We start from the raw sequence: 55251 nt of genomic DNA on the forward strand, positions 1-55251 counted from the left end.
CCGGCAACCGAGCGCTGGCTGCGCGTCGAACTGCGGGCGGAGCGGCTCGACTGGCTGCCTCCCGTACTCGCCTCGCTCGACCGGCCGTTCGTCATCGAGCGCCCCGATGAACTGCGCGACCTCGTCACCGCGCTCGCCGATCGCCTCGCGTCCGGTGCTCGCCGAGCCTGACCGCGAGGAACCACTGTCATGAGAGGGCGGCACGCACCGTTGCCGTCCTCACCCACCCCCTACCGGGGTAGCACTGCCCGCTTGGCTCCCGGGTGTGACGCCCCGCCCGCCACCGTCTCCCTACCTTCCCCTCGTCATCACGGACGAGACAGAGGGAGACGGGTGGATGCGCCGCTTCATGACGTTGCTGACGACCGCCGTACTGACCACGCTGCTGGTCGGCAGCACAGCGGGCTGGGCCTCGGCGAGCGGTGAGAGCGTGGCGGCCGGTCCGCTTCCCGGAACCGCCGCCTGGCTGGCGGACGGCTCCCTCGGCAAGGAGCTGCCGGATCCTGCCACGGCCACCCCGTCCGACGTGGCGGCCTTCTTCGCCGGCCTGACCGGTGCCCAGCGGCAGAGACTCGTCGAGGACCACCCCACGGTGGTGGGCAACCTCGACGGCGCCCCCGTGAACCTCCGGTACCAGGCCAACGCCTCCGCGGGCGAGCAGGTCCTGGCGTACGACCCGCGCGGTCGCGGCCTGATCGCGCGAGTCGTGGGCGACCTGGAGAACGCCTCCCGCGTGTCGATGATCGTCCCCGGCTCGGACATCGACATCTCGACTTTCGACCGTACGGCACAGTGGGCCGCCGATCTCCAGGAGGAGGCGGGCGCGGACACGGCCGTCATCGCCTGGGCCGGCTACACCACTCCCTCCGGTATCGGAGTGGATCTGGCGACCGGCCGGCTCGCCGAGGCGGGCGCCGAGCGCCTGACCCGGTTCACCGAGGGCCTGGACGCGGCCGGCCTCCCCGACCCCTCCCTCTTCTGCCACAGCTACGGATCGGTGGTCTGCGGCCTCGCCGCCCCCGACACCGACGCGGGCGACATCGTCGTCATGGGCTCGCCCGGCATGCGCGCCGACGACGTCACCGCACTCGACACCGACGCCCACGTCTGGGCGGCGAGGTCCCCGGACGACTGGGTCGGCCGCGTACCCCATGTCGAGTTCCTGGGCCTGGGCCACGGCGCGGACCCCACCTCGCCCGAATTCGGCGCGACCGTCCTGCCCGCCGACGACGTACCGGCGCACGACGCCTACTTCACCCCCGGTACCTCCACGCTGACCGCGTTCGCGGCGATCGCCGACGGGGAGCTGTGATGAAGACCCCCACGAAACTCGCGAAGCTCACCGCCGAGATCGACGGCCGCACCCCCGCCCACCGCGACCGTGCCATCGACGGCCTGCGCGCACTGGCACTCCTCGCCGTCCCGACCGGCCACTGGCTGGTCGGCGGCTTCACCCTCGACACCGCTGGCGGTCTGCACAACGCCAGCCCGTTGGCCACGTTCGGCGAGCTCGCCCCGGCCAGCTGGATCCTCCAGATGCTGGGCATCTTCTTCCTGGTCGGCGGCTATTCCTCGTACCTCTCCCACCAGCGCCGCAAGGGCTCGGTCCGTGAGTGGACGGTCGGCCGCCTCAAGCGCCTGGGCCGCCCGGTCCTCGGCGTCACCGCCGTATGGGCACTGCTCCTCCCCACCCTGCACTACGGCTTCGGCGTCCCGACCGCGACTCTGCACACCGCGTCGACACTGGTCGTCCAACCCCTGTGGTTCGTCGGCGTCTACGCGGTGATCACGGCTCTCACGCCGTACTGTGTCCGCGCCTCCGAGCGGCTGGGTTTCCGGGCCGCGGTTCCGCTGCTCGGTTCGGTCGCGGTGGTCGACTTCCTGCGGTACGGGCCGTACGCGGACGCGATGCCGTCCTGGCTGAGTCTGCTCAATCTCCTTCCGGGCTGGATGTTCGCCTACCAGCTGGGCGTGTCCTGGGCGGACAAGCGGCTCGGCCGACGCGAGGCGTGGCTGCTGCTGGCGGGCGGCGCGGGCCTGTTCGCCACCCTGCTGCTCGCCTTCCACTACCCGGCGTCGATGGTGGGCGTGCCCGGCGCGTCCCGTACCAACTCCCACCCGCCGTCCCTCCTGGTCCTGGCACTCGCGGCCGCCCAGTCCGGCGCGGCGATCCTGCTGCGCGACAAGCTGGCGCGTCTTCTGCAGCGCCGCGCCCTGTGGGCCCCTGTAGTGATCATCAACCTGGCGGCGATGACGATCCTGTGCTGGCACCAGACGGCGATGCTCGCCGCGGCGGTCCCGGCCTCGTACTTCGGCGAGATCCCCGGCCTGACCACAGCACCGGACACGACCGGGTGGGTGCCGGCGCGGCTTGCCTGGATGCCGCTCTTCGCGGGGCTGCTCGTGGTGATCGCGAGGTTCGCCCGGCCGCTGGAGACCCCGTGGGAGCGCACCGGAACGGCACGCCGTGCGGCGGCGGCCGTGCTGGCGACGGGCTTCGGCTACTTCGCGCTCGCGGCGTGAGACACGCGTACGCGCCGCCGTCCCACCGCGGTCCGGGGCCGCCCCCCGAACACTCACCGACACCATCCACCGAACATCGGAGCACAACCATGTCCCTGCCCGGCGAAACCGCTCTGCCGCGACCCGAGACGGCCACCGCGAGGCAATCCCCACCGGACACGGCCAGCGAGTTCACACCGCTGCTGCGCGACGTCAAGGGGCAGCAGCTGCTCGAACGGCGCCCCGGCTGGTACGCGCGCACCATAGCGACCAACGCGCTCGGCCTGGCCGCCGTCGTCACCGGCATGGTGCTCATCGGTGATTCGTGGTGGGTCCTCGTTCTCGCCCCCGTCCTCGCCGTCCTGTGTGCCCGCACGGCGTTCATCGGCCATGACGCGGGCCATGCCCAGATCAGCGGCAACCGCGCCACGAACCGCCGCATCGGGCTCATCCACGGCAACCTGCTGCTCGGCATGAGCTACGCGTGGTGGAACGACAAGCACAACCGCCACCACGCCAACCCCAATCACATCGACAAGGACCCCGACGTCGCCGCCGACGTCCTCGTCTTCACCAGCGGACAGGCCGCCACCCGCACGGGCTTCCGCGCCTGGCTCACCCGCCACCAGGCATGGCTCTTCTTCCCCCTCACCCTCCTCGAAGGCATCGCCCTGAAGGTCTACGGCTTCCAGGACCTGCGCCGCCTGACCGGCCGCGAACGCCTGGTGGAGGGCACCCTCCTCGTCACCCACGTCGCCGGGTACGTCACCCTGCTCCTGACGACCATGCCGCTCGCGCACGCACTCGTCTTCGCCGCGCTCCATCAAGCCCTGTTCGGGCTGCACCTGGGCATGGCCTTCGCGCCCAACCACAAGGGGATGGACATGCCCGACCCGGACGGCGACAAGTGGGGACACCTGCGGCGCCAGGTGCTCACGTCCCGCAACATCAAGGGCAGTGTCCTCACCGACTGGTTCCTCGGCGGCCTCAACTACCAGATCGAGCACCACCTGTTCCCCAGCATGCCCCGCCCCCACCTGAGGCTCGCCCAGTCCATGGTGAAGGCCCACTGCCGCGACCTCGGCATCCCCTACACGGAGACCGGTCTCGTCGACTCCTACCGCCAGGCCCTGCACCACATGCACGAAGTGGGCGAACCGCTCCGTGCCGACATCTCATGACCTCGGTGAAGGAACGACCGCGTGCGCTGCTCGCGGGGGCGTCGCGTCGGTGGGTGCGGCTGTTGCCGTGGGTGGTGGCGTTCGTGCTGAGTGTTGCCCTGCTGCCCACGACCATTGTGGTCCTCAGCGCCGACTACGGCCTGAACGCCGGTATCGCGAGTGCGCTGGCCGTGGCGCAGGCGGCGCCGTTGCTGCTGGCTGTCGTCCGGCCGCTGCATGCCTGGTATGTGGTCTTCACGGCGGATGTGGCCGGGGCGCTGGTTCTGCTCGGTGTTGATTTCGAGGAGCGGTTGCTGTGGCCGTTCCCGCCCATGGGGATCGTCGGGTACGTCGGCCTGTCTCTGGCTTTGGGTTTGCGGGAGTCGTGGCGGACGCTGTTGCTGGTGTGGCTGGCGACGGCGGGCGTGAACGTCGGGCTGGGGTTCGCCGCGCCGCACGGCACGGACGCGATGAGCGTGCTGCTGACCATTCTGGGTGGTGTCACGCTTCTGCTCGGTGGTGCGTTGCGTGAGCGGTATGAGGTGCAGCGGAGGCTGGCCGAGCAGGAGACGATCAGTGAGGCGGAGCGTGAGCGGCGGACGCTGCTGGAGGAGCGAGCTCGGATCGCGCGTGAGCTGCACGACGTGGTGGCGCATCACATGTCCGTGATCACGGTGCAGGCGGACACTGCGGCGTATCGTCTTGAGCGGCTGCCGCCGGATGCGCAGGAGGAGCTGACGTCGATCGCGGCGACGGCACGTGAGTCGCTGAGTGAGATGCGCCGGCTGCTTGGTGTGCTGCGGAACGAGGAGACGCACGGCGAGCTCGCGCCCCAGCCGGACCTGACCCGGATCGGGCAGCTGGTGGAGGCGACAGTGCGGGCGGGGGTGCCGGTGGAGTTCACCCCTTGCGAGGACGCAGAGGTGCCCGAGGCGGTGGGGCTGTCCGCATACCGCATTGTCCAGGAGGCCCTGGCGAACGTCGTACGGCACGCGCCTGGTGCCCCGACGCAGGTATCCGTCTCGGAGGACGGCGCGAGGCTCACTGTCCTGGTCGTCAACGGTCCGCCGCCCGTGCCGCCTTCCGGGCCGTTGGAGGCGGGCGGGACGGGGCATGGTCTGGTCGGGATGCGTGAGCGGGTTCGGATCATCGGCGGCACCCTGGATGTGGGTCCGTTGCCGGACGGCGGTTTCCGGGTCGCCGCCCGACTGCCGTTGAGTGAAGGGGATGTCAGGTGACGACGCGCGTCATCATCGTCGACGACCAGGCCATGGTGCGGGCGGGCTTCGCCGCGCTGCTGGCCGCGCAGAGCGACATCGACGTGGTGGGGGAGGCTCCCGACGGTGTGCAGGGGGTTGAGCTGAGCCGGCGTACCCGTCCCGACGTCGTGCTGATGGACGTCCGCATGCCCGAGATGGACGGCCTCGAGGCCGCGCGCCGCCTTCTGTCGCCGCCGCCGGGGGTGACGCACCGGCCGCGTGTGCTGATGCTGACCACGTTCGACGTCGACGACTACGTGTACGAGGCGCTGCGGGCGGGTGCGAGCGGCTTTCTGCTGAAGGACGCCCCGCCGGCCGACCTGATCGCCGCGGTCCGCGTCGTCGCCTCCGGTGACGCGCTGCTCGCCCCCTCCGTCACGCGCCGCCTGATCGCGGACTTCGCCCGGCAGCGCCCCGCCGCCCGGGGCAAGCCCGCGCTGCGGCTGAAGGCGCTGACGGAACGCGAGACCGAGGTCCTCACCCTGGTGGCCCGCGGCCAGTCCAACACCGAGATCGCGGAAACGCTGGTCCTGGCCGAACAGACGGTGAAGACACACGTCAGCCGCGTCCTGACCAAACTCGACCTGCGCGACCGCGCCCAGGCGGTCGTCTTCGCCTACGAATCCGGCCTGGTCACCCCGGGCGAATAGCACGACAGCGCGCCCGAAAGGGCGGGCCCGCCCCCTCCACCCCCTACCGGGGTAGCACCTCCACTTTGGCTCCCGGGTATGACGCCCGGCGCGCAGCCGTCCCCGCACTCTCCAGTCCGTCGGAACGAAAAGATCGCGAAAGGGCGGAACATGAGGCTACGCAGCGCCAAGCGGCAGAAGGCGGAAGACCGACCGGAGGCACCGGCCCCCACCACACCCGGTCTCGCCGTCGAACTGCGCGGTGTTCAGCGGCAGTACGGCCGTGGCGCGGGGACGGTGCACGCCCTCGCGGGTGTCGACCTGGCCCTCGCCCGGGGAACGTTCACCGCGGTCATGGGCCCGTCCGGGTCCGGCAAGTCCACCTTCCTGCAGTGTGCCGCCGGGCTCGACAGGCCCACGTCGGGGTCGGTGGCCCTGGGCGGTACGGAGATCACCGGTATGAGCGAGGACGAGCTCACCGAGCTGCGCCGCAGCCGCCTCGGCTTCGTCTTCCAGGCGTTCAACCTGCTGCCCTCGCTGACCGTGGAGCAGAACGTGCTGCTGCCCATGCGCCTGGCCGGACAGCGCCAGGACCGCCGTCGGGCGGCCGAGGTCCTCGCGCAGGTCGGGCTCGCCGACAAGGCACGGCGCCGGCCCGGTGAGCTCTCCGGCGGCCAGCAGCAGCGCGTGGCCGTCGCCCGCGCCCTGGTCACCAGCCCGGACGTGATCTTCGCCGACGAGCCGACCGGCGCCCTCGACACCGGCACCGCCGCCGAGGTCCTCGGCCTGCTGCGGAACGCGGTGGACACCCTCGGCGCCACCGTCGTCATGGTCACCCACGACCCGGCCGCGGCGGCCTGGGCGGACCGCGTGCTGTTCCTCGCCGACGGCGCCTTCGCCGACCACCTCGAACGGGGTTCGGCGGAACAGATCGCGGCACGGATGGCCGTGCTCACCTCCCGTACGGGCGCGATGGCAGGTGCCGCGGCATGAGGCGCCCCAATGGACTCGCCCGTGAGGCCGTCCGCTTCAAGCCCGCGTCCTTCGCGGGGACCTTCCTCGCGCTCCTGATGTCCGCACTGATCGTCGCGGCCTGCGGAATCCTGCTGGAGACCGGCCTGCGCGCGTCGGTGCCGGCGGAGCGGTATGCGCAGGCGCCGGTCGTCGCGGCGGCGGACCAGTACGAGTACGTCGTCACGGGCAGCGGCGAGGACCAGGAGAAGGAGGCCACCCCGCTGCCGGACACCGCACGGCTCGACGCAGGGCTGGCGGCCAGGGCGGCGGAGGCGCCGGGTGCGGCCACCGCCGTCCCGGACTTCACCTTCCCGGTGCGCGTGGCGCACGAAGGTGGACTGAGCCTTCCAGGTGGTCTGCTCACCGCGCACGGATGGGGCTCCCACGCCTTCACCGGTACCGAGCTGACCGCCGGCTCCGCGCCCCGCGGAGGCGAGGTCGTGCTCGACGCGGGTACGGCCCGTACCGCGAAGGCCGACGTCGGCGACACCGTCGTACTCCAGACCGCCGCCGGTCAGCAGGACTTCCGCGTCGCCGGCGTCGCCCGGGCCGGAACCGCGGACACCGCCCGCGACGCCGGACCCCTGGCCTGGTTCGCCGACTCCCAGGTGCCCGTGCTGGCCGGACACCCCGGCAAGGCCGACGCCATCGCCGTGCTGGCGCAGGACGGCACCGATGCCGACGCGCTCGCCGACTCGGTGAAGAAGGCTCTCGCCGGTTCCGGCGCCCAGGTGCACGTCGGCGACGACCGTGGCGCCGTCGAGGACCCCGGCCTGGCCTACGCCAAGGACACACTGTTCGGAATCGGCGGTTCCTTCGGCGGTATTGCCGCCATCGTCGCGGTCTTCACCGCGGCCGGGACCGTGGCCCTGTCCGTGTCCCAGCGTGCCCGCGAGTTCGCGCTGCTGCGTGCCGTCGGCGCGACCCCGCGGCAGGTCCGACGGGCGGTGGCCTCCGAGGCGCTGCTCATCGCGCCGCTCGCCGGGATCCTCGGCTGCCTGCCCGGTATCGGGCTCGCGTACTGGTGGTTCGGGCAGTTGCAGGACCGCGGCGCCATCCCGCAGGCCGTGGACGTGCATGTGTCCGCGCTGCCCCTCCTCGCCGCCGTCGTCATCGGACTGCTCACCGCGCTCGGCGCCGGATGGGTGGCCGGTCGGCGCCCCGCCAGGATCAAGCCGGGACAGGCGCTCGCCGAGGCGTCGGTGGAGCGGCTGCGACCCGGCCTGATCCGTACGATGCTGGGCATCGGCGCCCTCGTCGGAGGTGGAGTCCTCACCGGCGTCTCCGCCAGTTCCTCGGGGGACGACGCGGCCGGCGCCGCCCTCGGCGTCGTCATGCTCTTCATGCTCGCCGTCGCGCTGCTCGGCCCGCTGGTGGCGCGGCTGTGCGCGGGGCTCTTCGGCCTTCCCCTGCGTGGCGCGGGCCCGGCCGCCCAGCTCGCGGCCGCCAACTCCCGTACCAACGCCCGCCGCCTGGCCTCCGCGATCACCCCGATCGTGCTCGCCATGGCCTTCGCCTCGACCCTCGTCTTCATGCACACGAGCGAGAACCGGGCCGCCGACAAGCAGCTGCGCGCGGGTATCACCGCGGACCACGTGGTCACGGACCCGGCCGGGCTCCCCGTGGACGCGGCGGCGCGAGCCGCCCGGGCGCCGGGCGTGGACGCGGCCGTCGGCCTCCTGAACACCCAGGTGCTGGTGCCGACCGGCTCCGGCGAGTTCAAGTCGCTCCAGGGCGCGGTGACCCAGGGCATCAGCGGCTCCGGCGCCGAGCTCACGAAGGTGCAGGACCTGGACGTACGCGAAGGCAGCCTCAGCGGGCTCGGCAAGGGCCGCATCGCCATCGACAAGACCCTTGCGGACTCGGCGGACGTCGGCGTCGGCGACCGGCTGCCGCTCTACCTTCCGGACGGCACCGAGGCCCGCCCCGAGGTTGTCGCGGTCTACGGCCGTGGCCTCGGCCTGGCCACGGTGACCATGGACCGGGCGTCCCTCGCCGGTCACGTCACCTCGGGCTTCGACAGCACGCTGCTGGTACGCGGCGGATCGGAGAAGTCACTCACGGCACTGGGCAAGGTCACCGACGCCTCCGGCTACGCCACCGAGAAGAACCTCGACGCGAAGCTGGGCGCCTGGATGAACAACACCATGGCCGCGGTCCTCGGCGGCTTCGCCGCCATCGCCGCCGTCAACACCCTGGTGATGACGGTCCTGGACCGCCGCCGCGAACTGGGCACCCTGCGGCTTGTCGGCTCCACCCGGCGCCAGGTCCTGACGATGCTCGGCTGGGAGAGCCTGCTGGTCTCCGCGGCGGGCGTGGTCATCGGGACCGCGATCGCCGCGGCCACGCTGATCCCGATGATGCGCGGCATGACCGGTGAGGCGCCCTACGCGCCCCCGCTGCTGTACGGCTCCTTCGCGGCCGCCGGCATGGGTCTGGCCCTGCTCGCGGTGACGCTGCCGGCGCGGGCTGCGCTGCGGCGCCGGTCGTAGCGCCTGCACAGGGGCGGTGGCCGGCATCACGTCGGCCACCGCCCCTTGCGGCGGCCCGGCGTGCGTGAGATAACTGAGATAAGTACCTCAATTAAGAATGGAGTGCCATCATGTTCATTGCTGCGGCGACGGACGGCGTGGCCATCGCTTCGAGCTGGGATCGCGTTGCGGCGGCGGAGATCCGCCGTCTGAGGGAAGTGCCGGCCGCCCATGTCGGCGACGCGCTGCAGCGGATGACCGTCATGGACGGCGGCATCCGGCTGTTCACCGAACGCGCCGTGCTCCTGGGAACCGCCCTCACGGTGGACGTGCGGTCGGGTGACAACCTCGCCATCCACCGGGCGCTCGACGAAGCCCGGCCCGGCGACGTCCTGGTCGTCAACGGACACGGGGACACGACCCGAGCGCTGATCGGCGACCTCATCGGCGAGATCATGGTGAACACCGGGGTCACCGGCGCGGTGGTCGACGGCGCGGTCCGCGACGTCCGGGCGCTGTCCGGGATGGGCCTGGCCGTCTATGCGCGGGCGGTCACCCCCGCCGGCCCCTTCAAGGACGGGCCGGGCGCCATCGGAGCCCCGGTGGCCGTCGGCGGCGTCGTCGTGGCGGCGGGTGACGTGCTCGTCGGTGATGCCGACGGCGTCGTCGTCCTGCCACGATCACGTGTGAGGGAGGTCGTGGACGCGGTCGACGGGATCGGCGAGCGGGAGGAAGCGCTCCGCGAGCGCATCCTCGCCGCGCGTCCCGAGCATGCGGCGGTGGTCCGATGACCGCCTTCCGGATGGACGAACTCCGCCGCGTGTCGCGGCGCCCGGCCCTCGCCCCGGCCCCGCCGGGTGCCGTCTCCCTGGCGATGGGGGAGCCGGACTTCCCGACACCGCCGTCGGTGACCGAGGCGGCCGTGGCCGCCCTGCGTGCGGGACACACCCACTACGCCGACCAGAGAGGGCTCCGGGAACTGCGCTCCGCGCTCGCGTCCAGGTTGCCGGTGCACCCCGGCCGGAACTGGACCGCGGACGACGTCGTCGTGACGCACGGAGCCACCGCCGCCCTGGCGGCCGTCGTGCTCGCGACGATCGGCCCCGGCGACCGGGTGGTCGTCCCCGAGCCCGCCTACTCGCTCTACGCCGACCTGGTCGTCCTCGCCGGCGGCACCGTGGACTTCGTCCCGCTCGCCCCGGACCTGCACTGGGACCTCGACGCGCTGGCCGCGGCGCTCCCCGGCGCAGCGATGATGATCTTCTCGAATCCCTCCAACCCGACCGGCATCGTGCACAGCAAGCAGGAGCTCGAGGCCCTCGGCAAGCTGCTCGACGGCTCCGACGTCCTCGTCGTCAGCGACGAGGCGTACCACCGGCTGGTGTACCCCGGCCATGAACTGACCTCCGCGCTGGAGATCGAGTCGCTGCGGGACCGGACGGTGTACGTGCAGACGTTCTCCAAGACGTACGCGATGACCGGCTGGCGAGTGGGATACCTGACCGGGCCGCGCGAGGTGGTGGACGCCGCGGCTCACGTGCACCGGACCCACAACGGCTCGTTGAACACCGCGGTCCAGCACGCGGCCCTCGCCGCCCTCGAACTGCCGGACAGCACCGTCGATGCCATGGTCGACACCTACCGGCAGCGTCGCGAGCTGGTGGTCGCGCACCTGTCCGGCGTTCCCGGACTGCACCTGGTTCCGCCGGAGGGGGCGTTCTACGGGTTCCTCCGCTACGACACCGACCTGAACTCCGAGGCGGTCGCCCGCGAGTTGGCCGAGCGGGCGGTGATGGTCCGGGCCGGGGCCGAGTACGGGCCGTCGGGCGAGGGGCACGTCCGGATCTCGTTCGCGGCCTCCGAGGACGACCTGTGGATCGGGCTGGAACGCATCGTCCGCTACTTCGGCGACACGCGATCCTGAGCAGGGCCGGTGGACCGCGTACCGCGCCCGCCCGAGCGGTCGAACGCCTCGCACTCGGAGGCGATATCCTTTGCCTGCACTGCGACGAGGCGGAGGAGGCCCGTGACCGATCGGCAGGCCGCCCCACGTGGGGGGCGCAAGCTGCGCAGCGACACCCTCCGCAACCGCCGGCGTCTCCTCCAGGCCGTCGGTGAGCTTGCCCGAGAGGCGCCCGACCAGCTCACCATGCAGGCCGTCGCGTCCCGCGCGGAGATCGGCCCGGCCACCGCCTACCGCTACTACTCCTCGATGGACGACGTGCTGGCGGCCTATGTGCTCAGCGTCGTCGAGGAGCTCCGCGACTTCAGCGTCACCTCGGCCGCGCAAGGGAGGCCGCTGTTCGACGCCGTCGTGGACAAGTGGGTGGACCTCCTCGCCGAACACGGCCCCGCGCTGGTGCAGCTCCGATCCCGACGGGGTTACCTGGAACGGCTCCACGACGGGAACGAGATCATCGCCGCGCTGCGCGAGGCCTGGAGCGGGCCCGTGCGGGGACTGCTCGACGACATCGGTCTTCCGGACGAGATGCTCGAGTACGCCCTGTTCCTGAGCAACATGATCTTCGACCCGCGGGAGATCCAGGACCTGCTGCGGGAGACGAGTCTGTCCCGCCGCGAGGTCATCACCCGGCTGACCGAGGCCTACGGCGGCGCGTTGCGCGGGTGGTCCCGGGCCGGCTGATCGGCCCCGCCCCAGCCGGTACCCGCCCGCCGCGAGGCGGCTCCTGACTCTCCTCCACCCCCTACCGCGGTAGCACATCCTCATCGGCTCCCGGGTATGACGCCCGGCCCACAGCCGTCCCCGCACTCTGTACCCCGTCGCCACGCACCACCGCGGTGACACCTTCCGTCAGGCTGCCCATTAACTGATAACGCCCTCTCAAATTGAATGGGCGTCCAACTATCGCATCGACCAGGAGGTCAGCGGTGGCACCACACCAGGAAGAGCGCGAATCCGCCGAACCGGCCGGCTCGACCGTACGAGCGGGTGATCTCGACGTCGGGGTCATCGACGACGGCGACGGCGTGCCGCTCGTGCTCGTGCACGGCGGCGAGAGCGACCGCACCCAGTTCACGACGCTCCGGGCGCGACTCGGCACCGGGATACGGGCGATCTCCTACGACCAGCGCGACTCGGGGATCACCGTGAACCCACCGGCTCCCTACACGCTGGACGTCCTCGCCGACGACCTCGTCGCCCTGCTGGACGCGCTGGGACTGCACCGTGCGCATCTGCTGGGCACTTCCTTCGGCGGCGCCGTCGCACAGCACACCGCGCTCCGGCATCCCGAACGCGTCGCGTCCCTCGTCCTGGTCGCCACCACGCCGAGCTTCGCGCTCGGCAGCCAGGCCATCGACGAGCTCCTGAACATGTCCCACGAGGACCGCAAGAACGCGGCCCCGGACTTCTTCTTCACACCCGAAGGCCAGGCCGAGCAGAAGGCCCGGCCCGCCCGGACCCTCACCGCCCGCACGCCCGAGCAGAGCGCCCGCCGCCACGACGTCGCCCGACAGCACGAGGTCCGCGACCGCCTCCGGGAGATCTCCGCACCCACCCTGATCGTGCACGGCACCGCGGACCGGCTGGCGCCCTGGGCCGGCGCCCTCTTGATGGAGCAGCAGATCCCGAACGCCGAACTGCGTGCGATCGAGGGCGGCCGACACGGGATCGCGGTGGAGTTCGCCGACACGGTCGCCCGTTGGGTGCGCGAATTCCTCGGGGTGAACGCGGCATGAGCGGCGCCATGGCCGACGCCGACCGCGAGGTCGCCGACCGGATGGCCGAGGCAGCGCGGGCGTGGCTGGACTCCCTGGACGCGGACCAGCGCAGGGTGGCGGTCGGACCGTGGCCGGGCACCGACGAAGCGGCCGAGGCCGAACGCACCCGCTGGTTCTACACGCCCACCGACCACGGCGGCCTGACCTTCCACCAACAGCGCCCCGCCCAGCACCGGTTGGTGATGCGGCTGGTCGCCACCGGACTGTCCGAAGCCGGATACGCCACTGTCGCCACCGTGCTCGGCCTGGAGAACGTACTCGACCGCGTCGAGGGCTTCTCGGTGAACTGGGGGAGGGAACGCACCCGCGACCCCGGCATGTACTACCTGCGCGTCTTCGGCGAGCCCGGCGGACCCCGGCCGTGGGGATGGCGGTTCGGCGGCCACCACGTCTCGCTCAACAACCTCGTGGTGGACGGACGGGTCGCCGCCACCACGCCCTGCTTCCTGGGCGCGGACCCGGCCATGTCACCGCTGCTGGGCGGCGCGGAACTGCGCCCGCTGGGTACGGCCGAGGACCTGGCCCGCGAACTGGTCCGCTCCCTGCGCCCCGAGTCCGCCGCCCGCGCGGTTTTGCTGCCCCGCGCCCCGAACGACGTCGTGGCGGGCAACAGCACCCGCGTCGCCGACCGCGTGGTGAAACGCAGCGAACTCTGGCGCCCCGGCCCGCACATCCCGGACCGTGCCGAGCACCCGTCCACCGGCCTCGACGGCGCGAGCCGGCGGGCGCTGGCCCTCACCCCGAGACCCAAGGGCGTACCGGGCTCCGAACTCGACGCCGCACAGCGCGAGTTGCTGCGCGCTCTGCTCGGCACCTACCTCGACCGCGTCCCGGACGGGGTGTCCCCGCTGCCCCGCTACGACGACCCGGCGGCGCTGGACGCCGTGCACCTCGCCTGGGCCGGCTCCACCACGGCCGGCGAACCGCACTACTACCGCCTCCAGGGCCCCCGGCTGCTCATCGAATGGACCAACATCCACCGCGGCGTCAACCACGCCCACGCCGTGTGGCGGGACCCGGAGACCGACTTCGGCGGCGACGTCCTGGCCGCCCACCACGCCGCCCACCACGCGTAGCCATCACGCGCCACACGAACGGAAAGTGACAGACATGGCCGGTCCACGACCGTCACCGAACGACGCTCCCCCTCACACGACGCGCCCCACGCTGAGCGGCTCCTTCGGCATGTGCGCGTCGACGCACTGGCTGGCTTCCGCCACCGCCCAGTCCGTACTCGAGCGGGGCGGCAACGCATTCGACGCGGCCACGGCGGGAGCCTTCGTGCTGCACGTGGCCGAACCCCACCTCAACGGGCCGGGCGGTGATCTCGTCGCCGTCCTCGCGACCGCGGCCGACCCCTCGCCGCTCGTACTGGCCGGGCAGGGCCACGCTCCGCGGAGAGCCACGCCCGAGCACTTCCGGGCCGAAGGGCTCGACCACGTCCCGGGCGCCGGGGCCCTGGCCGCCGCCGTTCCGGGGGCCGTCGACTCCTGGCTCTGGCTGCTCGCCGAGTTCGGTACCTGGGAGCTCGCCGACGTCCTGGCCTACGCGATCCACTACGCGGAGCACGGAGTCCCGGTCGTGCCCCAACTGGCGCGCGTCCTCGCCACGGTCGAGGATCTCTTCCGCACGCACTGGCCGACGTCGTACGCGCAGTGGATGCCCGGAGGGCGGGTCCCGCGACCGCATGAGACGCTCGTCAATCCCGCCTACGCCCGGACCCTGCGCCGCCTGAGCACCGGGGGTGCCGGCGAGACGAGGACCGCACGGATCGCCGCCGCACGGCGCACCTGGCGCGGGTACGTGGCAGCCGTCGCGGCCGAGTTCGTGGCCACACCCCATCGGCACTCCTCGGGCGGGGACCACGCCGGAGTGATCACCGCCGCCGACTTCACCGACTTCCATCCGTCCCTCGAGCCCGCCGTCACCGCGGAGTTCCGGGGGGTCACGGTGGCGAAGGCGGGACTGTGGTCCCAGGGTCCCGTGCTGCTGCAAGCGCTCACCATGCTGGACCACTTCGACGACGAACGGATCGATCCGTCGACCGCCCGGGGAATCCACACCATCACCGAGGCCCTGAAGCTGGCCATGGCCGACCGCGAGGCGTACTACGGGCACTTGGACCCGGCACAAGCGGAGGCCGTGGTGCGCAGTCTGCTGTCCCCCCGGTACAGCAAGGAGCGCGCCGACCTGATCGACCCGGTCGCGTCCACCGTGTTCAGGCCCGGTGACATCGGCGTCACACCGTACACACCACCGCTCGTCACCCGACAGCACGCCGTCCGCGCCGACGGCGTGGGCGAACCCACCGTGCAACAGACGGGGGAGACCCGGGGCGACACCTGCCACATCGACGTCGTCGACCGCTGGGGAAACATCATCTCCGCCACACCCTCGGGAGGATGGCTCCAGTCCTCTCCCGCCGTGCCGGAGCTCGGTTTCGCACTGGGCACACGGCTCCAGATGACCTGGCTGGACGAGACCGCACCGTCGCGCCTGGCACCGGGCCGGCGGCCTCGTACGACACTGACTCCCACCCTGCTGCTGCGCGACGGCCTTCCCGTGGCCGCACTGGGCACACCCGGGGGCGACCAGCAGGACCAGTGGCAACTGATCTACCTGGTACGCACACTCGCGCTCGGGCTGGACCCCCAGGAGGCGATCGACGCGCCCGCGTTCCACACCACCGCCGTACCCAGCTCGTTCTGGCCGCGGACCTGGACACCGGGCGGACTGGTCATCGAGGAACGAGCGGGCGAGGCGGTCATCGACGAACTGCGCGGACGCGGCCACGACGTGACCGTCTCCGGACCATGGAGCCAGGGCCGGCTGTCGGTCGTCACCCGCGACCCGGACAGCGGCGTCCTCGGGGCGGCGGCGAACCCGCGCGGTGCCCAGGGCTACGCGGCGGGACGATGAACGGCCCGGTGCGACGGCGTGTCACGCCGCTCGGGCTGATGCTCGCCCTCACCTTCACGACGGGCGTCGTCGACGCCGTCGGATACCTGCGCCTGGACCAGGTGTTCGCGGGCAACATGACGGGCAACGTGGTCATCCTCGGAATGGCCGCCGCGGGCGGGACACACCTGCCCGTGCTCGCTCCCGCCGCGGCACTGCTGTCCTTTCTCGCCGGCGCGGCCGCGGCCGGGCGGGTGCTGCGCACAGCCGCTCCCGGCTGGAGCCGCCGGTGCACGGGCCTGCTGGGCGGTGTCGCACTGCTCCTGGCCGCCACGGCGCTCGGACTCACCGCCCTCGGGGTGACCGCCCCTGGCGCCCGCGCGCTGATGGCGTCGTCGCTCGCCCTGGCCATGGGGGTGCAGGCGGCGACGGCCCGCCACCTGGCGGTGAAGGACGTCACCACCGTGGTGGTCACCTCCACACTGACCGGACTCGCGGCGGACTCCCGGCTGGGAGCGGCCCGCCGTCAAGGGGCCCCGCGGCGAGCCGCGGCCGTCGCGCTCATCATCGCCGGAGCGCTCACCGGCGCCGCGCTGTGCCGGGTGCACGAAGGTCTCGCGGTGGCGGCGGCAGCGCTCGTCGCGCTCGCCGTGAGCGGCCTCGGCCACGCGTCCGCCCCCTCCGCCGACCACGCGGCGGCGGTCACGAACGGACCCGCCTCGTCCCCGAAGAGCGGTTCCCCGCCGGAGCCGTCGACGGCCGGCGCGGGCGGCAGCGCCACGCCAGCGGCCGGACCCCAACTCGCCCGTCACCAACGGAAAGGACGCTCATGACCACAACCCTGGCCCCTCCGGTCCGCATGGGGAAGGCCGCTGTCGCGGCCCTCGGCATGCTGGCGGTCTCCACCGGCGCCCTGGAGTCGGTCGTGGCGCCGACGCTCCCGCTCCTGCAACGCGAGCTGGACATGAGTCCCTCCGAAGGGGCGCTCCTCAACATCGTGCTCGCCATCACCGGCACGCTCATCACACCGCTCGCGGGCAAGCTCGGCGACCGCTACGGCGGAAAGCGAGTCCTGATCCGGCTGATGGCGGTGGTCTCGGTCGGCGGCCTGGTGTCCGCCCTGGCGCCCAACCTGCCGGTGCTGCTGCTCGGCCAGGTCCTTCAGGGGGCGATGGTGGGCGCACTGCCCCTGTCGTTCATCGTGGTGCGCAAACACCTCCCCTCGGGAGCGTCGAAGGCCGCCATCGGGCTGGTCAGCGGCATGTTCGTGGGCGGCTCGATGGTGGGCCTGCTGTCGGCCGGGCCCGTGGCGGAAGCGTTCTCCCGGCACTGGATGTTCGCGGTGCCGACCTTCGCCGTCATCGGGTTCACCCTGCTGGTGAACAGGCTGATGCCGTCCGATCCGCCGGGCCGGTCGGACGACGCCGGGATCGACTGGCCCGGCCTGCTTCTGCTGAGCGGGATCCTGGTCACCCTCCTGCTCGTGTTCGCGATGGCGCCCGAGGCCGGCTCACAGCCACTCGTGTTCGTCGCCCTGATCGCGGTGCTGGCCGCCTTCGTGACCGGCTGGACAGCCGTCGAACGTCGCGCGGCCGCGCCGATGGTCGATCTGCGCATGCTGGCACGGCCGGTGATCTGGAAGTCGTCTGTCGTGACGTTCGTGATATGCCTCGGCACCGCGATGGGGGTCTATCTCGTTCCGCAACTGCTGGACGTGTCCGGGGACGGATACGGCTTCGGGCTCGGCGCCACCGCGATCGGCTTCGTCCTTCTGCCCGGCGCCGTCGCCGCGACGCTGGCCGGGCCGCTCGGCGGAATCGGGGAGCGTCGCTTCGGCTCGCGTGCCGTGGTCGCCACCGCGGCCGTCCTCATGGCCGCCGCCCTGCTGGCCCTGTCGGCCGCACACTCCGAGGTCTGGCACATCGCCGTCGGCAAGGCGCTGATCGCGCTCGCCAACGGCCTGTGCGTCACGGCCATGGTGACCAGCATCGCCTCTTCCGTCGACGAAGGCGACACCGGCATCGCCACCAGCCTGATCCTGGTGACGCGCGTGCTGGGCTCCGCCGTGGGCGGGATGCTCGGCGGCGCGCTCCTCACCTCGGCGACCCCCTCCGGGTCCGAGATCCCGGCCGAATCGGCCTTCACCACCGGCTTCCTCGTCGCCGGAGTCGTCGCGGTGCTGTCCCTGCTTGTCGTCCGAACCATGAGCAAAGGAGTCAAGGAATGACCCTCACCGACCAGCTGACGGGTACCCGTACCACGCCGAGGCCCAAGGTCCTGATATCCGGGGCCAGCATCGCCGGTCCCGTCCTCGCATACTGGCTGAACCGCTACGGATACGCGGTCACGGTGGTGGAGAAGGCGGGGGCGCCGCGCAGCGGTGGCTACCCCATCGACGTACGCGGCACCGCGCTGGAAGTCGTCCGGAGGATGGGGATCCTGCCGCGACTGCGGGACGCGCACATCGACCTGCGCCGGCTCACCTTCCTCGAAGGGGACGGCAGCGAGGTGGCCTCGCTCCACCCGCACACCGTCACCGGCGGTGTCGCCGGACGGGACCTCGAGGTGCGGCGCGGGGACCTGACCGACGCTCTCTACACGGCGGTCCGTGACGACGTGGAGTTCGTGTTCAACGACTCCATCGACACCCTCGACCAGTCCGGCCACGGAGTGGACGTCACCTTCCGCGGCGGCGGCAGGCGCACCTTCGACCTGGTCTTCGGCGCGGACGGCATGCACTCACGTACCCGGGAGATGCTGTTCGGCCCCGAAGAGCAGTTCCACCACTACCTCGGCTACTGCTTCGCCGTGTTCACCATGCGCAACACCCTCGGACTCTCCCACGAGACCGTGATGTGGAACTCTCCGGGCAGGGCCGCGGCCCTCTACGCCGTGGGCGACGACGACGAAGTGCACGCCTTCCTGAACTTCGCCCAGCCGGAGCCGCCGTTCGACGCGTTCCCGGATCCGCACGCCCAACGGGACCTGGTCGCCAGGGTCTTCGCCGACGCCGGATGGGAGGTCCCGGGCATGCTCGCCGCCCTGCGCGACGCGGACGACGTGTTCTTCGACGCGGTCGGCCAGATCCGCATGCCCCGCTGGTCCAGCGGCAGGGTCGCGCTGGTGGGCGACGCCGCATGGGCGCCGTCGTTCCTCACCGGACAGGGCACCAGCCTCGCCCTCGTCGGCGCGTACATGCTCGCCGGTTCCCTGGCCAACCGGGACCACGCCGCGAGCTTCGCGGCCTACGAACACTCCACCCGTGACTTCGTGACCGTGAACCAGGCGCTGGTCGGCAAGGGCGGTGCCACCCTCTTCCCGACCACTTCCCAGGCCCTGGCGGAACGCAACGACAGGCTGCGCAAACTCGACGCCATCCCCTCCGGGAAGGGACGACCGGCCCATTCGGCCCTCACCCTGCCCGAATTCACGCCCATGACGTGACCCTGAACTCCGCTCGGTTTCACAAGCGCCGTTGCCCGAGCGGAAGAGTCCCGGTCACCCCACAAGGGCGGCCGGGACCGTCAAACCCCCGTGCGGGCCGGGAATCCCCCTGCCCGACCCGCACGGGCCCGCCTGTGACTGCTGGCGCAGGCGCTTGGTCTCATGCCTCTTCCGGCGGATGTCGTGGCGGGCCCACAGCCGATGGAACGGCTTGCTCCTGAGCGACAGTTCCCCGACCACTTCGATGAGACGGGGGTCGTCGTAGTCGGTGCCGGCTGCCGCACGCGGCCCGGCGACGGTGTTGGCCGCCACACGGTCCCATGAGGGCTGACAGTGTCGTGCCGCGGGGCCGGGCGCCGCCGCCTCCCGGAGGACGGGAGAGCGAGCCCGTGCAGGTGCGCGGCCGCTTCCCGTCCCAGCCCCGAGTGCCCCGGCCAGGGCGTCGACGACCTGGACCGACGGGTGACGTTCGCGCCCCTGCTCCAGGCGTAGTCGGTACTCACACCAGAGGCCAGGCGCGGACCAGCGCCGGCACGAGCCATGAAGGTGGGTGCGGTATTCCTACCTTCCCCTGCCCGCCTTCACTACGCGGCGTGCTTCTCGAGGAAGGTGCGCATCGCCTCGGCGACGGTGTCGAGGTGGCTTTCGAGAAGGAAATGCCCGCCGCCCGGCACCACGCGGATCTCGGCGTCCTTGAGGTCCTTCGCGAAGGCCCTGGCTCCGTCGGGGCCGAAGATCTCGTCCCCTGCGCCCCAGATGGCCAGCAGCGGCACTTGCGTGGTGCGGAAGTACTCGTGGAGCTGGGGATAGAGAGGCGGGTTGGTGGCGTAGTCACGGAAGAGGTCGAGCTGGATCCGGTCGAGGCCGGGCCGTGAGATCTCACGGTGATCAGCCGCCCAGGTGTCCGGGTCGACCAGTTCCGGTTCCGCGACGCCGTGCAGGTACTGCCAGCGGATGGCCTCCAAGCTCAGGGCCTCACGCATGGCCGCTTCCCCCGACGGGGTCGGCGACTGCGCGTAGGCCCAGACCGGAGCCCAGAACTCGGGGACGAAGCCCTCGTCGTAGGCATTGCCGCTCTGCGAGACGATCGCGGTGACGGCGTCCGGGTGCCGCAGGGCGAGGCGCCACCCGACGGGCGCGCCGTAGTCCTGCACGTAGATCGCGTAACGCTCCAGCCCCAGTTGCGCCAGGAGCCCCTCGGTCACGTCGGTGAGAGCGTCGAAGCTGTAGGCGAACTCGTCGGCCGGCGGAGTGTCGGACTGTCCGAACCCCAGATGGTCAGGGGCGATGACATGGAACCGGTCGGCCAGCGCGGGGATCAGCTGCCGGAACATGCGTGAGCTCGTGGGATACCCGTGCAGCAGGACGACCGCGGGAGCGTCGGCGGGGCCGGCCTCCCGGTAGAACACGCGGTGTCCGAGCACGGTGGTGTAACGGTGGCGCACCTCGACCATGACTAACCCCTTAGATGTGTGTATCCGGTTAGGCGCTTCGGTCATAGGCTGACTCGCGAAGGTGTAACCTGTCAAGTGATGCAAGCAGGTTAAAGATCGAGTGAGGGTGGGATGTTCGGCGAGGAGGCGCTGCTCGAGGCGCTCAACAGCACGCCTGTCGAGAACGGGGTTCCACGCGACCTGTGGCGGGAGGGCCCGTCCTTGGACCAGTGGGCGGCCCGGTGCGGTGGTGACATCGGACCCGCGGAGCGCGAATGGCTCACAGAGAGCCGAGACGCACTGCAGAGGGTGGTACGCGGTGAGGACGGCCCCGAGATCCTGACACCGTTCATCGCGGGGGCGCGCAAGGTCCCCCGACTGACCGGGGATGGCTTGGACTGGGCCCTGGAGGTCGAGGCGGAGCGGCGACTGGCTGTCGGGCTGATCCTCACCTGGGCCCGTCTCCAGGAGGAGTCACCGGGGAGGCTGCGTCCGTGTGCGAACAGCGACTGTCGCCTGTTCCTGATGGACCACAGCCGTGCCAACACCGCGCGGTGGTGCTCGATGAAGACCTGCGGCAACCGGCTCAAGGCCCGTCGTCACCACGAACGGCGACGTCAGGCCGGTGAGCCGACCGGCGGCAGCCGTGCAGCGAGTACCGACTGACCTGCGAGTGGGACGCCTGTCACTCCGGTGCGTGCGTGACGCGGATCTTGGACTGGCCGTGCGGGAGTTCCTCCCAGTCGTCCATCAGCCGGGCGGCCAGACCGAACCGGGCGGCCAGGTCGGTCAGTGTCTCGGAGCGGTAGTAGAAGTCCTCCCTCAGCACATGGTGTTCCTCGCCCACCGTCCGGTCGAAGGTGAAGTCGAACCAGCCGCCCGGCGCCAGTACCCGGCCGACGTTGGCCAGGCACTCCTCGATCACCGACAGGGGTGAGTGGGAGAAGACGCTGTGGGCGTGCACCACGTCGAAGTGCGCCTCCGGCAGGAAGCCCAAGGTGAGGTCGCGGACCGGGGTCAGGGTGGGCAGCCGGTCCTGGAGCCCCTGGGACACCAGCGTGTCCTGCGCGGCGAACAGGATGTCGGGAGAGATGTCGACGCCGTAGTAGTGGCCCGGTTCCAGGTACTCGATGAGCCGCCAACCCGCGCGGAGGTTGCCGCAGCCGATCTCCAGGATCCGGTGCTCGGGCCGCAGCCCGTGACCGAGCAGGTAGTCGAACTGCATGGCGCCCAGTGCCAGCCAGCGCTCCCGGCTGCGACTGCCCACCGCGGCGTCCGGGTCGGCCCTGGTGTCGGAGCGCATGACCGCCCGGTAGTAGGCGATGTGATCCGGCGAGCGGTAGCGCAGCCAGGCGTCGCGGCCGGCCCGGCCCAGGTACCGGGGCACCCGGCCGGGGTGGCGCAGCGCGTAGGAGAGCCGGTGCCCGAGCGAGGCACGGTTGACCTGAAGGTTCTTTGTGGGCATGGAGGTTGCTCGTTTCCGTGGGGGTGGCGCGCGGGCGCCGACTGCGGGGTCTGACAGCAGTCTTCATTGGCGGGGGGCCGCACCCCTTGGAAGTGCGGCTGGATCGGAGGGTCGTACCGGGCCATGCCGATGTCAGCCGATCGGATGATGTGCCCGATGGCCGTCACTTGTATATGTGGGGGAACGAGGTCGGCGAGGCGACGGACGGGCAGTGGCTACGGCACAACAGGCGGAAACGGCAACAAGGTGTGGCCCCGTGACGGCGGCACCGAGCCACCCCACGGCGGACCCGCGGAGCCCCGACCTCGACGAGTGGTGGCTGACGGCGGCCCTGCACACCGCGTTCGTCCTGCTGGTGGGCGGCTCGATCGCCCGCCTGCTGACCTACGACACCGGGAACGCCCGCACCGGGCCGATCCTCACCCTGTTGCTGCTCTTCGCGGCGCTCTACCTGCTGGGCCAGGTCGTGGCGCCCGCCTCCCGGCACGGTGAGCGCCCCACCGGCCGGCACCTGGTGTGGCTGGGGCTGGTGCTCACCCTGTGGCTGGCGCTGCTCGTGCTCGCACCCAGCGCCACCTGGTGCGCCGTACCGCTGCTGTTCACCGGGTTGCACCGGCTGCCGGTGCGGATCGCCGTGCCGCTCGCGGCCGTTGTCGTCCTGCTGGTGGTCGGCTCCGAGATCCGAGTGGCCACCGACGCCCCCGAGTGGGAAGGGTTCAACCCCAACCTGGTCATCGCCCCGGTGGCGTTGGGGATGGTCGCGACCGCCGTACTGGTCCAGAGCCGACGCCTGACGGCCCGTCAGCGGCTCCTGATCGACGACCTCGTACGTACCCGCGGCGAACTCGCCGCCAGCGAGCGGCACGCGGGCATCCTGGCCGAGCGCCAGCGGCTGTCGGCGGAGATCCACGACATCCTGGCCCAGAGCCTGTCCAGCCAGCGGATGCTGCTCCAGGCCGCGGAACGGCACTGGGACGCCGCGCCGGACACCGCCCGTGACCATGTGCGCGACGCCGCCGAGGTCACCGGCCGGGCGCTCGCCGAGGTCCGTCGGTTCGTGCGCGACCTCACCCCGCTGGACCTCGCCGAGAGCACCCTCGTGCCCGCGCTGCGCGACCTCGCCGCACGCGGCGGCGGCCCGGGGACCTCCGTCGACTTCCGGCTGGACGGGCCCGACCCCGGCCGGCTCCGCGAGCCGGTCGAGGCGGCGCTGCTGCGGGTGGCCCAGGGCGCGCTGGCCAACGTACGGGAGCACTCCGGGGCGGCGCGGGCCGTCATCACCCTGACCTGCATGGAGGACCGGATCACCGTGGACATCGCCGACGACGGCCGGGGGTTCGACGCGGACCGCACGCCGCGCCGAGGACGGGCCCGTACGCGCGGTCACGGGCTGCCGGTCATGCGGACCCGGGCCCGACAGGCAGGCGGCACGCTCACCGTCGAGTCGGCGCCCGGGAAGGGGACGGTGGTCACGATGTCGGTGCCGCTCGGGACGGACGGCACCAATGAGGGAGTGTCGTGAGCGCCCCCGGTGAGACCGCGGTCCGGGTGCTGCTGTGTGACGACCACGCCGTCGTACGGGCCGGACTGCGCGCCCTGCTGTCCAGCACCGGCGGCATCGAGGTGGTCGGCGAGGCGGGCAGCGGGGAGGAGGCGCTGGCGATGGCCACGCGTCTGCGGCCGGACGTGGTGCTCATGGACCTGCAACTCGGCACCGGCATGGACGGCGTCACGGCCACCGGCCGGCTGGTCACCGTGGACGCCGACGGCCCGGCCCCGCGCGTGCTGGTCCTCACGATGTTCGACACCGACGCCGACATTGCCCGTGCCGTCGCGGCGGGCGCCACCGGATACCTGCTGAAGGCCGAGCCACCGGAGAAGCTGTTCGCGGCGATCCGGGACGCCGCGGCGGGCCGCGCCGTACTGTCCCGGGCGGTCACCGACCGGATGGTGTCCCGGATCCGCACCCCGGCACCCGCCCTCACCGAACGCGAACGCGACATCCTCGCCCGGCTCACTCAGGGACTCGGCAACCGGGAGATCGCCCGCGCCCTCTTCCTCAGCGAAGCCACGGTCAAGACACACCTCAGCCGCGTCTACGCCAAGCTCGGGGTACGGACCCGGGCGGGCGCGGTCGCGGCCGCGACCCGGCTGCGCCTGACGCCCTGAGCCGCTGGACCAAGACCTTCATGGCGTACCCACGCAGAGGGCCGGGGGAGTCTGCCCCCGCCGCCACTGTATGCGTGCGCAGGCAGAGACCCGCATGGTGTCCGCGAAGTCCCCTGCCGATAGCGTGCTGCTCATGGCGACCGAAAAGCTGCGAGAACTCGAGTACGAGGCCTGGAACGGTTTCCTGGTCACTCACGATCGGATCTGGCGTGAGATCGAGGCAGGGCTCGCTCCGCTGAACGTCAGCATGGCCGAGTACAGCGTGCTGGCACTGCTGGGCCAGGCCGGAAGGAAGGGCATGCGGATGTCGGAGCTGGCACAGCGGCGCCTGATGTCCACCGGCGGATTCACCCGGCTCGCCGACCGACTTGAGCAGCGCGGTCTGATCGAGAGGCGACGGGCGGCGGGCGACGGCCGCGGGTTCGAGGCCGTTCTCACATCGGACGGCAGGGCCCTCCTGCGCAAGGCGTGGCGGCAGCAGCACGGCGACCTGCGCAGACTCTTCTTCGACCGGCTCGATGACGAGCACCTGGACCACCTGGCCGAGGTCTGGACACGGCTGGCCCCGGACGACGAGACCTCCTCGTGAGCAGCGCTTCCCGACCGCCGTGATCTCTGCCGCCCCGGCTTCGGTTCGTCAGGCGGGGGTGGGGCCGTCGAGGGTGTCGGTGTCGATCAGCCAGGCGACGAGGGTGCGCCAGCGGTCGGGCTGGTCGGTGTCGCGCGGCCCGACGAGGTAGATCTCCTCGACGACATCCTGGGAGCGCAGACCGTGGTGCGCGGCGAAGGAGCCCACCGCGCTGTAGGTGAGGTCGAGGTCGTCGTGCGGCCCGTGGTGGGTGGCGACGACGGCTGTGCGCTGCGGCAGCCGGAGCGGCTTCACGGTGGCCGGTGCTCCCGGCGGCAGCGACACCTCGGCGGGGAGGTAGACGGTGGCGCGGCCGTGCCCCTCGGTGAAGAGGTCGTGCTCGTAGCGGCCGCCCGGAGGAGGCACCGGGCGGCCGCCGGCCGCTGTGTCCAGGTCGTGCATGGCGGTGTCGTACCAGCTCAGGTCGCTGCCGGGCGGGACGTCGAGGGACACGGCGAGCACGCGTTGCGGCGGAAGCACCTCAAGGCTCACCGTCCGTTCGGCCTGTGGGTCGAGGAGTTCCCGGAGTGCCTGGACCGCTCGCTGAGTGCGGCCGAGCCGGTCCTCCAGTCGGCGGAGGTGGGTGGCGACGATCTGTTGCGCGGCTTCGTGGTCCGTCCCGCCCGCGCCGGTGGACTCGGCCCGGAGGAAGCGCCGGAGGTCCGCCAGCGGGAGGTCGAGTTCCCGCAGCCGCCTGATGGTCAGTGCCGGTCGGACCTGCGCGGGGGTGTAGTAGCGGTAGCCCGTGGACGGGTCGACGTGCGCGGGGACGAGGAGATCCTGCTCGTGGTAGCGGCGGAGTGTGCGGATGCTCAGGTGGGTGATCCGGGAGAACTCTCCGATCGTCCAACGCTCTGCCACGCTCTTCTCCTCGTCGTCCGTGCCCGTACCGGGGGCTGGTGCCGTTTTCAGGGCGAGATGTCCAGCAGTGTGATCTTCCCCTGCGCGTCCCGTTCGAAGGTGAAGCGAAGGGTGACCGGGCTGCCGGGGAAGTCGCCGGAGACCGCCGCGACGGCCTCGCACGCGGTGGCCGACCCGGTGACTCCGCGGAGGTCGTAGCGCACGGGCGGAACCTCGGAGCGCCAGCGGCGTACGGAGGTGAGGCCCTGGTGGCTCCGTCCTTCGTCGTGCACGACGACGTCGTCGTCGAAGAGAGCGAAGTAGCGCTCGTGGTCGGGGTCGGTCGCCGCGGTGAAGTACTCCTCGGCGAATTTCTGGATGTCGTCCATGGTCATCTCCCAGGGTGTCCTTCATGTCGAGTCGCGGGGTGGGCTCAGAGGGTGCGGATGGTGCCGCCGTCGATGACGTGCTCGGCGCCGGTGATCGCGCTCGCCCGGTCCGAGACCAGGAAGGCGATCAGCTCGGCCACCTCGTCCGGTTCGGCGGGCCGCCCCAGCGGGATACCGCCGAGGACCAGCATCAGGTCGTCGAGCGCGGCCTCGCGGGAGACACCGCCCTCGCTCATCCGCCGCGCGAGGAGACGCTCCGCACCGTCGGTGCGGATGAAGCCGGGGGCGACCGAGTTGACCCGGACACCGCTCGGCGCGACCTCGTTCGCGAGGCCTTTGCTGTAGGCGGCCAGGGCGCTCTTGGCCGCCGCGTACGCGAGCGTCGAGTCGTGCAGCGGCATCCGACGCTGGATCGAGGTCACATGCACCACGGAGCCCGACCCGCGGGAGGTCATCCCAGGGACCAGCGCGCGATCCAGCCGGACCGCCGAGAACAAGTTGAGGGCAAGCTCCTCCGCCCACGTTCCGTCATCCAGCGCCGCATACCCCCCGGCCGGGGCGCGGGAGCCGCCCACGACATGCACCAGGATGTCCGGCACACCGATGCGCTCGCCCACTGCCGCGGCCGCCGACGCCGCCCCCTCGGGAGTGCCCAGGTCGGCCTGGACGAAGAGGGGGTCGGCCGTCTCCGGCGGCGTACGGGCGATGGTGACGACTCGCGCCCCCGCACTGCCGAGCCGACGTGCCGTCGCCAGCCCGGCTCCCTTGCTGCCACCTGCCACCACGGCCACACGCCCGTCAAGATCTGCGTTGCTCATGCCCAGGACCCTCCACCCTCCCGCGGGGAGAGGGTCAAGCCGCACGGGACTGGACCGGGGCCGGAGCACGACGACCTCGGCCGAGCAGCGCGCCAAGGCGCCCGGGCCAACGCCGCCAGGTGGCGTCCGCCCCCGGCCTGCGGTGAACGAGGGATACCGAGCGATGAGACGCCGGAAGCTACGACTTGCGCCGTGCGCTGTGCACGGTGACCGGATCCCTGCCCGGGAGGAGCCCGGTACGCCACTCCAGGGCTTCAGCCGTTGGGGGCGATCCTCACGATGACGTTGCCGCGGTGCACGCCGGAGAGGAGTTCGTCCTGGGCGGTGATGGCACGCTGGAGGGTGCCTTCGAGGAGCGTGTGCGCGAACTTGATCCGGCCTTCGGCGTACCACTGGGCGTAGTGACTGTTCCAGGCCTGGATCTGCTCGAGGGTGTGCAGGGTGGTGAAGGGGCGGATCCGCACCTCGTGGACCAGCGCGGTCATGATGTCCAGGCGGGGGCGCCCGCCGTCCCCTCCGCCGACCTGTCCGGCGAGGACACCGCACAGCGCGAAGCGGGCGCCGAACGCCGTGTGCCGGAGCGCGGCTTCGAACTGGGCACCGCCGACGGTGTCGAAGAAGACGGTGATCCCTTCGGGCGCCAATTCGGCGAGCCGCTCGTCAAGGTCCTCGTTGCGGTAGTCGATGGCGGCGTCGAGCCCGAGTTCCTCGACGAGGTAACGGGCCTTCTCGGACCCGCCGGCGATGCCGATGACGTACGCGGCGCCACGTGCCTTGGCGATCTGCGCGGCCATCGAACCGACGCCGCCGGCGGCCCCGCTGACGAGGACGACGTCACGCTCACCGACCTCGGCGATGTCGACCATCCCGTGGTAGGCGGGCACACCCTGGTTGAGCAGGTACTCGGGACCGGGGAAGACGCCGTCGGGCACGGGGAACGCCTCGCCGGGCCCCAGGACACTCTCCTCGCGCCAGCCCGCCCTGTGCAGTACGACGGTTCCCGTCGGCAGTTCGTCGGCACGCGACTCGACGACCTGGCCGATCGCGGTGCCGTGGATCGGCTCGCCGACCTGGAAGACGGGCACCGGGATCTGGGTGGTCTCGAACATCAGGTCGCCGCTCGCCGCGATCACGTGCTGGTACAGGTTCCGCACCCGAACCTGGCCGGTGGTCGGCTCCTGCGGAGGGAGCGTGATCACCTCCAGCAGCGAGCTGGGCGGCTGGGACAGATCCGTACGGTGCTTGCGCAGGACGACGGCGTGTGAGCCATGGACGGCCATGATGAGAGCCTCTCGGTCGGTCGAGGTCGGGTCGGGATGGTCGGGTCGGCCGGGTCGGTCGTGGTCGGGCCTGAGCCCTCCGCGGTCATCGTGTTCTCCGGAATTCCCGTGTCCATGGGACCGGGGCTGACGGCGTTGACACGGATTCCACGCGGAAGCAGCTCTCGGGAGAAGCTGCGGGCCATCGAGCGCCTTCTCTCAGGACTCGGTGGCGAAATCAGCGACGGGATTCGATCTTCAGGTCGCCTGCGGTCACCTTGCGGATGTGGTCACTCGCGAGCAGGTCGTGCGGCGCGCCGAGAGCGATCGCGCCGGCCTCGTCGAGGCGGGCCAGTTGGGAGGCGGTGAAGTCGACCTCCAGGGCGCCCAGATTGTCCTCCAGCTGTGCGGGGGTGCGGGCACCGATGATCGGTGACGTCACGTCCGGGTTCTGGAGGGTCCAGGCCAGCCCCACCTGGGCCGGTGTGCGGCCCAGCTCCGTGGCGACCTCCTTCACGACATCGGCGATGACAAGGTTGCGTTCGGTGACCGTGCCCAAGGTGACGTTGAAGTTCCTGCGGGTGCCGTCGTCGGATGCGACGTTCGCCGCGGTCAGGTCGTCGCGGCTGTACTTGCCGGTGAGCACGCCGCCGGCCAGAGGGGAGTACGGGATGACACCCAGCCCCATCTCACGTGCCATGGGGATCAGGTCCCGTTCCCCGGTGCGCTGGGCCAGGCTGTACTCGATCTGCAGCGCGACCAGCGGGGACCAGCCCCGCAGATCGGCGATCGCCTGCATGCGCGACACCTGCCAGGCCGGGGCGTTGGAGATCGCCACGTAGTGGACCTTGCCCTGTCGGACCAGATCGTCCATGCCACGCAGGATCTCCTCGACCGGTGTCGTGAAATCCCATACGTGCAGGTAGAGCAGGTCGATGTAGTCCGTGTTCAGCTGTCGCAGACTGGCTTCCACCGAAGCGAACAGGCTCTTGCGGTGCGGGCCGCCGGAATTCGGGTCGCCGGGGCGGCGCAACGTCGTGTATTTCGTCGCCAGCACCAGGCTCTCGCGGTTGTCGCGGGTGAATTCGCCCAGCAGACGCTCGGAACTGCCGTTCGTGTAGGTGTTGGCGGTGTCGATGAAGTTGCCTCCGCGCTCGACGTAGAGGTCGAACAGCTTGCGCGCCTCGTCCCGCTCCGCGCCCCAGCCCCAATCGGTGCCGAAGGTCGCCGTACCCAGCGCCAGCGGTGAGACCCGCAGCCCGGAGCGGCCCAGCAGCCTGTACGTGTCGAGGGTGAGCGGCATCATGTCCTCCTGTGCGTGTGATGCGTCGTCGAGGACAAGCCTGTGACCGCCGTGAGCCGGGGGTAAGGGAAGGCAGTTCCTGGGAACACGGGTCCTACCTTGGCGGTTAGAGCGAACATGACGAGCCGCACCGTGGACCCGACACAGGAGCTGGCCGCGTTTCTGCGGACCCGGCGCGAGCGCCTGAACCCGCGTGACGTGGGCCTGCCGTCGCGTCGGCAGTCCCGGCGGACTCCGGGGCTGCGCCGCGAAGAGGTCGCGGAGCTGGCCGGGGTCAGCATCGACTACATCGTGCGGCTGGAACAGGCCCGCGGGCTGCGGCCCTCGGCGGACGTCGCGGAGGCGCTGGCCCGGGCGCTGCGGCTGGCCCCCGACGAACGCGCCTACCTCTTCGACCTGGCCCAGCAGCGCCCCCGCAACACCGACAAGCCCGCCACCACCGCGGCGGCGCCGCTGGCCCGGCTGGTCGCCGACCTGTCGCCGCTGCCAGCCATGCTGATGAACCACCGCTTCGACATCCTCGCCTGGAACGGCGAAATGGCGAGGCTCCTACTGGATTTCGACACGCTGCCGCCGACGCAGCGCAATTCGATGTGGCTGTGCCTGGTACATCCGGAGACACGCGAGTTCTATCTCGACCGCGATCGCGTCGTGCGGGAGGGAATCGCCCACCTGCGGGCCGCATGGGCGGCGCATCCGGAGGACCGGGCGCTGACCGAACTCATCGCCGAACTGATCACACACAACGAGGAATTCGCGCGGCTGTGGGCCGAGCGAGACGTCAAGGTAAACGGCCGCGGGCGCAAGTTGATGCGGCATCCTGAAGTCGGTGAGATCGCGGTGCATTTCGAAGTGCTGATGCCGCTTCAGGACCGGGGCCAGCGCTTGATGATCTGCCGCGCCGCGGACGACGAGAGCCAGGCCGCATTGGACCGGTTGTACGCACGGTGATGCCCGCCGGTGCGGCGGGAGCGGGCTGCTCTAATCTCCTTCCATGACCTCGGACGAGACAGCGGGTACGTCTTCTGATGCGAGCACGGCCTCGGAAACCGCCTCTGCTGTGATCCTGCCCGGACGCCGCCGCGGCTTCGAGGCGCGGCTCGAGCAAAGCACGCTGATCCTGAAGACACCGCGCCTCGACAGGCGCATACCGATCAGCGGCATCGAACGGATAGAGACCCCTGGGCCCGCCAAACGCAGCTTCGCTGTCGTACTCACCGCGCCGCGGACGATCCGTCCGACGTCCTGGACGGTACACGGCCACAGCGCCCCGGCGGTGCGGGCCTTCACCGACGCACTCCAGCGGAAGCTGCCCGTCCGGGACTCGGCCGAACCCCGAGCCGACGGCAGCCTGCTGGTGACCGAGACACCGGTCGCGAAACCGCCCGCCGACCGGCGCCGGTCCGCCTCACGCGTGGCCGTGGCGCTCTACCTGCTGGTGGCCGCGGCGATGCTGATCGCCGGTGTCCTCGGCGCGTACGAGTGGTATCTCGCGTTGATGTGCTGGTTGTTCGGTTCCCTTGCGATACCACTGCGCCACTTCGTGTACGGGGGCTGGCAGTTCACACGGGAGGTGTGGTGGCTGCGCAACCACGGCGTCCTCGTTGAAGGCCGGCGGCTGTACGCCGGTGCCTATGAGTTCACCGACCTGGAGGGCCGGGTCCGTCGGCTCACGGGTACGTCCGAGCACGCGGAGCAAGTAGAGATCCTTTACGACCCGGAAGGCAGGACGGAGGCACAGGTCGGCCGCGGCACCACCGGCACACTGATCTTCGCCGTCTTCGTCTTCCTCATCAGCCTCGGCACGGCCACGGCCATGGCAGTCCTCGCCCTGGCAGGTCCGCTCGTCGCCTCGCACTTCATTTCTCTCGGCCTGTACTGAGAAACACGGAAGTTCCGACGGCGGAAAAGGCGATGAGCAGGGTGACCCACTCGACCAGGGCGTGCGACAGTCATCCGCCGCACCCCATGATCCGGCTTCATGGGCTGGTTAAGCTGTCGTCATGCGGTACTGGCTGATGTGCGGGAGGGCTGCCTCGTGACCTCGACGCCGACCCCTGCGACCCTGCGGATCGGAGAAGTGGCCCGGCTGACGGGCGCCAGCGCCCGATCACTGCGGTACTACGAGCAGCAAGGGCTGATCCACAGCGTACGGTCCGGCGGCGGGCAGCGGCGCTATGCCGCGACGGAGGTCGCGCGGGTCCATCTCATCCGGCGGCTGTTCGACGCGGGACTGGGGACCAAGGTGATCGCCCAGCTGCTGCCCTGTGTGGAAAGTGACGACGCCGACGTCCACGAGGAGGCGTTCGGAACGATGGTGAGGGAGCGGGACCGCCTGACCGCCGACATCAGCCGACTCGTCGAAACCCGGGACTCCCTCAGTGCCTTGATCGAGGCCAACACCCGGCACCGGCTCGGCGCGGGCCGGCGCGGTCCTCTTCCTGCCGGGGGCGCACATCACTGCGAGGCCTGAGATCAGAGCCGCATGTCGATGACGAGCTTGCCCGACGCGTGGCCCGACTCGACCAGCGCCAGCGCCTCTTCCGCCTGCGCCAGTGGATAAGTCGCCGTGATGTTGGGATCGAGCCGCCCGGCGACCATCAGCTCTGCGACTCGCTCGAGGCTGTTCCGGTCGAGACGGCGGTGGACCATCGCGCCACCGAGTTCGGTGACCGACTGATCACCCACAGAGATGAGCGCGTCCGGCTTCGCCACCAGTGGGGCGACGCTCCGAAGGGAGTCTCCGCCGACCGTGTCGACCACGGCGTCGAAGCCGTCAGGGGCCTGCGACCGGAGTCGGGCCACGACATCGCCTGCGGTGTAGTCCACGAAGGCTGCTCCGGTCGCCGTTACGCGCTCCCGTTTCGCCGCACTGCCGGTACCGACCACGACGAGGCCGCGCGCCCGCGCGATCTGGGCGAGGGCGATTCCGACGCCGCCGCCAATGCCGTTCACGAGCAGCGACGCCCCGGCGGGCAACGCGAGTTGGTCCAGGACGTCGAGCGCGGTGGTGCCGGCGACGGGGATGGTCGCCGCCCAGGTCTCCGACAACTCGTCGGGTATGCGGGCGGTGGACTCGGCGAGCAGCAGAGTCGTCCTCGCGTATGTGCCGGCACCGGTCAGGGCGAATCCGGTGACCCGGTCGCCGACCGCCAAGTCGGTCACATCGTCACCCACCGCTAGAACGGTGCCGGCCGCCTCCATTCCCAGGACCTGCGGAAAGGGCACATGGCCGTTCAACTCCCGGACGTGTCCGGACCGGAGCAGGTGATCGAGTGGGTTGACTCCCGCGGCCGCGACACGGACGAGGACTTCGAGAGGCCCGGGCGACGGAACGGGCCTCTCGAAGAACTCCTGGACGTCGGCGGAACCGAAGGTCCGGTACCCCAGGGCTGTGCTCATCACATGTTCCTTTCTCAGGTTCTCGTCCGGCACTCAGCCGATGACGTCGCCAAGCTAATCCTTGACGTCAATGTCAGGTTCAAGGCGACGTGACGCAAGTAACTCCCGAGGAGAGGAACGTCCGCACGCGCTCAAGCAGAAGCTTGGACGCCTCGCGTCGAAGTCCTCGAGCGGGGCGTCGGTGAACAGGCGCTGTTCGTCGTGGTGTACGAACAGTTCCGCGGCCGCTGCGGACCGGGCCGGCTCGCGCGCCGCACGCGTCGCGCTCTCCGGTCATCCCTGTCGCGCGAGAGTCAGGCCGAGCGAACGCTCCAGACCCGCCGCCCCTTCGTCGGTCACGTGGACCACGCGCGGCGCCGCACCCCAGCGCACCCAGTCCAGCTCGAACAGCCGGGCCGTCAGTGCCGCTCCGAGTCCGCCGGCCAGATGGTGCCGATGCTCGCTCCAGTCGACGCAGTAGCCCACCGCGGGACGGCGCGGCGGCAACCGGTCGGTGTCGACGCCGAGTTCGCTCAGCTGTGCCCGGCCCCTGTCGGTGAGCTCGTAGCGGATGTCGCGTCCATAGGAGGCGGGGCGGTCGCGCACGGCCCTCTCGGGGCGGTGGACACCGTCGTAACCGGCCAGGGCGCCGCGGTTGAGCAGCGCGCCCATCAAGCCGGCACCGAGCTGTCCGGCCAGATGGTCGTAGCAGCTGCGGGCGCGGTGCAGGGCGCCCGCCCGGTTGCTCTGCTTCAGCGAGGTGACGGGCAGCGGCGGCGCGATCAGCGCGAGGGCTTCCAGGGCGGCGGAGATGTCCGGACCGGCCAGGCGGTAGTAGCGGTTCCGGCCCTGCCGTTCGGCCGTGACGAACTCGCCCTCCACCAGCTTGGCCAGGTGCACGCTCGCGGTGGCGGCACTGACACCCGCCTCGTCGGCGAGCGCGCTCGCCGACAGGGCGCGGCCGTCGGCCAGGCACTTGAGCATCCGGGCCCGCGACGGATCAGAGATCAGCGCTGCGGCGCGGGCTACATCGGTCTGCTGCTTGAGCGGCTCGTCCATCACGATCGCAGCGTACGACATCAACACTTTTACGTACGACGAAGCGTCCGGCTTGCATCATCTCTCCATGAGAGCAACGCCCGGCAAGAGCCCCCTGAGAAGCGCACCCCGCAAGAGAGGACGATTGGCCATGACGGACTCGACGAAGACCACCGCGACCGAACCGGCCCGCCGGCTGACCGCCGAGGTGCTGCACTACACCGCCTTCACCACCAGCCCGACCGGAGGCAACGGGGCCGGGGTCGTCCTGGACGCCTCCGCCCTCGGCGACACCGAGATGGTGACGATCGCCTCCGAACTCGGCTACTCGGAGTCCGCCTTCGTCACTCCCGGACCCGACCCGGACGACGGTCGGTCGTTCACACTGCGATTCTTCAGCCCCAAGGCGGAGGTCGGCTTCTGCGGCCATGCCACGGTGGCCACGGCGGTAGCGCTCGGCGAGCGTCTCGGCGAAGGCGACTTCGGCTTTCACACCGCCGCGGGCCACGTGCCCGTCACCGTCCGAGAGGAGAACGGCGTACTGAAGGCCACCCTCACCAGCGTCGAGCCCCAGGTGTACGACGCTGCCACGGCCGATGTGACGGAGGCCTTGGCGGCGCTCGGCTGGGAGCCCGGCGAACTCGATGCCGCCCTGCCTCCGAAGATCGCCTTCGCGGGCGTGCGCCACCTGGTTCTCGCGGCCGCGACCCGTGAGCGACTGGCTGACCTGGACTACGACTTCGACCGGCTGATGAGGCTGATGCAGCGGCTCGACCTGACGACGGTACAGCTGGTGTGGCGCGAAACGGCGACCGTCTTCCATGTCCGTGACCCGTTCCCGGTCGGCGGCGTGGTGGAGGACGCCGCGACGGGCGCCGCGGCCGCGGCGTTCGGGGCCTACGCCCGTGACTTGGCCCTCGTCCCCGCGGACGCGAGGCTCACCCTCCACCAGGGACACGACATGGGCCGCCCGTCACTACTGGAGGTCGACCTGCGCGCCGGCGATCCACGGGTGCGCGTCGCCGGAGCCGCGATCGGAATCCGGCCGACGGTGGCGTCGCGGCCGTAGCCGGTGATCACCCGTGCTCAGCGAGAAGACCCGGCTCAGGGCTGAACGCGGGCCCCGAGGTCTCCTTCGACAACGGTCTGGATGATCTGGGGCCGGTCCCAGAGAGCCAGGATTTCGTTCGCGATGGCCACGATGGGCAGGGGGTCCTGATTGCCGTGTACCACGATGGCCGCGGCCGACAGGCTGCGCGGTACGGCTCCGGCGTCGAGGAGGACTCGCCACTCTGCCGGGCCGAGCTCCAAGAACTCCAGCCCGGTGAGCTCGGTGATCTCCAGGGTGTCGGCCAGGGTGCCGGGGTAGGCGGTAAGGGTGCGCAGGCGGGGTAGCCCGATGACGGGGGCAAGACTGAACGGCGCACCGTTCCAGACGCCGATGGACAGGACTTCCAGGCCGGGGTGGGCAGCGGCCTGGACGCTCTTCAGGCTCGCGATGTTGACCCGCGCCACGACTGGTGGCTGCTGATCGTGCCGACTGCCGGGCTCTGCGCCGGGCCGGCCCAACACCAGGTCGGTGAGGGAATCGGCAACGAGTGCGGCGCCGGTGTTCTCCTCGTGGGAGAGCATGATGACCTGTCCCAAGTGTCCGCGGGGGCCGGGTGTCAGATCGACGGCCAGGCGGTCTCCGCCGCCGTTGTCACCGAAGGCGATCCAGCCGGGTGAGCCGACAAGGCCCTGCACCGTGGCGTCGGGCGTGGTGACGACCGCCTCCATCGCCGCGAACTCCCAGCGACAATGGCGGGATGACGCGTCGGCGATGTACAGGCCGTTGAGGTCGAAAAGCTCGCAGCCGACCGCTGCGGATTCCCGTTCCTCTGCCTCGTAGTCGTCGCCGTGGTCCTCCCACCGTGCCCGTGTCACTCGGTAAAGCACCTTGAGCTCGTCGGGCAGCGTGACGCCGAGGCGCGCTTCGGTGGCGGCGATCTCCTCCTCCGTCGCGCCGATGGCGTGCGGCAACCGCTCGCGCAGCGTCCGCTCCAGCAACTCCGGGTCTGCCGAAGGGGCCGCGACCGCCCCGGGCACCGGATCAGGGAGACGGCGCCAAGGCTCGGGAAGGGAACCGTCGACCAGGATGAGCGCCCCCGGGTGGGGGGTGCCGATGCCGGATTCCACGGCCGGGCTGGGCGCCAGTAGGCGGAGCACGGTCCTACCGGTCGATTGGATCTCCGCCGTGAACGAGACGTCGTCGACGCCGGCGTCCGCGAGGGCGCTCTGCACCCGCTCCACCGCGTCGAATTCCTCCCGCATGTCCTCCACCTGGGCGGCTCGGCCCGGCGGCGGCAGCTGTCGCTCCAGGGCCAGACTCCAGCCGTGCCGGCCGATGCGTCCCGCCACACGGACAGACCGAGCAGCCTGCCTCTGCGGCTCGTTGGCCAGCAGGAGTCGCAGCACGGGCTCCCAGGTCGCGAAGTCGAGTATCGATGCATCATAGGGCCTCTGATCAACCATGCGCAGACCGTACGCGGCACCTCTGACATCCAATGTCGCGGGGCCCCGCGCGTCCAGGGTCCGAGAACGCCGCCCTCATCCACGGCACTCACCCCGCCGACGGCACCGTATGCAAGAGAGACACGCCCGCCACCGTCCGCCCCCTCGTCCTCGCGAACCGTTGAGTCACAACCGCCCTGGCACTCCGCCGACCACCGCGCCGCCGAAGAGGCGAGGTGGCCAACGGGCAGCACAGGCTGCAAGGCCAAGCTCACCCACATCAGCCGGATCCTCACCAAGCTCAACGCCACCAACCGGGTCCAGGCCGCCATCCTCGCCCACCACGCCGGCCTCCTCGATTGAGACCTGACCGAGCGGGTCGCCACCGTAGCCTTCGTCGAGGACCGTCACTTTCGCCAGAACAGGTGGTGCGTCACTCCGCTCGGACTGGGCACGACCTCCAGGTGAAAGCGGTCCAGTAGCTCATCGGGGGACGACCAGAGCCGCGACCCGGAACCGAGCTTCACCGGCGAGACCGCCACATGCAGGGTGTCGACCAGGTCGGCATCGAGGAACTCCCGGATGACGCCGGCCCCGCCGCCGAGCCGGACGTCCTTGCCCCGCGCTGACTCCCGCGCCTGGGCGAGGACCGCGGCCGGGTCGCCGTCGACGAAGTGGAATGTCGTGTCGGAGAGCGTGAAGGACGGGCGCGTGTGGTGAGTCATGACGAACACCGGGGTGTGAAACGGAGGTTCGTCACCCCACCAGCCCTTCCACTCGTGATCCTGCCAGGGCCCGCGCTGCGGCCCGAACTTGTTGCGCCCCATGATCTCGGCGCCGATATCGCGCGCGTAGTCCCGCGTGAAGTAGTCGTCCAGGCCCCGGCTCCCACCGGGGTCGGTGCGCCCGGGCCAGCTCGCCGTGGCGCCGGCCCAGGCGAACAGCTCCCCGGGATCGGCATGACCGAAAGGACGCTCAAGGCTCTGGCCCTCACCAGCGCCGAACCCGTCACTCGAGACGTTGAAGTTCTGCACTCTCAGCAGCTGAGTCATGTGTTTCTCCTGTTGTTGTCGATGACGGTGGTAAGGCTTTCCGGGCCCGGCGCAGCCATCGCTGCATCCGGGACCGGCGCCTGAAGCCGGGGCGACTAGTACTCGACGATCCGGCGGACCTCGACCTGCCCGTAGCGAGCCGTCGGCACCCGCTCTGCCCAGAAAAGCGCGGCATCCTCGTCCGCCACATCGATCTCGATGTATCCGGCGACCGTGGTGCCCGCGCCGATCACGGTGCCGGCCCGCACCTGCGCCTGTCCGTTCCGCACGGTGACGGTCCGTGCGTGGACTGCCGGCTGGAACCCGGACTCGTGGACGAAGTTCCCGGCCCCCTTGAGCGCGGCATCCAGCTCCACCCATTCGTCGATCTCGCCGTGCCCGGGCCCCGCCTGCACGGGGTCGTAGGCGTACACCAGCGCGTACTTCACCAGCTGTGTCCCTTCACGAGATGTCGGTTCAACGTGGCGCTGCCGTGCATGATGATCGGGCTGAATGCCTCGTAGCCCTCGCCGCCCGGTGCCTCCACAACGCCGCCCCGCGAGCCGAAGGCGTGCCCGTCCAGGCTGCCCCGCGGCGCTCGAGGTGATCAACGCCTGAATTGGACTGCGGCGTTAACCCGGCGCTAAACGATCCGGTCCGCCGCAGCACATCCCATCCGCGTCGGGCAGCGTTGACACGGCCACGGCCGACCAGCAGTACGCCGACCTCGGCAGCGAGGTAGCGTGGCGCGTTCTCAAGCAGGTCAAGCCATGGGGGCTGTCGTGGAATTGCGGGACATCGAGATCTTGCTGGTGCTCGCCGAAGAGCTGCACTTCGGCAGGACGGCGGAGCGGCTGCGCGTCACCCCGTCCCGGGTCAGCCAGTGCGTCAAGGCACAGGAGCGCCGCATCGGCGCGGCGCTGTTCGAACGGACCAGCCGCAAGGTGACGCTCACTCCGATCGGGCGCCGACTCGTCGACGACCTGGCGCCGGTCCACCGCCAGGTGCGGGAGAGCCTGCGGCGCGCGGAGCAGGCCGCCCGTGGGACGGTCGGGGTGCTGCGCCTGGGCATGATCTCCTCCAATGTGGACGACCTGCGGCCCTACTTCGACGCGTTCGCCGCGGAGCGGCCCGGTATCGAGGTGCAGATCCGCACCATCGGTTTCACCGACCCCTTCGCCGGTCTGCGCACCGGCGAGCTCGACGCCGCCGTGGTGTGGCTCCCCGTTCGGGAGCCCGATCTGGCCGTGGGGCCCGTGATCCACATCGAGCTGGTGATGCTCGCCATGTCCTCCGGCCATCCGCTTGCAGGCCAGGCGTCGGTCGGCCTGGAGGACCTCGCCGACCAGGTCACCATCAACCTCGACGCGCCCGCGTACTGGCGCGAGGCCATGGTCCCGACGCACACCCCCAGCGGGCGTCCCATCCGGGTCGGTCCAACCGCCTCCGACTTCATGGAGGTGCTGCTGATCATCACCAGCGGTGAGGCCGTGTCGCAGGTGCACCTCCAGGCCGCCCGCTTCTTCGCCCGACCCAACATCGCATACGTCCCGATCCGCGACGCCGCTCCGACCCGGTGGGCACTGATCTGGCGCACCAGCGCCGAAACCGACGCGGTCCTGTCGTTCGCGAAGATCGTCGAACAACTTGGACCGCTGGTCCAGTAGTTGGCCTGCCCGCCACACACCGTCCCTGGCGGAGCTTCTCCCGCTGCACGAGGCATCCATGTCCGACGCCCACGACCGTGCTCGTGAGCTCGCCGCGACGGTGGCCACCGCGACCGCCGCCTGAAATCCCCAACGGTCGGTGGCTCGGTCCGCGGCCGCTGCGCGTCGGTCACGGGCATGCCGGGATCAACGATCAGGCGATCGGGAGACGCTCGGCTTCAGGCGGTGATGTGGGCTGCGAGCCGGTCAGCGGCGGTGCGGGGCTCGCGGCCGAGGAGTTCGGCCACCAGAGGGTCGGCGTCGGCGAAGTAGCCCGCGCGGGCGGCCTGATACCAGGTGAGCATGAGTCGGGCCGTCTGCTCCGGCACACCGATCGCGATCTGGTCGGCGACCCACTGTTCGTCGTCCAGGACGATGCGCCTGACGGTGCGACCGGTGAGGTCGGAGGCGATCTTGGTGAGATCGTCGAAGGTGAGGGCGGTCGGAGCGGTGAGGGTGACGGGGCCGTCGAAGGAGCGGTCACCGGCGAGAATGACCGCAGTGGCCTCGGCCATGTCGGCACGGTCGGTATACGGAACGGGGCCGTCTTCCGGCTGGGCGATCACGCCGGTTTGCTGCCACGGGCCGAGAATCTGATCGAGCGGGCCGTAGGCGCCGTTGCGCAGTGCGGTCCAGGCGACTCCGGAGTCGCCGAGGATCGCCTCGGTGGCGATGTGGATGTCCGACGGCCGGTACGGATTGCCGGGGACGGCGCCCTGCTGGCTCGTGTAGAGGACCCGCCGGGCGCCGGCCGCGACCGCGGCTTCGATGGCATTGCGGTGCAGGCTGACCATGTCGGCGGCCGGGTCGTTGCCGGACACCAGAAGGACCTGCTCGGCACCGGAGAACGAGTGACGCAGCGCGGCCGGGTCCTCGTAGGAGCCCTGCCGCACGCGCACGCCGCGTTCGGCGAGGTGCCGCGCCTTGGCGGTGTCGCGGACGCTGACACCGATCCGGTCGGCGGGTACGCGCTCGAGGAGGTGCTCGACGGTGGCGCCGCCCAGTCCGCCGGTAGCGCCGGTGACAACGATCATGTCCTTGACCTTCCTGACCGCCCATGGTGTCCGTCTTGGCGGTGGGCGGAATCATAAGTTGACCACACTGGTCAGGTTCTGTTCTGTCCACGACCGTAGGTAAGCTGACCCAGCGAGTCAAATTACGACGACGGGCGACAGGAAGAGACGGTGAGGGTCATGGCCGGTGCGGTGCCTTCGGGATCCCGGCTGCGCGCCGACGCCCGGCGCAATTCCGAACAGATCCGCTCTGCCGCGATCGGCGCCTTCCAGGGACAGGGCCTGACGGTGCCGCTGGAGGAGGTCGCCAAGGCGGCAGGGGTGAGCAAGGCCACCATCTTCAACCGGTTCGGCGGCCGGATCGGCCTCATCGAAGCCGTCATCGAAGAGGTCGTGGCGAGTGAGCTGTTCGCCGTCATCGACCGCACTCGGACCGTCGACGACGTCGGCGAGCGGATCACGTACTACCTCACCGCGATACGCGACCTCCAGTACCGCCAGCCCGCCTTCAACGACGTCCTGTTGCAGACGTATCCGCACTCGCAGCAGCTCATGGAGATCTGCCGGGTCGGAAGCGAGGCCAACGAGGAGCTCACCGCGGCGGCGCGGGCCTCCGGTGCGCTGCGGCCGGAGTTCACGGCGGGCGACCTCCACGCACTCGTCGTCGACAACGCCCTCGCCCTCAAGCACGGCGAGCGGCCTCCCCGGGACGACTACGACCGCCGCACCGTGTACCTTCTGGACGGAATCCGAGGGCGCTCCTCCGCTTCTGGCGAACGGTGACGTGGCGGCACAGCCGCGGATCCCGGAACGGCACCGCACCACACCGTCCGTGCTCCAGGGCCGGCGCTCCGCCCTGCGGGCAAGAGGGACCGCGAGTCTTGATCGTTGTTGAGCCTGCTGATTGGCTGGCCGGCATGGATGATCTCGGACCCGTTGCGTGGCCGCCTGCACCGATCAGGACCGAGAGGCTCGTGCTGCGCGAGCCCGAGGCCCGGGACCGCGCGGCGTTCATCGAGCTGCTGGCGTCGCCGGATGTGCACACCTACCTCGGCGGTCCCCGGCCGCATGATGAGCTCGAGCGCCAGTTGCCCGAGGTGCCCGAGCGGTGGCCAGGGAGCTTCGTCGTTGATCTGGACGGAGCGATGATCGGCCAGATCCTGCTCAGGAGAGCAACGGAGCACCATCGTCCGGCTGCGGCCGGGAAGGCCGACCTCGGCTACCTGTTCCTGCCACGGGCGTGGGGGTTCGGGTATGCCGCCGAGGCATGTGCGGCGGCACTCGACTGGTTCGACGGCGTTCTTCCCGGTGAGCCGATGGTGCTCGCCACCCAGACCGCCAACGTCCGCTCGATGCGCCTCGCGGCGAAGCTGGGGTTCACCGAGGTTGAGCGCTTCCCGGCCTGGGAGGCTGAGCAGTGGCTCGGCCTGCGGTCCCCGATGCCGCGCTCCGGTTGAGCCCGCGCTCGGCAGCTTGGACCCCTCGAACCGGCCCACCCGGCGGTCGCCGGCATGTTCGGAGACGATGGAGCCGGGTCGGATTGCGCATGACGGCGACCCAGACCTGCGACTACGTTGCTGAGGAGTGACCCGTGGTCGCACCGAAGCGAGCCCAGGAGCCGCTGATGTCCGGGAACCCGAGCAAGGCGCAACCGCCGGTCGTCGACCGCGCGACCTTCGACCAGCGGTTGGAGGGGCTGCGGGCGAGGGAGAAGGCCCACACCCGTGAAGGCGACGCGATCGCCGCGTCGCGCCGCAGGCTCCCGATGGTCGAGGTGGCCGCGGACAGCCCGTTGCTGGGGCCGGACGGCCCCATGACGCTCCTGGATGCGTTCGAAGGGCGGCGTCAGATGATCGCCTACTACTTCATGTGGTGGCCCGGCCGGCCGGCCGCTGAGCAGTGCGAAGGCTGTACATGGGTGATGAGCCACGTGGGCGAGCTGGCTTATCTGCACTCCCGCGACATCACCTTCGCCGTGTTCTGCCAGGGGCGGAACACGGCCTACGGCTTCGGGGACGCGCAGACGTCGTACGAGGAGAGCCTGCGCTACCGCGCCTTCATGGGCTGGGCGATGCCGTGGTACTCCGCCCAGCCCTCGCTCGAGTCGCTTCTTGTCGGCCGGGAGCTCGGCCTGTTCCACCTGGTGTGCTACCTGCGCGACGGCGACCGCGTCTTCGAGACGTACTGGACCAAGCGTCGCGGGGCCGAGGCGGTGGACTACAGCTACGCGCTCATGGATCTCACGGTGTTCGGGCGTCAGGAGGACTGGGAGGACTCACCGGCAGGCTGGCCGCGCCTCGGGCAGGCCACGCGGACCCTGGGCGGGGCTCCGGACTGGCCGCCGCTGGGGGAGTGGCCGGGTGGACGTCCCACTGCACAGTGGCCGCGCGTCGACGCCGACCACTCCGATGACCTGGGCGCCACCGGCACCGGCCCGGCGACCGAGCCCGATCACCGCCACTGATCGCGTGACGCGTGATCGGGCAGCCCGATCGACGTCCTGGGCGCGGATTCGCCTTCAGCGGGACGCGGATGAGGCAGGCAGGGGCGCGGCTGTCTGTGACGGTGCCTGGCCGGCGTTCTCCTCGGCCACGAGGCGCCACACGCGCTCCCGTTCGCTGCGGCCCCAGGTCTCCTTCGTCGAGAGGATGCCGGCAAGGCCGATCAGGGCCGCGCCCAGGTAGAGCAGCGCGGCGCCCGGCCAGCCGAAGGCTCCCACCAGCGCGGCGGCGAGCAACGGCGCGAAGCCGCCGATGGCCGCGGCGATCTGGTAACCCAGTGAGGCACCCGAGGTGCGGGTCGCGGTGCGGAACTGCTCGGTGAGCAAGGCCCCCTGGGTCCCCGTGAGCGAGGCGTGGATGAGGCCGATGCCGATGATGAACACCGTTACGACGAGGGCGGGTTGGGCGGAGTTGGTGAGCACGTACATCGGGAAGGCGAACAGGATCGCCGCGGTGCAGGCGGCGATGTAGATGGGGCGGCGTCCGATGCGGTCGGTGAGAGCGCCGGCCAGGAAGGTCACGGCGATGGCGAGGATGCTGGCGGCGGTGATGGCGCCGAGGGCGACGGGCCGGAGAGCGGGGTCGCGGTCGGTGATGTAGTTGAGCAGGTAGGTCGCGGTGGAGTAGTAGGCGAAGGACTCCACGACGCGCAGGGCGATGACGCGCAGGATGCCGCGCCAGTCGCCGGCGAGGGTAGCCCGCAGGGGGTTCTTCTCGGTCTTGCCGGTGGCCTGGGCTTCCTGGAACTCGGGGGACTCCGACAGGCGGGAGCGGACGATCAGCGCGACGACGACCAGGACGGCGCTGAGCAGGAACGGCGTCCTCCACTGCCAGTTGCCCTCCAGTGTGTCGCTGAAGGCGAACACGCCGCTGGCCAGGGCGATGCCCAGGGGGTTGCCGGACTGCGGTATCGCCGCGAACATGCCGCGGCGGTGCCAGGGCGCGTGTTCGTAGGCCATGGTGATCGCGCCGCCCCATTCGGCGCCGAACGCCAGGCCCTGCAGCATCCTGATGATCACGAGCAGGACCGGTGCGAGGGCCCCGACCTGCTCGTAGGTGGGCAGTACGCCGATGAGGAAGGTCGCGGCACCCATGACGATCATCGCCGTGACCAGGACGGGCTTGCGTCCGAACCTGTCGGCGAAGTAGCCACCGACGGCGCCTCCCAGGGGGCGCATGACGAATCCGACGGCCAGGGTGGCGAAGGAGAGCAGGGTGCCGACGAACCGGTCGCTCTCGGGGAAGAAGACCGCGCCGAAGTAGAGCGCGGAGGCGGTGCCGTAGGCGATGAAATCGTAGTTCTCGACGCTGGTGCCCATGGCCGCAGCGACCGCGGTCTTGACGCGGTCCTTCGAGCCGAGCACGCTTCGCCGTCCGGCGGTGGCGCTGGTGGACATGCAAGGTCTCCTTGGTAGGTCGCCGACCAGGTCGGCGTCAATGCGGTGAGAAGGAGGGGGCCGCCCGAGCGAGGCCGATTCCCTTGTCCGGGAATTGCGGGCATGACGAACAGACGCCTGGCGAGGCCGTGCAGGGGCCGGGGCCTTCGGCGTCATTCAGCGCGACGGACGGTCCGTCCGTGCGAGGGATGAGACGGTGAGGGTCAGAGGGGCGGGGTCAGGTCGTCGAGCGCGTTGAGCTTGGCGACCCGGCGACGGGTCGCCTCGTCGTCGTCGAACACGGCGTTGAGGAATTCGCGCACGATGTCGGGTACGAGTGCGTGCGGCACCAGCCACGCCCCCACCGCGATGGCGTTGGCGTCGTCGTGCTCGACGGCCTGGTGGGCGGAGTACGGCTCGTGGGCAAGACCGCAGCGGATGCCGGGCAGCTTGTTGGCAGCCATGACGGCGCCCTGGCCGGTACCGCAGACGAGCACGGCCCGATCGGCCGATCCGTCGAGCACCGCTTCACAGGTCGAGCGGGTGATGTCCGGGAAGTCGACGGGGGCCTCGCTGTGAGTGCCGCAGTCGATCACCTCATGCCCGAGGACCTCGATGGCCTTCCGCACGGCGTCCTTCAGCGGGAAACCGGCGTGGTCTGCGCCGAGGGCGACCTTCATGGCTTGTTCCTTTCAAGCAGGGCGTACTGTCTCGCGTCAGCCGCGAACGCCTCCGCGCTCTCCGGGCGGCGCGGCTGTTCCTGCCGTCGGTGCCGGCAGCGGCGGCGACGGACTCGGGTGTTCAGGCCATTGCCGGCGGCCGAGGACGTGTCGGTGCGGCTTGGGCGAGAGGCGCGGGGGCTGCCGAGGCACTCAACCGGTGCCCCGCACAGCTCGGTCGATGAAGGTGGTCGCGATGCGCTGACCGACTGCCTCACGGCCGGCGAGGAGATCGATGAGCCCGCGGACCCCGAGCCGGCCGATGGCCGAGGCGTCGTTACGGACCGCGCTGATGGGTGGTGAGGCGAACTCGAACCAGTCGAGGTCGTCGAAGGAGACGACCTCAATGCGGGCCGCCCGCTCGACGCCGAGCCGCTGCCGCAGCGCACGCACCGCGCCCAGGGTCGTCTGGCCGTTCGCGCCGAACACGGCGGTGAACGGCACCCCGCGGTCGATGACGCGGCTCATGGCCTCGGCGGCGCCGCCGGCCAGGAAGTCACCGGCGTCGAGCAGCCGGTCGTCGGTGCTGATGCCGTGGGCGGCCCGGCCGGCGACGTAGGCGGCACGGCGCTCGGCACCGGTGGAGATCGTCTCCGGTCCGCCGATGAACGCGACGTCGCGGTGGCCCCGGCGTTCGAGCCAGGAGAGCACCTGCTGCACGCCCTGTGCGTTGTCCGTGCCGTACAGCGGTGCGTCGACGCCCTCGACCGTCCGGTTGAGGAAGACCAGCGGCATCCCCGAGGCGAGTGTGGCGGCGAGCTGCGGTGAGATGTTGTCCTGGGGCGAGAACAGCAGGCCGTCGACGCGCTGGCCGGCGAAGGTCCGCAGATAGGCGTCGGCCTGCTCGGCGTCCTCGTTGGCGTTGGCCAGCAGCACGGTGAAACCGTGCCGGCGTGCCTCCTGCTCGGTCGCGTGAGCCAGCTCGGAGAAGAACGGGTTGCGGATGTCCGACACCAGCAGCCCCAGCACATCCGTCCGGGCCCGACGCAGGGACCGGGCCGGCCCGTGGGCGACGTAACCGAGCTCAGCGGCAGCGGCGAGCACCCGGGCCCGGGAATCGGCGGAGGTCTGGCTGCTGCCACTCAGCACCCGCGATGCGGTTCCCAGCGCGACCCCTGCCCTGGCTGCGACGTCCTTGATCGTAGCCATCGCCCCACCTCCTCGTGGAAACGTTTCCATGCGTCTTATGGCGTAAAGGTTTCACACGGGGAACGAAGAGGCAAGGGTCGAGACGGAACTGTGGCCTCGGCGCTCGGCCCCTCACCTGCGGTCCTGGCCTGTGCGGAAGGGGTGTTGGCGGCTGCCCCGCCGCAGCCCGGAAACGGCGTTGACCCGGCACACTGCCGGGGTGCGGAGTCGGGACCGCACGCGGTTGACTGTGACGGGAGCATCACCCGCCTTGCGTCTGAGTTTCGATCGTGACCAGCGCAAACGCATCGGATGCCTGGCCACGGCGGGGGCCGCTGGACCTCGGGCGGGGTGGAGACCTGGATCCACAGCAGGAACGGGTGCGCGAACAGCAGGCAGGCCACGCCCCGCAGCCCGTAGAACAGGAAGATGAGTGCCTCGTGTTCACCGGGCAGAGCCAGAAGATGACGAGAGCGGCCTTCAGCCGTAGATTTCGCCGTCGCCGGGTGCGGCGCCCTCGGCAAGGTGCATCACGACCGCCGGGCCGTACTCGCCGACAGGCAGGTACGACGGCCCGATGAACTCCCACTGCTCATCTGTCAGTTGCACTCGCGTCATGCAAGAAGACCTGTCCTTCCCGCCATCAAGTCGAACTGGCTCAGCCGAGACCACGATGGGCGGCCCACAACTTTGCGGCGCGGCTGGCAGCGTCTGCGACCAGGGACGCCAGTTCGGGTTTGTCGGGGACCGGGAACGAGACGTATGCGCCCCGACCACCACCGACGGGTCGGCCATAGGCCTTTACGGCGAGGTGACCGTCCGGGAGGAGCCGGACGTTGAGTGTGGTGAGCGTGAACGCTTCACCGCGTCGGGTGTCCGTCCAGCGGAGCGCCTGCGGGATCGTGACATTGATCGCCAAAGCACTTACTTCCAGGTCGCTGTTCATGGACGGAGGATCTCACGCGAGTCCCCGCGGGCGGCCACCACCGGCTTGTGCAGCAGACGGTCTGATCACGACTCGATACACGCCCCAGTGGTATTCCGGCCGGTAGGCGAGGGCGAGGCGTCTCAGGAACCGCGCGTGGGCATCATGCGGCGCACTCGGTAGGCGGCGACGCCGAGGGCCGGCACCGCGGTGCCCCAGATCACCGAGGACGCCGGGAGGGCGGAGGCCAGGGCGAGGCAGCCGGCCGGCCCGACGGCCGGGACGGCCCGCGCCGTGCGGCCCTCGTCCGGGGTGAGGGTCCAGGCGGAGGCGTCGACGACGGCGTGGTACGCCGGCACGCCGAAGGAGGATAACCCGATCGCCCGCGCACGTCGGCTGTCGCGGCGACCACCGCCACCACCGCGCCGACGACGAGTTCGGCGCGGTGCGGCACCTTGAACTTCCGCTGGACTACGGCCAGGGCGTGCGGCAGGTGCCGGTCGCCGCCTGGAGCACCCTGGAATAGGTCGCGTCGTCCCCGACGTCGAGCCGGGCTCGTCCGAGGTCGAGGAGGTGAGCGGGGCGACCACCGCGGCGACCGCGACCGCGTGGCCTTGGACCGGCCGCATGTTCTGCTCTCCGCCGCGGGCATCCTGCTGACCGTCTACGCGATCAAGCACGCTGCCGCGGAAGGGCTGACCGCGACCCCGATGGCCACAGGGATCGTCGGCGTCGTCACCCTGGGATGGTTCGTCCGGCGGCAACTCCGCCTGGAACACTCGCTGATCGACTTCCGCCTCTTCCACGACCGAGTGTTCACGATCGCAGCCGTTACCGGGCTTCTGCCGCTGGCCGCATGGTCGGCTTCGGCCTACCTCGGCGGCATCCATCTCCAGTCCGTCCTCGGGCTGACCGTCCTGGACGCGGCTCTCGTGGCGCTCCCCGGCGCCGCCGTGCTCACCGTCACCTGCGTCGTCACACCATCACTGGTCGCGCGCATCGGCACCCGGGCAGCGCTCATCACCTGCCACTGCTTCGTCGCCGCGGGGATGCTCCCGCTGCTGGCGACCAGCGTCTCCGGCGGTATCGGCTGGTACGTGGCCTCCACCGTTGTCGCCGGCATCGGCTACGGGATCTCCTTCAGCGTTGTCGCCGACACTGCTGTCTCTGCGGTTCCCCCAGCGCGCGCCGGGTCCGCAGCCGCGATCGCCGAGACCACCAACGAGATCGGCAACGCCCTCGGCATCGCACTTCTCGGCTCGCTGGCCGCCCTGATCTTCCGGCTCCAGGGACCTGACTTCGCCGGCACCCTCAACGAGACATTGCAGGCCCCCGGCCTCACGGCCGCAGTGGTCGGCGATGCGAAGTCAGCCTTCGTCGCCGGTCTGCACGCCGCTGCCGCTGTAGCCGGCATTCTCCACGCCGCACTCGGCCTCTTCGCCCTGCGCCACCTGCTACTCCGCCGCGGCGAGCGCCGCGACCTCGCCGCCCAGCCCGGCGTCGGCGGGGGTCGTGGCAGGTGTTCAGGCGGTAGCCGTGATCTCGGCCGCAGGGGAGGGGAAGTGCGGAAGCACCGTCTCGGCGAGTTCCTGGAGGACCTCGTCCACCGGGCGTTCGCCGGGGCGGAGGTTGAAGGAGATGTGGGCGACGCCGAGTTCGCCCATCGCGCGCAGGTGCTCCACCAGTGCTTCGCTGCCGGTGCGCAGGCCGAGGCGGATGGCGCTCGCCGGGGTGGCCGGGTCCTCGGTGAGGTCCAGCTGCATGGGCGTGAGGTACGGCTTCGGCGCCTCAGCCGTCAGCTCCTGCCACTCCCGCGTCTTGAGCTTCAACGACCCCAGCGGGCGCGGATAGTTGAGGGACGCATCCGCGTTCTCGGCGATCCACTCGGCGGACTGCTGGGCATGCCCCGCGATGGCGATGGGCACGGAGTGGCCGGTCGGCTTGGGCAGGACGTCGAGGCGGCGGTCGGCGTCGAGGCCGAGCTCCGGCAGGTTCATGCCCTCGCTCCCGGCGCGAGCGGCCCAGGCGGCGCGCAGCGTCTCCACACCCGTACGGAACGTGGCGCCGCGCGCGTGGAAGTCCTCGCCGAACAGCGGGTACTCGACTGGCCTGTCGCCGCTGGCCAGGCCCAGGACGAAGCGCCCCCCGGAGAGTACGTCGACGGTCGCGGCGGCCTTCGCGACGAGCAGTGGCCGGCGCAGCGGAAGAACGACAGCCGCGGTGCCGAGGACCGCGCGCTCGGTGACGGCGGCGAGGTGGCCGAGGTGCGTGAACGTCTCGAAGACGGAACCGGCGTCGCCGAATTGCTCGGGGTCGTACAGCGGCACGTCCCGTACCCACAGGCCTGCGAAGCCCAGCTGGTCGGCGAACCTGGCGAGTTCGGTGTGGCGGGTCAGGTCGGCGACGCCGAAGGGGCGGCCGGCGCCGGACGGGTCGGCGCGCAGGGCACGCAGCCGGGTGCTGCCCCAGTCGTTGTCGAGGGGCAGTTCGAGGCCCAGGGTCGGCAGGCCCGCGGGGCCCACGAGCCGGTCGAGGGCGGTGGGGGAGTCGGACATCAGAGGCACGCTTTCGAGACTCGGTACTTCGGGAGTGCGGTGGGAGACGGCGGGTGCACGGAGGAGTGCACCGGAAGGACGTGAACGCGCTCGCGCGGGCGGGACCTGCCATCCCGCCCGCGCGAGCTGGGGCAACCCGTCAGGGTCAGTTGAACTGGTCCGGGTGCGGGCCGGTGCGCAGGTCGCGGTCGAGGCTGGCGATCGCGGCCATCTCGTCGTCGGTGAGGGTGAAGTCGAAGACGTCGAGGTTCTGCCGGATGCGCTCGGGCGTCACCGACTTGGGGATGACGATGTTGCCGAGCTGCAGGTGCCAGCGCAGCACGACCTGGGCCGGGGACTTGCCGTGCCGGCCGGCGATGGTCGTGATGGCCTCGTCCCCCAGGACGGCGCCCTGGGCGAGCGGGCTCCACGCCTCGGTGGCGATGCCCAGCTCGGCGTGCACGGCGCGCAGTTCGTTCTGCTGCAGGCCCGGGTGCAGCTCGACCTGGTTGACGGCCGGGACGAGCTCGGCGCCGTCGATCAGCCGCTTCAGGTGGTCGGGCTGGAAGTTGGAGACGCCCGCGGTGCGGACCCGGCCGTCGGAGACGAGCTTCTCGATGGCCTTCCAGGTGTCCTTGTACAGGTCACGGGCCGGGGTGGGCCAGTGGATCAGGTACATGTCGACGTACTCGAGGCCGAGCTTGGCCAGGCTGTCGTCGAAGGCGCGGAGCGTGGCGTCGTAGCCCTGGTCGGCGTTCCACAGCTTGGTGGTGACGAACAGGTCCTCGCGGGCGATCCCGGAGGTCGCGAGGGCCCGGCCGACGCCGGTCTCGTTGCCGTAGATCGCGGCGGTGTCGATGGAGCGGTAGCCGGCCTCCAAGGCGGAGGCGACGGCGGCGGTGGTCTCCTCGTCGGGGACCTGGAAGACGCCGAAGCCGAGCTGCGGGATCTCGACGCCGTTGTTCAGGGTGACCGTGGGGATGCTCTCGGGTGCCATGGTGTGCGGACCTTTCGGAGTTCAGAGGGTGCGGGGGGTGATGGTGTAGCGGACGGTCTGGGCGCTGATGAGTCCGTCGCGGAAGACGAACGTGTCGACGCCGTCGGTGACCTCGTGGGTGTCGGTGGCGGCGCTCCACTGAAGGAACAGCACGTCGCCGGCGAACTGCGGTGCCAACTGCCAGTCGGCGTCCGGCAGATCGGCGAGCAGCCTGCCGATGCCCCGCCGTACTCCCTCGCGTCCCGTGAGGGTGCCCTCGGGGGTGAGGAAGACGGCGTCCTCGGTGTAGTTCTGGCTGATCAGATCGAGGTCGCCGGTGCCGAGCCGGTTGCCGTGGTCGGCGAAGACCTCCTGCGGCGTACGGCTCATCGGGCGGCCTCGGCCAGCTCGGCGAGCGCGGCGGTGGCGAAGCCGTGGTCCTGCTCGGGGGCGCCGCCGCCGACACCGATCGCGCCGATCAGGCGCCCGTCGCGGTGGACGGGGATGCCGCCGGCGATGAAGAGGAGCGGCTTGTCGAGGGCGGTGGGCAGCGAGTGGAACGGCCCGTCGGGCTTGACCAGGTCGACCAGGTCGGCGGTGGGCGCGTTGAGCTGCAGCGCGGTGTATGCCTTGCGGGTGCTGGTCTCGCCGGAGATCAGTACGGCCCGGTCGTCGCGCCGGAAGGCCAGCAGGTGGCCGCCGGCGTCGAGGACGGTGACGCTGACCGTGACCCCGGCGTCGTCCGCGGCGCGGCGGGCGGCGGCGATCAGCGTCTCGGCGTCCTGCGTGGTCAACGGGATGGGGGCAGTGGGGGTGGTGGTGCTCATGAGAGATCCTTTTCGAAGGTGTTGCCGTGTGCAGGTGGGTCAGACCGTTGCCGGGGCCCGCTCGGCCGTCGCGGCCCCGGTGACGAGGCGGCTCGCCCTGCGGGTGCGCCGGTCCAGGTAAGCCGCGAGGAACGCGAGCAGCAGCGCCGTACCCGAGAGGATCGCGCCGACCCAGTTCGGGGCGGTGAAGCCGAGGCCCGCGGCGATCACGACACCGCCGAGCCAGGCCGCGAGGGCGTTGCCGAGGTTGAAGGCGCCGATGTTGGCGGCGGAGGCCAGGGTCGGGGCCGCCGAGGCCTGGTCGAGTACCCACTTCTGCAGCGGCGGCACGGTCGCGAAGCCGAGGGCGCCGATCACGGAGAGGGTGATCGCGGCGAGGACCTTGTCGTGCGCGGTCGCCGTGAACAGGAGCAGGGCGGCGGTGAGCGCGGCCAGGGCGGTGAACAGCATCGGCATCAGGGCACGGTCGGCGAACTTGCCCCCGAGCAGGTTGCCGAGGAACATGCCGACGCCGAACAGGACGAGCAGCCAGGTCACGGCGCCCTCGGTGTAGCCGGCGACCTCGGTCATCATCGGCGTGATGTAGGTGATCGCGGCGAACACACCGCCGTAGCCGAGGACGGTCATCGCCATCGCGAGCCAGACCTGGACGTTCCTGAAGGCGGCGAACTCGCCGCGGACGCTCACCGACTCCGGGCGACCGGCCTCGGGGACGAGCTTGGCGACGCCGAGGAGGCCGATGACGCCGAGCGCGGCGACGATCGCGAAGGTGACACGCCAGCCGGCGGCCTGGCCGATGTACGTACCACCGGGGACGCCGACGATGTTGGCCACGGTCAGGCCCATGAACATCAGCGAGATGGCGGAAGCCTTCTTCTGCGGGGCGACGAGGTCGGCGGCGACGACGGAGCCGATGCCGAAGAACGCGCCGTGCGCGAGTGAGGCGACGATCCGGCCGGTCAGCATGAGACCGAAGCTGGGGGCGACGGCCGAGAGGGCGTTGCCGGCGATGAACAGGCCCATGAGGAACATGAGCATCTTCTTGCGGGAGACCCGGGTGCCGAGCACGGTCAGGAGCGGGGCGCCGATGACGACGCCGAGGGCGTAGCCGGAGACGAGCCAGCCTGCCGTCGGGATGCTGACGCCGAAGTCTCCCGCGACCTGAGGCAGCACGCCCATGATCACGAACTCGGTGGTGCCGATCCCGAAGGCCCCGATGGCCAGGGCCAAGAGCGCGAGAGGCATGGAGGACAACCTTCCAGATGCTTGCATGGAGCGCTTACACCGGAAGACAATAGTTGCAGACGCGGGATAAATGCAAACGCGTGAATCTCTGGCTGTGCATAGTCGGCGTATGCAATTATTGTGCGGAAGGAGGTCATCATGACGGCAACCGCCCCCGCACTTACCGCCCTCGCCCAGGGCTGGTGCGCCCTCTCCCTGCTGCACGGCCGGATCGAGTCCCACCTGGAGCACGCCCTCCAGAACGGACACGGCCTGAGCGTGCGTGAGTACTCCCTGCTCGACGTGCTCAGCCGCCAGCACGACGGAGAGGGCGGCCACCTGCAGATGAAGCAGGTCGCCGACGCCGTCGTCCTCAGTCAGAGCGCCACCACCCGCCTGGTCACCCGCCTCGAGGACCGCGGCCTGCTCCTGCGCTACCTGTGCCCCACCGACCGGCGCGGGATCTACACCAACGTCTCCGACGAGGGCCTGCGGCTCCTGGAAGAGGCCCGTCCCACCAACGAGGCCGCCCTCCGCGAGGCCCTCGCCGAGGCCGCCGAGGACCCGCAGCTCGCGCCCCTCGTCCGCGTGGTCGAGGACATGGGCGTGCCAAAGGCGGTGCCCGCATCCTGAAGCAGAGTCCGGCCATCCCTTGATCCTGCCGGGGCCTGGCCCCGGCAGGATCATTTGGCGAACCCACCCCTTGGGTTCGATGATCTCCAGGTTGGTGCCGTCGGGGTCGCTGGAGTACGCGACCCTCGCGCCGAGCGCCGCCTCAGGAGTGACCTCGCCCGCGGTGAACGTGTAGTCGCGCCCGCGCCCTGTCAGGGACGAGCGGAACGCGATCGAGGCGTCCAGATCGGACGCCGACGGCCACGGACGCACCGAGTGCTGCGTCGAAGGCCAGGTCCCGAGACGAGAGGACGTTGCCGAGCAGCGGGTCGCCGAAGGCATGACCTGTGGGTCAGAGGCCATTCGACGTCGCGGAAGGCGCCCAGGCGCACCGCAGCCCGGGCACGCTGGGGGCGTGTCCGGGCTTGCGTCGTGCGGTGGTCGGGCCTCGTGCACCCGTGTCGTCAGGCGGACAGGGTCTTGTGCAGGGCTTCGAGCCCGTCACGGTAGATCTCGGCGAAGAGGTCTTCCGCTTCCTGTTCGCTGACGCCGTCGGGGTTGAAGCGGCCGGACCACTGGACCTCGGCGACGTCGTCCCGGCCGGGGACCGCGTGGACGCGGAGGGTGGACACGTAGCCGTTGACGGGGAAGGGCGCTTCGAGGATGGCGTAGCTGTAGTGCCGCTCGGCCTCGTTGAAGTCCACGAGGCGCTCGATGATCACGTCACCGTCGGGGTTGGCCAGGCGTCGGACCCGGCCTCCTTCGAGAGCGGTGCTCTCAGGGATATAAGGGAGCCAGTCGGGGAGGGCGTCGAAGCCGCCGATGAGGTCCCAGACCTTCTGGGGCGGTGCGGGCACGACGCGGGAGACGGACGTGGAAGCCATGGTCTTCTCCTGTTGCGGTGTGTGTGGGCGATGGGGGGTGAGGGGTGATCAGGCGCCGTGAGGGAGCGGGGCGGTCGGGCTGACCAGGCCGGCCGCGCGCAGGTCGGCCCAGAACGCGGCCGGGACGGTCTCGTTGAGAGCTGCGGTGTCCTCGGCGATGCGGCTGGGCCGGGTGGCGCCGGGGATGACGGCGGCGGACGCCGGGTGGGCGAGGGAGAACTGCAGGGCGGCGGCCTTGATGCTCACGCCGTGCCTCTGGGCCAGCGCCTTCAGCTTCCCGACCCGCTCGATGATCTCCGCCGGGGCCTGCTGGTACTCGAAGTGCGTACCGCCGGCGAGGATGCCGGAGCTGTACGGGCCACCGACGACCATGTCGACGCCCTGCTCCTGTGCCATGGGCAGCAGGCGGGTGAGGGCGTGCTCGTGGTCGAGCAGGGTGTAGCGGCCGGCCAGGAGGAATCCGTCGGGCTTGGGCTCGTCGAGCGCCAGGGTCAGCTCGATGGGCTCGGCCTTGTTGACGCCCAGGCCCCAGGCCTTGATGACGCCCTCGTCGCGGAGGCGGGACAGGACACGGAAGGCACCGGTGCGGGCCTCCTCGAACTTCTGGAGCCACTGGTCGCCGTGGAAGTCCTGGGCGATGTCGTGGACCCAGACGATGTCGAGCCGGTCGACACCGAGGCGCTTGAGGCTGTCCTCGATGGAGCGCTCGGTGGCCTCGGCGGTCCACTCGTGGACGATCTTGTTCGGGTTGCCGTGCTCGAAGATCCCGCCCTTCTCGCCGAGGTCGCGGGCGCCCTCCTCCAGTTCGTCGAGAATGACGCGGCCGACCTTGGTGGACAGGATGTACTCGTCGCGGGGCTTGGTGGAGATGACCTTGCCGAGGCGCTCCTCGGCGAGGCCGGCGCCGTAGAAGGGGGCGGTGTCGTAGTAGCGGATGCCCTGGTCCCAGGCAGCCTCGACGGTGGCGGAGGCCTCCTCGTCGGGGATGGCGCGGAACATGTTGCCGAGCGGGGCGGTACCGAAGCCGAGACGGCCGGGAAGGATGTGCTTGAGCGACATGAAAGTGCCTTTTTCGGTGAGTGGTGCAGGGGCTGGGAAGAGACCCGGCGCAGGGGTGAGGCACGGGGCCTCTTCGGTTGGTGGCTCCCGCGGAGGTGTCGTGGCAGTGGCCACGCGAGCCGCGGCTTGGCAGGGCCCGATACACATGCAAGTTATTGCAGGAGCGCCTTATGAGCTAGAACAATAATTGCATGCGCGGGGTAATGCAAATGTGGGGTGCCGCACACGCGGGCCGTCGCAAAGGGTGACCGGAAGTCGTGGAGCCTGGCGAGGCCGTAGCCCTGGGCTGCAAGAACCTGTGCGGCTCGCGCACCGCCGAATAGCGCGCGATCCACCACCGTGTCCGTGATCACCGGCAACGGCGGCTGACCTTGAACCAGCATCAAGTCGCCGACAAGAACG

The 55251-nt window shown here is 70.7% G+C and carries 57 protein-coding genes and 3 pseudogenes (1 of these 60 cut by a window edge); 31 read left to right on the forward strand and 29 right to left on the reverse strand.

The features are described 5' to 3' along the window. The 17 genes from ACZ470_RS18220 to ACZ470_RS18300 form a co-directional block, all read left to right on the forward strand. Positions 1 to 171, forward strand: partial view of a helix-turn-helix transcriptional regulator gene (locus ACZ470_RS18220; RefSeq protein WP_468428324.1) — the final stretch only. Its footprint begins 819 nt before the window's first position; 171 of the gene's 990 nt are visible here — the last part of the coding sequence; its start codon lies off the left edge, out of view; the stop codon is at positions 169 to 171. A 166-nt stretch (positions 172 to 337) separates the two neighbouring features. Beyond that, positions 338 to 1312: an alpha/beta hydrolase gene (locus tag ACZ470_RS18225; RefSeq protein WP_468428326.1), complete on the forward strand. Its 975-nt coding sequence runs from the start codon at positions 338 to 340 to the stop codon at positions 1310 to 1312. Then, positions 1312 to 2523 carry an acyltransferase family protein gene (locus ACZ470_RS18230; protein WP_468428328.1) on the forward strand — a complete coding sequence of 404 codons (1212 nt, stop codon included), beginning with the start codon at positions 1312 to 1314 and terminating at the stop codon, positions 2521 to 2523. Before ACZ470_RS18225 ends, ACZ470_RS18230 begins: the two co-directional genes overlap by 1 nt. Positions 2524 to 2612: 89 nt before the next feature. Then, a complete protein-coding gene (locus ACZ470_RS18235) occupies positions 2613 to 3683 on the forward strand; it encodes a fatty acid desaturase family protein (RefSeq protein WP_468428329.1) in 1071 nt (356 codons plus the stop codon). Next, positions 3680 to 4900, forward strand: coding sequence for a sensor histidine kinase (locus ACZ470_RS18240; protein WP_468428330.1), 1221 nt, complete (start codon positions 3680 to 3682; stop codon positions 4898 to 4900). Before ACZ470_RS18235 ends, ACZ470_RS18240 begins: the two co-directional genes overlap by 4 nt. Further along, entirely contained in the window at positions 4897 to 5571 is a 675-nt protein-coding gene (locus tag ACZ470_RS18245; RefSeq protein WP_468428331.1) for a response regulator, read from the forward strand. Before ACZ470_RS18240 ends, ACZ470_RS18245 begins: the two co-directional genes overlap by 4 nt. A 150-nt stretch (positions 5572 to 5721) precedes the next feature. Then, positions 5722 to 6543, forward strand: a complete 822-nt coding sequence (locus ACZ470_RS18250) for an ABC transporter ATP-binding protein (protein WP_468428332.1) — start codon at positions 5722 to 5724, stop codon at positions 6541 to 6543. Further along, on the forward strand, positions 6540 to 9056 hold the full coding sequence (locus ACZ470_RS18255) for an ABC transporter permease (RefSeq protein ID WP_468428333.1): 2517 nt from the start codon (positions 6540 to 6542) through the stop codon (positions 9054 to 9056). The genes ACZ470_RS18250 and ACZ470_RS18255 overlap by 4 nt, the downstream gene beginning before the upstream one ends. 110 nt (positions 9057 to 9166) lie before the next feature. Next, positions 9167 to 9826 (forward strand): RraA family protein, encoded by a 660-nt coding sequence (locus ACZ470_RS18260; RefSeq protein ID WP_468428334.1) that lies wholly within the window; start codon positions 9167 to 9169, stop codon positions 9824 to 9826. Next, positions 9823 to 10959 (forward strand): pyridoxal phosphate-dependent aminotransferase, encoded by a 1137-nt coding sequence (locus ACZ470_RS18265; protein ID WP_468428335.1) that lies wholly within the window; start codon positions 9823 to 9825, stop codon positions 10957 to 10959. The genes ACZ470_RS18260 and ACZ470_RS18265 overlap by 4 nt, the downstream gene beginning before the upstream one ends. Before the next feature lie 102 nt (positions 10960 to 11061). After that, entirely contained in the window at positions 11062 to 11679 is a 618-nt protein-coding gene (locus ACZ470_RS18270; RefSeq protein ID WP_468428336.1) for a TetR/AcrR family transcriptional regulator, read from the forward strand. A 245-nt stretch (positions 11680 to 11924) separates the two neighbouring features. Then, positions 11925 to 12734 (forward strand): alpha/beta fold hydrolase, encoded by an 810-nt coding sequence (locus ACZ470_RS18275; protein ID WP_468428337.1) that lies wholly within the window; start codon positions 11925 to 11927, stop codon positions 12732 to 12734. Between the two features lie 8 nt (positions 12735 to 12742). After that, complete coding sequence (locus tag ACZ470_RS18280; protein WP_468428652.1) at positions 12743 to 13852, forward strand: DUF3500 domain-containing protein; 1110 nt, start codon at positions 12743 to 12745, stop codon at positions 13850 to 13852. Between the two features lie 34 nt (positions 13853 to 13886). Continuing rightward, a complete protein-coding gene (locus ACZ470_RS18285) occupies positions 13887 to 15695 on the forward strand; it encodes a gamma-glutamyltransferase family protein (protein ID WP_468428338.1) in 1809 nt (602 codons plus the stop codon). 8 nt (positions 15696 to 15703) lie between these two features. Then, the gene (locus ACZ470_RS18290; protein WP_468428339.1) at positions 15704 to 16507 is read left to right on the forward strand and encodes a YoaK family protein; all 804 of its coding nucleotides are present in this window, start codon (positions 15704 to 15706) and stop codon (positions 16505 to 16507) included. Beyond that, the gene (locus tag ACZ470_RS18295; protein ID WP_468428340.1) at positions 16504 to 17901 is read left to right on the forward strand and encodes an MFS transporter; all 1398 of its coding nucleotides are present in this window, start codon (positions 16504 to 16506) and stop codon (positions 17899 to 17901) included. The genes ACZ470_RS18290 and ACZ470_RS18295 overlap by 4 nt, the downstream gene beginning before the upstream one ends. Further along, positions 17898 to 19118, forward strand: coding sequence for an FAD-dependent monooxygenase (locus ACZ470_RS18300; RefSeq protein WP_468428341.1), 1221 nt, complete (start codon positions 17898 to 17900; stop codon positions 19116 to 19118). The genes ACZ470_RS18295 and ACZ470_RS18300 overlap by 4 nt, the downstream gene beginning before the upstream one ends. A gap of 54 nt (positions 19119 to 19172) precedes the next feature. Here the strand turns inward: ACZ470_RS18300 and ACZ470_RS18305 are convergent, their stop codons facing one another. Further along, positions 19173 to 19604 carry an MmyB family transcriptional regulator gene (locus tag ACZ470_RS18305; RefSeq protein WP_468428654.1) on the reverse strand — a complete coding sequence of 144 codons (432 nt, stop codon included), beginning with the start codon at positions 19602 to 19604 and terminating at the stop codon, positions 19173 to 19175. Positions 19605 to 19702: 98 nt separating this feature from the next. Next, the gene (locus ACZ470_RS18310; RefSeq protein WP_468428343.1) at positions 19703 to 20572 is read right to left on the reverse strand and encodes an alpha/beta fold hydrolase; all 870 of its coding nucleotides are present in this window, start codon (positions 20570 to 20572) and stop codon (positions 19703 to 19705) included. 111 nt (positions 20573 to 20683) lie between these two features. On the opposite strand from ACZ470_RS18310, the gene ACZ470_RS18315 reads away from it, so the two are divergent. Further along, positions 20684 to 21217, forward strand: coding sequence for a CGNR zinc finger domain-containing protein (locus ACZ470_RS18315; protein WP_468428344.1), 534 nt, complete (start codon positions 20684 to 20686; stop codon positions 21215 to 21217). 19 nt (positions 21218 to 21236) lie between these two features. On the opposite strand, the gene ACZ470_RS18320 is transcribed toward ACZ470_RS18315, so the two are convergent. Next, entirely contained in the window at positions 21237 to 22016 is a 780-nt protein-coding gene (locus ACZ470_RS18320; RefSeq protein ID WP_468428345.1) for a class I SAM-dependent methyltransferase, read from the reverse strand. A gap of 256 nt (positions 22017 to 22272) precedes the next feature. Between ACZ470_RS18320 and ACZ470_RS18325 the strand changes: the two genes are divergently transcribed. The 3 genes from ACZ470_RS18325 (at position 22273) to ACZ470_RS18335 (ending at position 24774) form a co-directional block, all read left to right on the forward strand. After that, complete coding sequence (locus tag ACZ470_RS18325; RefSeq protein ID WP_468428346.1) at positions 22273 to 23538, forward strand: sensor histidine kinase; 1266 nt, start codon at positions 22273 to 22275, stop codon at positions 23536 to 23538. Beyond that, positions 23535 to 24185: a response regulator gene (locus ACZ470_RS18330; RefSeq protein ID WP_468428348.1), complete on the forward strand. Its 651-nt coding sequence runs from the start codon at positions 23535 to 23537 to the stop codon at positions 24183 to 24185. The genes ACZ470_RS18325 and ACZ470_RS18330 overlap by 4 nt, the downstream gene beginning before the upstream one ends. Positions 24186 to 24318: 133 nt before the next feature. Then, positions 24319 to 24774 carry a MarR family winged helix-turn-helix transcriptional regulator gene (locus ACZ470_RS18335; RefSeq protein WP_468428349.1) on the forward strand — a complete coding sequence of 152 codons (456 nt, stop codon included), beginning with the start codon at positions 24319 to 24321 and terminating at the stop codon, positions 24772 to 24774. Positions 24775 to 24822: 48 nt separating this feature from the next. On the opposite strand, the gene ACZ470_RS18340 is transcribed toward ACZ470_RS18335, so the two are convergent. The 6 genes and pseudogenes from ACZ470_RS18340 to ACZ470_RS18365 all read right to left on the reverse strand — a co-directional run bounded on the left by ACZ470_RS18340 (position 24823) and on the right by ACZ470_RS18365 (position 29422). Next, on the reverse strand, positions 24823 to 25674 hold the full coding sequence (locus ACZ470_RS18340) for a MerR family transcriptional regulator (protein ID WP_468428351.1): 852 nt from the start codon (positions 25672 to 25674) through the stop codon (positions 24823 to 24825). 47 nt (positions 25675 to 25721) lie between these two features. Beyond that, the gene (locus ACZ470_RS18345; RefSeq protein ID WP_468428352.1) at positions 25722 to 26048 is read right to left on the reverse strand and encodes a nuclear transport factor 2 family protein; all 327 of its coding nucleotides are present in this window, start codon (positions 26046 to 26048) and stop codon (positions 25722 to 25724) included. Between the two features lie 38 nt (positions 26049 to 26086). Continuing rightward, entirely contained in the window at positions 26087 to 26860 is a 774-nt protein-coding gene (locus ACZ470_RS18350; RefSeq protein WP_468428354.1) for an SDR family oxidoreductase, read from the reverse strand. A gap of 254 nt (positions 26861 to 27114) precedes the next feature. Beyond that, on the reverse strand, positions 27115 to 28140 hold the full coding sequence (locus ACZ470_RS18355; protein WP_468428355.1) for a zinc-binding dehydrogenase: 1026 nt from the start codon (positions 28138 to 28140) through the stop codon (positions 27115 to 27117). A 77-nt stretch (positions 28141 to 28217) separates the two neighbouring features. Beyond that, positions 28218 to 28331 (reverse strand): annotated as a pseudogene (locus ACZ470_RS18360) (SDR family oxidoreductase); the annotation flags it as partial. 26 nt (positions 28332 to 28357) lie between these two features. Continuing rightward, positions 28358 to 29422, reverse strand: a complete 1065-nt coding sequence (locus ACZ470_RS18365) for an aldo/keto reductase (RefSeq protein WP_468428655.1) — start codon at positions 29420 to 29422, stop codon at positions 28358 to 28360. A 117-nt stretch (positions 29423 to 29539) separates the two neighbouring features. Here ACZ470_RS18365 and ACZ470_RS18370 point away from each other — a divergent pair, with 117 nt between their 5' ends. The 3 genes from ACZ470_RS18370 to ACZ470_RS18380 all read left to right on the forward strand — a co-directional run bounded on the left by ACZ470_RS18370 (position 29540) and on the right by ACZ470_RS18380 (position 31895). Beyond that, entirely contained in the window at positions 29540 to 30373 is an 834-nt protein-coding gene (locus tag ACZ470_RS18370; protein WP_468428357.1) for a helix-turn-helix transcriptional regulator, read from the forward strand. Positions 30374 to 30416: 43 nt separating this feature from the next. Further along, positions 30417 to 31304: a hypothetical protein gene (locus ACZ470_RS18375; protein ID WP_468428359.1), complete on the forward strand. Its 888-nt coding sequence runs from the start codon at positions 30417 to 30419 to the stop codon at positions 31302 to 31304. A 156-nt stretch (positions 31305 to 31460) separates the two neighbouring features. Next, positions 31461 to 31895, forward strand: a complete 435-nt coding sequence (locus tag ACZ470_RS18380) for a MerR family transcriptional regulator (protein ID WP_468428360.1) — start codon at positions 31461 to 31463, stop codon at positions 31893 to 31895. 2 nt (positions 31896 to 31897) lie between these two features. Here the strand turns inward: ACZ470_RS18380 and ACZ470_RS18385 are convergent, their stop codons facing one another. Together ACZ470_RS18385 and ACZ470_RS18390 are read right to left on the reverse strand one after the other, a co-directional pair. After that, the gene (locus tag ACZ470_RS18385; RefSeq protein ID WP_468428362.1) at positions 31898 to 32824 is read right to left on the reverse strand and encodes an NADP-dependent oxidoreductase; all 927 of its coding nucleotides are present in this window, start codon (positions 32822 to 32824) and stop codon (positions 31898 to 31900) included. Between the two features lie 273 nt (positions 32825 to 33097). Beyond that, positions 33098 to 33862, reverse strand: coding sequence for an ArsR/SmtB family transcription factor (locus tag ACZ470_RS18390; RefSeq protein WP_468428656.1), 765 nt, complete (start codon positions 33860 to 33862; stop codon positions 33098 to 33100). A gap of 130 nt (positions 33863 to 33992) precedes the next feature. Here ACZ470_RS18390 and ACZ470_RS18395 point away from each other — a divergent pair, with 130 nt between their 5' ends. Continuing rightward, entirely contained in the window at positions 33993 to 34910 is a 918-nt protein-coding gene (locus tag ACZ470_RS18395; protein WP_468428363.1) for a PhzF family phenazine biosynthesis protein, read from the forward strand. Positions 34911 to 34945: 35 nt separating this feature from the next. Here the strand turns inward: ACZ470_RS18395 and ACZ470_RS18400 are convergent, their stop codons facing one another. The 4 genes from ACZ470_RS18400 to ACZ470_RS18415 form a co-directional block, all read right to left on the reverse strand. Next, a complete protein-coding gene (locus ACZ470_RS18400; protein ID WP_468428365.1) occupies positions 34946 to 36355 on the reverse strand; it encodes an SMI1/KNR4 family protein in 1410 nt (469 codons plus the stop codon). 165 nt (positions 36356 to 36520) lie between these two features. After that, positions 36521 to 36745, reverse strand: coding sequence for a hypothetical protein (locus ACZ470_RS18405; RefSeq protein WP_468428367.1), 225 nt, complete (start codon positions 36743 to 36745; stop codon positions 36521 to 36523). Beyond that, positions 36742 to 37386: a dihydrofolate reductase family protein gene (locus ACZ470_RS18410; protein WP_468428369.1), complete on the reverse strand. Its 645-nt coding sequence runs from the start codon at positions 37384 to 37386 to the stop codon at positions 36742 to 36744. The genes ACZ470_RS18405 and ACZ470_RS18410 overlap by 4 nt, the downstream gene beginning before the upstream one ends. A 95-nt stretch (positions 37387 to 37481) precedes the next feature. Continuing rightward, positions 37482 to 37814, reverse strand: a complete 333-nt coding sequence (locus tag ACZ470_RS18415; protein ID WP_468428370.1) for a YciI family protein — start codon at positions 37812 to 37814, stop codon at positions 37482 to 37484. Between the two features lie 321 nt (positions 37815 to 38135). Here ACZ470_RS18415 and ACZ470_RS18420 point away from each other — a divergent pair, with 321 nt between their 5' ends. Next, complete coding sequence (locus tag ACZ470_RS18420) at positions 38136 to 39032, forward strand: LysR family transcriptional regulator (RefSeq protein ID WP_468428372.1); 897 nt, start codon at positions 38136 to 38138, stop codon at positions 39030 to 39032. A 218-nt stretch (positions 39033 to 39250) separates the two neighbouring features. Here the strand turns inward: ACZ470_RS18420 and ACZ470_RS18425 are convergent, their stop codons facing one another. Next, the gene (locus ACZ470_RS18425; RefSeq protein ID WP_468428374.1) at positions 39251 to 40105 is read right to left on the reverse strand and encodes an NmrA family NAD(P)-binding protein; all 855 of its coding nucleotides are present in this window, start codon (positions 40103 to 40105) and stop codon (positions 39251 to 39253) included. Between the two features lie 159 nt (positions 40106 to 40264). Between ACZ470_RS18425 and ACZ470_RS18430 the strand changes: the two genes are divergently transcribed. The 3 genes from ACZ470_RS18430 (at position 40265) to ACZ470_RS18440 (ending at position 42548) form a co-directional block, all read left to right on the forward strand. Further along, the gene (locus ACZ470_RS18430) at positions 40265 to 40867 is read left to right on the forward strand and encodes a TetR/AcrR family transcriptional regulator (RefSeq protein ID WP_468428376.1); all 603 of its coding nucleotides are present in this window, start codon (positions 40265 to 40267) and stop codon (positions 40865 to 40867) included. Between the two features lie 134 nt (positions 40868 to 41001). Next, positions 41002 to 41541: a GNAT family N-acetyltransferase gene (locus tag ACZ470_RS18435; protein WP_468428658.1), complete on the forward strand. Its 540-nt coding sequence runs from the start codon at positions 41002 to 41004 to the stop codon at positions 41539 to 41541. A 167-nt stretch (positions 41542 to 41708) separates the two neighbouring features. Next, positions 41709 to 42548: a DUF899 family protein gene (locus tag ACZ470_RS18440; protein WP_468428660.1), complete on the forward strand. Its 840-nt coding sequence runs from the start codon at positions 41709 to 41711 to the stop codon at positions 42546 to 42548. A gap of 54 nt (positions 42549 to 42602) precedes the next feature. On the opposite strand, the gene ACZ470_RS18445 is transcribed toward ACZ470_RS18440, so the two are convergent. From ACZ470_RS18445 to ACZ470_RS18470, 6 genes and pseudogenes are all read right to left on the reverse strand, one after another. Continuing rightward, positions 42603 to 43982: an MFS transporter gene (locus ACZ470_RS18445; RefSeq protein WP_468428378.1), complete on the reverse strand. Its 1380-nt coding sequence runs from the start codon at positions 43980 to 43982 to the stop codon at positions 42603 to 42605. A gap of 203 nt (positions 43983 to 44185) precedes the next feature. Next, positions 44186 to 44641 carry an RpiB/LacA/LacB family sugar-phosphate isomerase gene (locus ACZ470_RS18450; protein ID WP_468428380.1) on the reverse strand — a complete coding sequence of 152 codons (456 nt, stop codon included), beginning with the start codon at positions 44639 to 44641 and terminating at the stop codon, positions 44186 to 44188. A 192-nt stretch (positions 44642 to 44833) separates the two neighbouring features. Continuing rightward, on the reverse strand, positions 44834 to 45829 hold the full coding sequence (locus ACZ470_RS18455) for a LacI family DNA-binding transcriptional regulator (RefSeq protein WP_468428381.1): 996 nt from the start codon (positions 45827 to 45829) through the stop codon (positions 44834 to 44836). 459 nt (positions 45830 to 46288) lie between these two features. Continuing rightward, entirely contained in the window at positions 46289 to 46417 is a 129-nt protein-coding gene (locus tag ACZ470_RS18460; protein ID WP_468428383.1) for a hypothetical protein, read from the reverse strand. A 49-nt stretch (positions 46418 to 46466) separates the two neighbouring features. Further along, a complete protein-coding gene (locus ACZ470_RS18465; protein ID WP_468428384.1) occupies positions 46467 to 46754 on the reverse strand; it encodes a hypothetical protein in 288 nt (95 codons plus the stop codon). A gap of 122 nt (positions 46755 to 46876) precedes the next feature. Next, a pseudogene (locus ACZ470_RS18470) lies at positions 46877 to 47235 on the reverse strand (amino acid permease); the annotation flags it as partial. Positions 47236 to 47359: 124 nt separating this feature from the next. Here ACZ470_RS18470 and ACZ470_RS18475 point away from each other — a divergent pair. Further along, positions 47360 to 48199, forward strand: a pseudogene (locus ACZ470_RS18475) (MFS transporter); the annotation flags it as partial. 57 nt (positions 48200 to 48256) lie between these two features. Here the strand turns inward: ACZ470_RS18475 and ACZ470_RS18480 are convergent. The 5 genes from ACZ470_RS18480 to ACZ470_RS18500 all read right to left on the reverse strand — a co-directional run bounded on the left by ACZ470_RS18480 (position 48257) and on the right by ACZ470_RS18500 (position 52315). Next, positions 48257 to 49288 carry a TIGR03571 family LLM class oxidoreductase gene (locus ACZ470_RS18480; RefSeq protein WP_468428385.1) on the reverse strand — a complete coding sequence of 344 codons (1032 nt, stop codon included), beginning with the start codon at positions 49286 to 49288 and terminating at the stop codon, positions 48257 to 48259. Positions 49289 to 49433: 145 nt separating this feature from the next. Then, positions 49434 to 50264 carry an aldo/keto reductase gene (locus ACZ470_RS18485; RefSeq protein ID WP_468428387.1) on the reverse strand — a complete coding sequence of 277 codons (831 nt, stop codon included), beginning with the start codon at positions 50262 to 50264 and terminating at the stop codon, positions 49434 to 49436. A 21-nt stretch (positions 50265 to 50285) separates the two neighbouring features. Then, a complete protein-coding gene (locus tag ACZ470_RS18490; protein WP_468428388.1) occupies positions 50286 to 50633 on the reverse strand; it encodes a nuclear transport factor 2 family protein in 348 nt (115 codons plus the stop codon). Then, on the reverse strand, positions 50630 to 51070 hold the full coding sequence (locus tag ACZ470_RS18495) for a GlcG/HbpS family heme-binding protein (protein WP_468428389.1): 441 nt from the start codon (positions 51068 to 51070) through the stop codon (positions 50630 to 50632). The genes ACZ470_RS18490 and ACZ470_RS18495 overlap by 4 nt, the downstream gene beginning before the upstream one ends. 39 nt (positions 51071 to 51109) lie before the next feature. After that, complete coding sequence (locus ACZ470_RS18500) at positions 51110 to 52315, reverse strand: MFS transporter (RefSeq protein WP_468428391.1); 1206 nt, start codon at positions 52313 to 52315, stop codon at positions 51110 to 51112. A 138-nt stretch (positions 52316 to 52453) separates the two neighbouring features. Here ACZ470_RS18500 and ACZ470_RS18505 point away from each other — a divergent pair, with 138 nt between their 5' ends. Continuing rightward, a complete protein-coding gene (locus ACZ470_RS18505; protein WP_468428393.1) occupies positions 52454 to 52927 on the forward strand; it encodes a MarR family winged helix-turn-helix transcriptional regulator in 474 nt (157 codons plus the stop codon). 443 nt (positions 52928 to 53370) lie between these two features. On the opposite strand, the gene ACZ470_RS18510 is transcribed toward ACZ470_RS18505, so the two are convergent. Both ACZ470_RS18510 and ACZ470_RS18515 read right to left on the reverse strand, forming a co-directional pair. Beyond that, the gene (locus tag ACZ470_RS18510; RefSeq protein WP_468428394.1) at positions 53371 to 53790 is read right to left on the reverse strand and encodes an SRPBCC family protein; all 420 of its coding nucleotides are present in this window, start codon (positions 53788 to 53790) and stop codon (positions 53371 to 53373) included. Positions 53791 to 53838: 48 nt separating this feature from the next. Then, on the reverse strand, positions 53839 to 54849 hold the full coding sequence (locus tag ACZ470_RS18515; protein ID WP_468428396.1) for an aldo/keto reductase: 1011 nt from the start codon (positions 54847 to 54849) through the stop codon (positions 53839 to 53841). Positions 54850 to 55251 lie beyond the last annotated feature (402 nt).

Source organism: Streptomyces sp. NPDC031111 (genome assembly GCF_055570675.1).

Bases quoted from the DNA above. Each gene is read 5' to 3' on its own strand.
- ACZ470_RS18260 (WP_468428334.1), top strand. From the start codon at position 9,167: ATGTTCATTGCTGCGGCGACGGACGGCGTGGCCATCGCTTCGAGCTGG.
- ACZ470_RS18355 (WP_468428355.1), bottom strand. From the start codon at position 28,140: ATGGCCGTCCATGGCTCACACGCCGTCGTCCTGCGCAAGCACCGTACG.
- ACZ470_RS18300 (WP_468428341.1), top strand. From the start codon at position 17,898: ATGACCCTCACCGACCAGCTGACGGGTACCCGTACCACGCCGAGGCCC.
- ACZ470_RS18435 (WP_468428658.1), top strand. From the start codon at position 41,002: ATGGATGATCTCGGACCCGTTGCGTGGCCGCCTGCACCGATCAGGACC.
- ACZ470_RS18440 (WP_468428660.1), top strand. From the start codon at position 41,709: ATGTCCGGGAACCCGAGCAAGGCGCAACCGCCGGTCGTCGACCGCGCG.
- ACZ470_RS18295 (WP_468428340.1), top strand. From the start codon at position 16,504: ATGACCACAACCCTGGCCCCTCCGGTCCGCATGGGGAAGGCCGCTGTC.
- ACZ470_RS18385 (WP_468428362.1), bottom strand. From the start codon at position 32,824: ATGAGCACAGCCCTGGGGTACCGGACCTTCGGTTCCGCCGACGTCCAG.
- ACZ470_RS18310 (WP_468428343.1), bottom strand. From the start codon at position 20,572: ATGGTCGAGGTGCGCCACCGTTACACCACCGTGCTCGGACACCGCGTG.
- ACZ470_RS18350 (WP_468428354.1), bottom strand. From the start codon at position 26,860: ATGAGCAACGCAGATCTTGACGGGCGTGTGGCCGTGGTGGCAGGTGGC.
- ACZ470_RS18250 (WP_468428332.1), top strand. From the start codon at position 5,722: ATGAGGCTACGCAGCGCCAAGCGGCAGAAGGCGGAAGACCGACCGGAG.
- ACZ470_RS18445 (WP_468428378.1), bottom strand. From the start codon at position 43,982: ATGTCCACCAGCGCCACCGCCGGACGGCGAAGCGTGCTCGGCTCGAAG.
- ACZ470_RS18375 (WP_468428359.1), top strand. From the start codon at position 30,417: ATGACCTCGGACGAGACAGCGGGTACGTCTTCTGATGCGAGCACGGCC.
- ACZ470_RS18430 (WP_468428376.1), top strand. From the start codon at position 40,265: ATGGCCGGTGCGGTGCCTTCGGGATCCCGGCTGCGCGCCGACGCCCGG.
- ACZ470_RS18365 (WP_468428655.1), bottom strand. From the start codon at position 29,422: ATGCCGCTCACCCTCGACACGTACAGGCTGCTGGGCCGCTCCGGGCTG.
- ACZ470_RS18410 (WP_468428369.1), bottom strand. From the start codon at position 37,386: ATGACTCAGCTGCTGAGAGTGCAGAACTTCAACGTCTCGAGTGACGGG.
- ACZ470_RS18240 (WP_468428330.1), top strand. From the start codon at position 3,680: ATGACCTCGGTGAAGGAACGACCGCGTGCGCTGCTCGCGGGGGCGTCG.
- ACZ470_RS18510 (WP_468428394.1), bottom strand. From the start codon at position 53,790: ATGGCTTCCACGTCCGTCTCCCGCGTCGTGCCCGCACCGCCCCAGAAG.
- ACZ470_RS18335 (WP_468428349.1), top strand. From the start codon at position 24,319: ATGGCGACCGAAAAGCTGCGAGAACTCGAGTACGAGGCCTGGAACGGT.
- ACZ470_RS18480 (WP_468428385.1), bottom strand. From the start codon at position 49,288: ATGTCCGACTCCCCCACCGCCCTCGACCGGCTCGTGGGCCCCGCGGGC.
- ACZ470_RS18450 (WP_468428380.1), bottom strand. From the start codon at position 44,641: ATGAAGGTCGCCCTCGGCGCAGACCACGCCGGTTTCCCGCTGAAGGAC.
- ACZ470_RS18320 (WP_468428345.1), bottom strand. From the start codon at position 22,016: ATGCCCACAAAGAACCTTCAGGTCAACCGTGCCTCGCTCGGGCACCGG.
- ACZ470_RS18490 (WP_468428388.1), bottom strand. From the start codon at position 50,633: ATGAGCCGTACGCCGCAGGAGGTCTTCGCCGACCACGGCAACCGGCTC.
- ACZ470_RS18465 (WP_468428384.1), bottom strand. From the start codon at position 46,754: ATGAACAGCGACCTGGAAGTAAGTGCTTTGGCGATCAATGTCACGATC.
- ACZ470_RS18390 (WP_468428656.1), bottom strand. From the start codon at position 33,862: ATGGACGAGCCGCTCAAGCAGCAGACCGATGTAGCCCGCGCCGCAGCG.
- ACZ470_RS18495 (WP_468428389.1), bottom strand. From the start codon at position 51,070: ATGAGCACCACCACCCCCACTGCCCCCATCCCGTTGACCACGCAGGAC.
- ACZ470_RS18455 (WP_468428381.1), bottom strand. From the start codon at position 45,829: ATGGCTACGATCAAGGACGTCGCAGCCAGGGCAGGGGTCGCGCTGGGA.
- ACZ470_RS18285 (WP_468428338.1), top strand. From the start codon at position 13,887: ATGGCCGGTCCACGACCGTCACCGAACGACGCTCCCCCTCACACGACG.
- ACZ470_RS18420 (WP_468428372.1), top strand. From the start codon at position 38,136: ATGGGGGCTGTCGTGGAATTGCGGGACATCGAGATCTTGCTGGTGCTC.
- ACZ470_RS18265 (WP_468428335.1), top strand. From the start codon at position 9,823: ATGACCGCCTTCCGGATGGACGAACTCCGCCGCGTGTCGCGGCGCCCG.
- ACZ470_RS18230 (WP_468428328.1), top strand. From the start codon at position 1,312: ATGAAGACCCCCACGAAACTCGCGAAGCTCACCGCCGAGATCGACGGC.
- ACZ470_RS18345 (WP_468428352.1), bottom strand. From the start codon at position 26,048: ATGACCATGGACGACATCCAGAAATTCGCCGAGGAGTACTTCACCGCG.
- ACZ470_RS18400 (WP_468428365.1), bottom strand. From the start codon at position 36,355: ATGGTTGATCAGAGGCCCTATGATGCATCGATACTCGACTTCGCGACC.
- ACZ470_RS18255 (WP_468428333.1), top strand. From the start codon at position 6,540: ATGAGGCGCCCCAATGGACTCGCCCGTGAGGCCGTCCGCTTCAAGCCC.
- ACZ470_RS18370 (WP_468428357.1), top strand. From the start codon at position 29,540: ATGACGAGCCGCACCGTGGACCCGACACAGGAGCTGGCCGCGTTTCTG.
- ACZ470_RS18505 (WP_468428393.1), top strand. From the start codon at position 52,454: ATGACGGCAACCGCCCCCGCACTTACCGCCCTCGCCCAGGGCTGGTGC.
- ACZ470_RS18500 (WP_468428391.1), bottom strand. From the start codon at position 52,315: ATGCCTCTCGCGCTCTTGGCCCTGGCCATCGGGGCCTTCGGGATCGGC.
- ACZ470_RS18485 (WP_468428387.1), bottom strand. From the start codon at position 50,264: ATGGCACCCGAGAGCATCCCCACGGTCACCCTGAACAACGGCGTCGAG.
- ACZ470_RS18515 (WP_468428396.1), bottom strand. From the start codon at position 54,849: ATGTCGCTCAAGCACATCCTTCCCGGCCGTCTCGGCTTCGGTACCGCC.
- ACZ470_RS18225 (WP_468428326.1), top strand. From the start codon at position 338: ATGCGCCGCTTCATGACGTTGCTGACGACCGCCGTACTGACCACGCTG.
- ACZ470_RS18280 (WP_468428652.1), top strand. From the start codon at position 12,743: ATGGCCGACGCCGACCGCGAGGTCGCCGACCGGATGGCCGAGGCAGCG.
- ACZ470_RS18395 (WP_468428363.1), top strand. From the start codon at position 33,993: ATGACGGACTCGACGAAGACCACCGCGACCGAACCGGCCCGCCGGCTG.
- ACZ470_RS18235 (WP_468428329.1), top strand. From the start codon at position 2,613: ATGTCCCTGCCCGGCGAAACCGCTCTGCCGCGACCCGAGACGGCCACC.
- ACZ470_RS18425 (WP_468428374.1), bottom strand. From the start codon at position 40,105: ATGATCGTTGTCACCGGCGCTACCGGCGGACTGGGCGGCGCCACCGTC.
- ACZ470_RS18315 (WP_468428344.1), top strand. From the start codon at position 20,684: ATGTTCGGCGAGGAGGCGCTGCTCGAGGCGCTCAACAGCACGCCTGTC.